Origin of the sequence: Stecheria intestinalis (assembly GCF_009696165.1) — a bacterium.
GTDB lineage: Bacteria > Bacillota_I > Bacilli_A > Erysipelotrichales > Erysipelotrichaceae > Bulleidia > Bulleidia intestinalis.
This window is the reverse complement of record NZ_VUMN01000007.1, coordinates 1-57,671: the sequence shown is the minus strand read 5'-3', so window position 1 is coordinate 57,671 and position 57,671 is coordinate 1. Positions and strand designations below refer to the sequence as shown.

The 57,671-nt window shown below is 49.4% G+C and carries 47 protein-coding genes (1 of these 47 running past the window's edge); 43 read left to right on the top strand and 4 right to left on the bottom strand.

Features of this window, described 5'->3' with window-relative positions; all coding sequences use genetic code 11:
* The 35 genes from FYJ51_RS04450 to FYJ51_RS04280 all read left to right on the top strand — a co-directional run.
* Positions 1-1,260: the 3' portion of a glucosyltransferase domain-containing protein gene (locus FYJ51_RS04450; RefSeq protein WP_205946182.1), read on the top strand. 252 nt of this gene lie to the left of the window's left edge; only the last 1,260 of its 1,512 coding nucleotides appear in the window; its start codon lies off the left edge, out of view; the stop codon is at positions 1,258-1,260.
* 9 nt (positions 1,261-1,269) lie between these two features.
* Positions 1,270-2,736: a DUF6056 family protein gene (locus tag FYJ51_RS04445; protein WP_154503725.1), complete on the top strand. Its 1,467-nt coding sequence runs from the start codon at positions 1,270-1,272 to the stop codon at positions 2,734-2,736.
* A 13-nt stretch (positions 2,737-2,749) separates the two neighbouring features.
* Complete coding sequence (locus FYJ51_RS04440; RefSeq protein ID WP_154503722.1) at positions 2,750-3,307, top strand: haloacid dehalogenase-like hydrolase; 558 nt, start codon at positions 2,750-2,752, stop codon at positions 3,305-3,307.
* Positions 3,304-4,680 (top strand): MBOAT family O-acyltransferase, encoded by a 1,377-nt coding sequence (locus FYJ51_RS04435; protein WP_154503719.1) that lies wholly within the window; start codon positions 3,304-3,306, stop codon positions 4,678-4,680. Before FYJ51_RS04440 ends, FYJ51_RS04435 begins: the two co-directional genes overlap by 4 nt.
* Before the next feature lie 14 nt (positions 4,681-4,694).
* On the top strand, positions 4,695-6,146 hold the full coding sequence (locus tag FYJ51_RS04430; RefSeq protein ID WP_154503716.1) for a hypothetical protein: 1,452 nt from the start codon (positions 4,695-4,697) through the stop codon (positions 6,144-6,146).
* A 59-nt stretch (positions 6,147-6,205) separates the two neighbouring features.
* On the top strand, positions 6,206-8,041 hold the full coding sequence (locus tag FYJ51_RS04425; protein ID WP_205946181.1) for a sulfatase-like hydrolase/transferase: 1,836 nt from the start codon (positions 6,206-6,208) through the stop codon (positions 8,039-8,041).
* The gene (locus FYJ51_RS04420; RefSeq protein ID WP_154503710.1) at positions 8,038-9,075 is read left to right on the top strand and encodes a glycosyltransferase family 2 protein; all 1,038 of its coding nucleotides are present in this window, start codon (positions 8,038-8,040) and stop codon (positions 9,073-9,075) included. The genes FYJ51_RS04425 and FYJ51_RS04420 overlap by 4 nt, the downstream gene beginning before the upstream one ends.
* A 30-nt stretch (positions 9,076-9,105) precedes the next feature.
* Positions 9,106-10,098: a glycosyltransferase gene (locus tag FYJ51_RS04415; RefSeq protein ID WP_154503707.1), complete on the top strand. Its 993-nt coding sequence runs from the start codon at positions 9,106-9,108 to the stop codon at positions 10,096-10,098.
* Complete coding sequence (locus tag FYJ51_RS04410) at positions 10,088-11,245, top strand: glycosyltransferase (RefSeq protein ID WP_154503704.1); 1,158 nt, start codon at positions 10,088-10,090, stop codon at positions 11,243-11,245. The genes FYJ51_RS04415 and FYJ51_RS04410 overlap by 11 nt, the downstream gene beginning before the upstream one ends.
* Before the next feature lies 1 nt (position 11,246).
* On the top strand, positions 11,247-12,812 hold the full coding sequence (locus FYJ51_RS04405; protein WP_154503701.1) for an O-antigen ligase family protein: 1,566 nt from the start codon (positions 11,247-11,249) through the stop codon (positions 12,810-12,812).
* Entirely contained in the window at positions 12,809-13,783 is a 975-nt protein-coding gene (locus tag FYJ51_RS04400) for a glycosyltransferase family 2 protein (RefSeq protein WP_154503698.1), read from the top strand. Before FYJ51_RS04405 ends, FYJ51_RS04400 begins: the two co-directional genes overlap by 4 nt.
* Before the next feature lie 71 nt (positions 13,784-13,854).
* Positions 13,855-16,431, top strand: coding sequence for a YfhO family protein (locus tag FYJ51_RS04395; RefSeq protein ID WP_154503695.1), 2,577 nt, complete (start codon positions 13,855-13,857; stop codon positions 16,429-16,431).
* A 54-nt stretch (positions 16,432-16,485) separates the two neighbouring features.
* Positions 16,486-17,415: a glycosyltransferase family 2 protein gene (locus tag FYJ51_RS04390; RefSeq protein ID WP_154503692.1), complete on the top strand. Its 930-nt coding sequence runs from the start codon at positions 16,486-16,488 to the stop codon at positions 17,413-17,415.
* 18 nt (positions 17,416-17,433) lie between these two features.
* A complete protein-coding gene (locus FYJ51_RS04385; RefSeq protein WP_154503689.1) occupies positions 17,434-18,252 on the top strand; it encodes a hypothetical protein in 819 nt (272 codons plus the stop codon).
* A gap of 2 nt (positions 18,253-18,254) precedes the next feature.
* Positions 18,255-20,381, top strand: coding sequence for an LCP family glycopolymer transferase (locus tag FYJ51_RS04380; RefSeq protein WP_154503686.1), 2,127 nt, complete (start codon positions 18,255-18,257; stop codon positions 20,379-20,381).
* Between the two features lie 129 nt (positions 20,382-20,510).
* On the top strand, positions 20,511-21,413 hold the full coding sequence (locus FYJ51_RS04375; RefSeq protein ID WP_154503683.1) for a glycosyltransferase family 2 protein: 903 nt from the start codon (positions 20,511-20,513) through the stop codon (positions 21,411-21,413).
* On the top strand, positions 21,410-23,473 hold the full coding sequence (locus FYJ51_RS04370; protein ID WP_154503680.1) for a hypothetical protein: 2,064 nt from the start codon (positions 21,410-21,412) through the stop codon (positions 23,471-23,473). The genes FYJ51_RS04375 and FYJ51_RS04370 overlap by 4 nt, the downstream gene beginning before the upstream one ends.
* A gap of 17 nt (positions 23,474-23,490) precedes the next feature.
* Positions 23,491-24,402, top strand: a complete 912-nt coding sequence (locus tag FYJ51_RS04365) for an NAD-dependent epimerase/dehydratase family protein (protein WP_205946180.1) — start codon at positions 23,491-23,493, stop codon at positions 24,400-24,402.
* On the top strand, positions 24,399-25,571 hold the full coding sequence (gene glf / locus FYJ51_RS04360; protein WP_154503674.1) for a UDP-galactopyranose mutase: 1,173 nt from the start codon (positions 24,399-24,401) through the stop codon (positions 25,569-25,571). The genes FYJ51_RS04365 and glf overlap by 4 nt, the downstream gene beginning before the upstream one ends.
* 68 nt (positions 25,572-25,639) lie before the next feature.
* Positions 25,640-27,088 (top strand): flippase, encoded by a 1,449-nt coding sequence (locus FYJ51_RS04355; RefSeq protein ID WP_154503671.1) that lies wholly within the window; start codon positions 25,640-25,642, stop codon positions 27,086-27,088.
* Complete coding sequence (locus FYJ51_RS04350) at positions 27,081-28,067, top strand: glycosyltransferase family 2 protein (protein WP_154503668.1); 987 nt, start codon at positions 27,081-27,083, stop codon at positions 28,065-28,067. Before FYJ51_RS04355 ends, FYJ51_RS04350 begins: the two co-directional genes overlap by 8 nt.
* A gap of 3 nt (positions 28,068-28,070) precedes the next feature.
* Positions 28,071-29,138: a glycosyltransferase family 2 protein gene (locus FYJ51_RS04345; protein WP_154503665.1), complete on the top strand. Its 1,068-nt coding sequence runs from the start codon at positions 28,071-28,073 to the stop codon at positions 29,136-29,138.
* Between the two features lie 90 nt (positions 29,139-29,228).
* Positions 29,229-30,362: a dTDP-4-amino-4,6-dideoxygalactose transaminase gene (gene rffA, locus FYJ51_RS04340; RefSeq protein ID WP_154503662.1), complete on the top strand. Its 1,134-nt coding sequence runs from the start codon at positions 29,229-29,231 to the stop codon at positions 30,360-30,362.
* A gap of 1 nt (position 30,363) precedes the next feature.
* Positions 30,364-31,308, top strand: a complete 945-nt coding sequence (locus tag FYJ51_RS04335) for a glycosyltransferase family 2 protein (protein WP_154503659.1) — start codon at positions 30,364-30,366, stop codon at positions 31,306-31,308.
* Positions 31,295-31,651: a DMT family transporter gene (locus FYJ51_RS04330; protein ID WP_154503656.1), complete on the top strand. Its 357-nt coding sequence runs from the start codon at positions 31,295-31,297 to the stop codon at positions 31,649-31,651. The genes FYJ51_RS04335 and FYJ51_RS04330 overlap by 14 nt, the downstream gene beginning before the upstream one ends.
* Positions 31,644-31,994: a DMT family transporter gene (locus tag FYJ51_RS04325; protein WP_154503653.1), complete on the top strand. Its 351-nt coding sequence runs from the start codon at positions 31,644-31,646 to the stop codon at positions 31,992-31,994. The genes FYJ51_RS04330 and FYJ51_RS04325 overlap by 8 nt, the downstream gene beginning before the upstream one ends.
* Positions 31,995-32,005: 11 nt before the next feature.
* Positions 32,006-32,419: a GtrA family protein gene (locus FYJ51_RS04320; RefSeq protein WP_205946179.1), complete on the top strand. Its 414-nt coding sequence runs from the start codon at positions 32,006-32,008 to the stop codon at positions 32,417-32,419.
* A gap of 13 nt (positions 32,420-32,432) precedes the next feature.
* Entirely contained in the window at positions 32,433-34,115 is a 1,683-nt protein-coding gene (locus tag FYJ51_RS04315) for an efflux RND transporter periplasmic adaptor subunit (RefSeq protein ID WP_154503647.1), read from the top strand.
* Positions 34,108-34,842 (top strand): ABC transporter ATP-binding protein, encoded by a 735-nt coding sequence (locus FYJ51_RS04310; RefSeq protein WP_154503644.1) that lies wholly within the window; start codon positions 34,108-34,110, stop codon positions 34,840-34,842. The genes FYJ51_RS04315 and FYJ51_RS04310 overlap by 8 nt, the downstream gene beginning before the upstream one ends.
* Positions 34,835-36,037, top strand: a complete 1,203-nt coding sequence (locus FYJ51_RS04305) for an ABC transporter permease (RefSeq protein WP_154503641.1) — start codon at positions 34,835-34,837, stop codon at positions 36,035-36,037. The genes FYJ51_RS04310 and FYJ51_RS04305 overlap by 8 nt, the downstream gene beginning before the upstream one ends.
* Positions 36,038-36,083: 46 nt before the next feature.
* Positions 36,084-37,049, top strand: coding sequence for a glycosyltransferase family 2 protein (locus FYJ51_RS04300; RefSeq protein WP_205946178.1), 966 nt, complete (start codon positions 36,084-36,086; stop codon positions 37,047-37,049).
* Positions 37,016-38,602, top strand: coding sequence for a polysaccharide biosynthesis protein (locus FYJ51_RS04295; protein ID WP_154503635.1), 1,587 nt, complete (start codon positions 37,016-37,018; stop codon positions 38,600-38,602). The genes FYJ51_RS04300 and FYJ51_RS04295 overlap by 34 nt, the downstream gene beginning before the upstream one ends.
* Positions 38,599-40,551 (top strand): LamG-like jellyroll fold domain-containing protein, encoded by a 1,953-nt coding sequence (locus FYJ51_RS04290; RefSeq protein ID WP_154503632.1) that lies wholly within the window; start codon positions 38,599-38,601, stop codon positions 40,549-40,551. Before FYJ51_RS04295 ends, FYJ51_RS04290 begins: the two co-directional genes overlap by 4 nt.
* A complete protein-coding gene (locus FYJ51_RS04285) occupies positions 40,551-41,927 on the top strand; it encodes an NAD(P)/FAD-dependent oxidoreductase (RefSeq protein WP_154503629.1) in 1,377 nt (458 codons plus the stop codon). Before FYJ51_RS04290 ends, FYJ51_RS04285 begins: the two co-directional genes overlap by 1 nt.
* Before the next feature lie 18 nt (positions 41,928-41,945).
* Positions 41,946-44,435, top strand: coding sequence for an LTA synthase family protein (locus tag FYJ51_RS04280; protein ID WP_154503626.1), 2,490 nt, complete (start codon positions 41,946-41,948; stop codon positions 44,433-44,435).
* Here the strand turns inward: FYJ51_RS04280 and FYJ51_RS04275 are convergent.
* Both FYJ51_RS04275 and pta read right to left on the bottom strand, forming a co-directional pair.
* The gene (locus tag FYJ51_RS04275) at positions 44,429-45,874 is read right to left on the bottom strand and encodes a glucosyltransferase domain-containing protein (RefSeq protein ID WP_154503623.1); all 1,446 of its coding nucleotides are present in this window, start codon (positions 45,872-45,874) and stop codon (positions 44,429-44,431) included. The two genes, FYJ51_RS04280 and FYJ51_RS04275, sit on opposite strands and share 7 nt — an antisense overlap.
* A gap of 96 nt (positions 45,875-45,970) precedes the next feature.
* Positions 45,971-46,978: a phosphate acetyltransferase gene (pta, locus tag FYJ51_RS04270; protein ID WP_154503620.1), complete on the bottom strand. Its 1,008-nt coding sequence runs from the start codon at positions 46,976-46,978 to the stop codon at positions 45,971-45,973.
* 138 nt (positions 46,979-47,116) lie between these two features.
* Here pta and FYJ51_RS04265 point away from each other — a divergent pair, with 138 nt between their 5' ends.
* Positions 47,117-48,901, top strand: coding sequence for a DUF3329 domain-containing protein (locus FYJ51_RS04265; protein WP_154503617.1), 1,785 nt, complete (start codon positions 47,117-47,119; stop codon positions 48,899-48,901).
* Between the two features lie 220 nt (positions 48,902-49,121).
* On the opposite strand, the gene FYJ51_RS04260 is transcribed toward FYJ51_RS04265, so the two are convergent.
* Both FYJ51_RS04260 and FYJ51_RS04255 read right to left on the bottom strand, forming a co-directional pair.
* Positions 49,122-50,291 (bottom strand): hypothetical protein, encoded by a 1,170-nt coding sequence (locus tag FYJ51_RS04260; protein WP_154503614.1) that lies wholly within the window; start codon positions 50,289-50,291, stop codon positions 49,122-49,124.
* Complete coding sequence (locus FYJ51_RS04255) at positions 50,276-51,295, bottom strand: phosphodiester glycosidase family protein (protein WP_235897217.1); 1,020 nt, start codon at positions 51,293-51,295, stop codon at positions 50,276-50,278. Before FYJ51_RS04255 ends, FYJ51_RS04260 begins: the two co-directional genes overlap by 16 nt.
* A 95-nt stretch (positions 51,296-51,390) precedes the next feature.
* Between FYJ51_RS04255 and FYJ51_RS04250 the strand changes: the two genes are divergently transcribed.
* The 7 genes from FYJ51_RS04250 to FYJ51_RS04220 all read left to right on the top strand — a co-directional run.
* The gene (locus FYJ51_RS04250; protein ID WP_205946177.1) at positions 51,391-52,197 is read left to right on the top strand and encodes an HAD family hydrolase; all 807 of its coding nucleotides are present in this window, start codon (positions 51,391-51,393) and stop codon (positions 52,195-52,197) included.
* Positions 52,194-53,015: an aldose 1-epimerase family protein gene (locus tag FYJ51_RS04245; protein ID WP_154503608.1), complete on the top strand. Its 822-nt coding sequence runs from the start codon at positions 52,194-52,196 to the stop codon at positions 53,013-53,015. The genes FYJ51_RS04250 and FYJ51_RS04245 overlap by 4 nt, the downstream gene beginning before the upstream one ends.
* A 2-nt stretch (positions 53,016-53,017) precedes the next feature.
* Complete coding sequence (locus FYJ51_RS04240; RefSeq protein ID WP_154503605.1) at positions 53,018-54,946, top strand: LTA synthase family protein; 1,929 nt, start codon at positions 53,018-53,020, stop codon at positions 54,944-54,946.
* Between the two features lie 89 nt (positions 54,947-55,035).
* Positions 55,036-55,761, top strand: a complete 726-nt coding sequence (gene nagB, locus FYJ51_RS04235; protein WP_154503602.1) for a glucosamine-6-phosphate deaminase — start codon at positions 55,036-55,038, stop codon at positions 55,759-55,761.
* 64 nt (positions 55,762-55,825) lie between these two features.
* Positions 55,826-56,140 (top strand): thioredoxin, encoded by a 315-nt coding sequence (gene trxA / locus FYJ51_RS04230; RefSeq protein ID WP_105303526.1) that lies wholly within the window; start codon positions 55,826-55,828, stop codon positions 56,138-56,140.
* A 115-nt stretch (positions 56,141-56,255) separates the two neighbouring features.
* Positions 56,256-57,044, top strand: coding sequence for a hypothetical protein (locus tag FYJ51_RS04225; RefSeq protein ID WP_105303527.1), 789 nt, complete (start codon positions 56,256-56,258; stop codon positions 57,042-57,044).
* Between the two features lie 315 nt (positions 57,045-57,359).
* The coding region (locus FYJ51_RS04220; protein WP_154503599.1) for a hypothetical protein at positions 57,360-57,671 on the top strand (312 nt) is incomplete at its 3' end.

The window sequence follows — 57,671 nt, the reverse complement described above, 5'->3', positions numbered from 1 at the left end:
ACAGGACTGTCCGGAACAGTGATCATCCGGGCTCTGGATCTGAAAAACCGATGGAGCATCATCTGCCTGGCTGCGGTCATGATCGCGATTCCTTCGGTGACCGGAACCTTAGGCTATCTGTTCACTTCTGCTTATTACGCGCTGGCAGCGTTTCTGGCTCTGCTTTCCAGCGTGATGCTGTTCAGGGCTGAGAACTTGAGACAGATGTTTGCAGCAGATGTTCTGCTCTGCTGCACGATCGGCATCTATCAGGCTGAAGAAGGCCTCGCCATTTCTTTTCTTCTGATTCTGCTTCTGAAACATTGTCTGCAGGATAATCTGAATTCCAGGGCATTCTGGAAAAAAGCAGGAATTCTGCTTGGCAATCTTCTGATTTCTGCGATTCTGTATGCAGGAATCACAGTTCTGTTTCTGAAAGCTGCTCATATGACGATGTCTGCTCATGCTGGGCTGGACCAGCTATCCGGCTCTGTGGGCTTCAGCCTGGTTCTGACGCGGATTCTGCAGGTTTACCAGGAATTCATTCTTCCTTCAGCAATGGCTAGCACGAATATGTATCCTGGCAATATCCGCATTCTTTATGAAGTCCTGCTGATTCTGATTGTGCTGATGCTCGGCAGAGAACTCAGAAATACCAAGAATCGTTCCTTATACCTGGAAGTATTCCTGTTTCTTCTGGTTTTCCCGCCTGCGGTCAAGCTGATGTTTCTGCTGACGGATGCTGCATATGTGCATTCTCTGATGATGTATGCAGATATCATGGTCTTTGTGCTGGCAATGACGCTGATGGAACGAGTTTCAGGCTCACTGATCCGGAAAGCATCCGTGGTTCTGCTTGCACTGATTTCTTTCATGTATGTGCGCTATGACAACGTCGTCTATCTGAAGACGGAAGTTCAGCAGAGTCAGGCAGTCAGCTACTATAACAGCCTGATTACAAGAATCCGGAGCGTACAAGGATATACGGACGATACTCCGGTCTGCTGGATCGGCTCTCTGAAGGAAGTCAGCGATGGGACGATCTCAGACTACCCGGAATTCCGGGAAGTGATCACTACCCCATATGACGAAGTCATGATTCGGGACTATGCCTGGAACTATATGATGAAACTATGGTGCGGATTTGATCCGGAAACCGTTCCTGAAGAAGCATTCTCCGACCGGAAAGAAGTGCAGACAATGCCTTCCTATCCGGATGATGGCAGTATCCGGATGATCGACGGAACGATTGTTGTAAAATGTTCAGAAGAAGGGAACTGATCTGAAGCCATGAAAAAGCATGCTCTGACAGCTGAACGGATGATACCATGGGCAATTGTCCTGATCTTTTTTCTTGCCTTTGCCCTGATCTCCAGATGGACTCCTGCCGCAGGAGATGACTGGGTCTATGCGGTCGGCGGCAGATACCATAATCCGTTTGTGCGGGCAGCAGAGATGTATTTCAGCTGGTCCGGCAGATTCCTCAGCGAATTATACGGATATCTCATCACCCCGCATAAGAATCTGTGGAACATTCTGAATCCATGCTTATTCACGGGCATTTTCTGCCTGATTCTGAGCCTGGCAGAAGGAAAGACGAAGCGTCATTCGATCGCTTCTGCACTGATGCTGGTGCTGCTGGTGTTCTCTGTTCCTTACCGGCTGCGCATGCAGACCTATACCTGGATGATGGGAACCACCTATGTGATCCCGCTGTTTCTGTTTCTTTTAGACATGGTCTTCATGAAACAGTGGATCCTGAAAGGGAAGAGCCATTTCTTCTGGTGCATTCTGCTGAATTGCTGCGTGCCGCTGTATATGGAAAACGCTGCCGCCTTGATGGTCGGGGCAGATCTGTTGATTCTGATCGATCTGCACTGGATCAGGAAAGATCAGAAGAAGGTGAAGCAGATGCTGTGGTATCTGCTGGCAGCTGGAATCGGAGCTTGCATCATCCTGTTTTCGCCAGGGGCTCATGCCCGTCTCACCGGAGATAATGCTGCCTTCAATTCCTTAAGCGTTACCGAGAAGGTTGTGACAAACTTCCTGCTGTTTCTCGAACATACCTATACCGACAACCGCTGGCTCATGGTCATTCTTTCCATTGTTCTGATTATTTTTGTTACGATGAGCCCACGCAGAAAAGAGAAGCCGGCAGAAGCGGCGGTACTGACTGCAGTATGTGCAATTTCTCCGATTCTGAACCTCGGCTGGCTGTATCTGATTGAAACGATAGTCATGGTTCTGGTTCCAATTCTTTATGAAACAGATTCTTTCCGGAAACAGGAAGAACTGTTCTATCTGCTCTGTGCATTAGGAGCAGATCTCGTCATGCTGGCAAGTCCGATCTTCGACAGCCGCAGCTCGATCTATACCGTATATCTGCTGTTCCTGTTTACAGAACTGTTATTTGAATCGATTTCTTTTTCCCTGAAACCTGCAAAGATTCTGACCCTTGGGGTGTTAGTGGTTCTCTGCGTGATCCGGGGTCTCAGCTATTATCAGCTTTATCATATGGTCCATAACATCACCATCAAGCGGAACCAGGAGATTGCTTATTATCAGACTCATCCGGATGCAGGAGAAGCCTGGCTGATTGCCTACCCGGATGAAAGCATTCATTCTCCGAATGTCTTAGCAGGGGACGAAACGCATGACCGCTTCTTCAAGGAATATTATTATCTGAACGAAACTCTGGAACTGAGGTTCTATTATCTGAAAGAATATACTGCGGAGAATATCTTCGCTTCCAATTGAGGGATGAACAGCTATGAACGTATACGACTGGGATGATACGATCTATCGCGGAGACTCAACCTTCGGCATGGTTGGCTATGCCTATGTTCATCGTCCCAAGACTCTGCTCAGCATTCCAAGAACCGCCATCTGCGGTCTCTTATTTGTGCTGCATCTGATGCCGAAATTGACCTTCAAGCAGAATCTTTATCATATGTTCGTATTCATTCCGGACATGGATCAGTTCATCGAGGAATATACGTCTTCGCATCTGAACCATGTCAAGCAATGGTATCTGGACCAGCAGAAGCCAGATGATCTCGTGATCTCTGCTTCTCCGGAATTCCTGATCCGGTCTTTCTGCTCCAAGATCGGCATTTCGAATGTCATGGCTTCAAAAGTAGATATGCATACCGGCAAGTATGACGGTCTGAACTGCCATGGAGCAGAAAAAGTAAGACGCTTCCATGAAGTCTATCCGGATCAGAAGGTAGAGAACTTCTATTCAGACTCCAGAAGCGATACCCCGATGGCAAAGCTGGCAGAACATGCATGGCTGGTAAATGGCGATGAACGGAGGCCGTGGAAATGAGCGTTCTCTCCATTCCTTACCTCCTTCTCTCAGGGGCTTCAAGCATTTTCATCTGGCTGTTTTCCGGTCATTCGAAGAAGATCACGGTCTGCCTGGCCAATGCAGTATTCCTGTATCTGCTCGGGCTCCGTACGGCAGATGCGATCTATGTGCTGACCCTGACCGTATGGACCTGGCTCTTCGGCCTTCATGTGAAAAAGAAACCTCTCCTGGTTCTTTCCATCTTTGTTCCGGTCCTAGGTCTCTGCTTCTATAAGTACAGCAATCCGTTCACCGGTCTCTGGCTGGCCATGCCGCTAGGCATTTCGTTCTATACGTTTAAAGCCATCAGCTATCTGGCTGACCGCTATCACGGAAAGAATCGAAAAGCTTCTCTTCTTGAAGTATTTGATTATCTCTGCTTCTTTCCGGTCTTCATGGCAGGACCGATCAACCGTTCCGAGCCTTTCTTTGAAGAACTGAATAAGCCCATGGTATTCCAGTACCGGGACCAGAAAAACGGCTGTATCCTTGCCGGACTTGGATTATTTCAGAAACTGGTCATCTCTTCAGAATTATCCAGACAGGTGACCTTCTACCTGAACAATGCGGATCATCCGGAACTGTCAGGATGGTATACGCTGATCGGCGTGATCTTCTATGCGTTCTATATCTACGCAGATTTCGACAGCTACTCGAATATTGCCATCGGAACTGCCAGAATGATGGGGTTCCATATGGAACGGAACTTCTTTACGCCGTATCTTTCTGCAGATATCCGGGAATTCTGGCGCAGATGGCATATCAGCCTTTCTTCCTGGCTGCGGGATTATGTCTATATTCCGCTGGGCGGAAACCGGAAAGGAAAGGGCAGAAAGTACCTCAATACCCTGATCGTATTTGCCGTTTCTGGTCTCTGGCATGGCAATACGAAGGTGTTTCTGATCTGGGGACTGGGACATGGAATCTTATCAGTCCTTGAAGACATGATCCTGAAAAAGAAAAAGAATGTTCCATTCCCAGTCAGAGTCTTGCTGGTTTTTGTGAATTTCAGTCTGGTCAGTCTGTTATGGATCTTCTTCCGTTCTTCTTCCGGAACAGAAGCTCTTGCCGTATTCCGCAATCTTGCTCAGCTTCCGGCTTCCAGCCTTTCTTCTGTCAATGCAGAAGGACTCGGCATCACACAGAATGAGTTTGTGTGGGGCTTTATTCTGATAGCGATGGTGATCGTCACAGATCTTCTGCGCAATCACAGAGATATGCTGGAATGGCTGGCAGATCGGAAATTAGTTACCAGATGGATGATCTATTTCGTGCTGATGGTCATTGCGATGATCTTCGGTGTATACGGACCGGGATACCACGCATCAGATTTTATCTATGTGACATTCTGACAGGGGAAAAGGATATGAAACAGAAGGTGATCACAGGCTTGAAGATACTTCTGAAGACGGCTGTTGCGGCAGCCCTTTTCCTCGTGACCTGGCATGGTCTGACTCCATATTTCCGGGTTGGCCGCAATACGGATGGGGATCTGTTCCGCAACCTCGATCCGGATTCCATTGATGTGCTAGCCTTAGGCTCTTCTCATATGCAGTATGCATTCAATCCGGCCGTGCTCTATCAGGAAACCGGATACTATGGCTATGTGCTCGGCTCTTCGTGTCAGCCGTTCTCCACAAGCTACTATCTGCTGGAAGAAGCCCTGAAGACCCAGCATCCTTCGGTGGTGCTGATTGATGTATTCACACTCCTTCCCGGCAGTCAGGTGTGCTATGCCGATGGCATGTACTATAAGGCAATTGACATGATGAGCGGAGAGACGAGAATCGAGGCAGGAAAGCATGCGACGGATACCTTATCCAGTGACCTGCAGCTTGCTTATACGTATGACTTCATTCTGAATCATGATCACTGGAAAGACATGGACTTTTCAGATCCTGAGAGCATTCTTCAGAATGCTGAACCTGTAGAAGGGATTCACTGGGACCTCGGCTATGTGAGACAGATGCCGACGGTATTTCAGTACACTCCGGTTCAGTATCTGGAACCGGATAATCCGATTGCGCTGAGTGAGGAAGAAAAGCAGTGGATTGACAAGCTGATCGATCTCTGCAAGGAGAATGAGATTCATCTGATTTTTCTGAAGACGCCATATGACATGAGCCAGACTGATTCCAATAAGCTCTGTTCCATCTGGGCTTATCTGGAAGAAAAAGGGGCAGACTATATTGACTATGTCCGCAAAGCAGCAGATCAGGAAATTGACTGGTATCTCGATATGGATGGAGATACCTGGCATAACAATGCCTGGGGAGCAGAAATCGTTACTTCGGATCTCGGAAAATACCTGGTGGAGAATCAGCTGGTGACGAATCATCAGGATGATGAACTGTTCCGGTCCGTCGCGGAGGGTGCTGTGCGTTCCACGGCAGAGTCTCTGATGAATACGACGAATCTCAATGTCTATACCCTGATTTCCGATTCAAGGGTCTATCCGAGCACTGTTCTGCTCCGCTACCGGAAAGAAGGAAACGGACTCACGGACCTGCTTGCGTTATCTTATCTGGAAAAGCTTGGCCTGAATACGGATTTCTCATCCGACTGCTATGCGGTAATTCAGGATGGCAAAGTGCTTTCAGAAGGAACGGAACCATTTGACTATGAACTGAACGGACATACGATCTCTTTCTCAGAAGACGATATCACAATCGACGGAACCTCCGGCTATGGGACCGGGACGATGTGTCTGACCTTTGCGGCAGATGATTTCAGCTGGATCAACCCGATTCCGATCAGCTATGACCAGCACTCTTTCTGGAAAGACGGGTGCGACAGCTGGAGCTGCAGCGTGCAATGAAAGAATCAGAGAACTCTGTTATACTTAAGGCCGTCAAATCAGATGCGAGAGGCAGCAGAATGAATCAGAAAAATGTGATGTTCCTGGTGATTGACGCATGCAATGCGGATTACCTGGGGCCGAAAGACTATAAGCCGACATGCAGTCCCTTCCTGGATTCTCTTTCCAAGTGTTCCCATAGCTTCAGCAATGTATTTTCTTCAGGTCCATATACGGAAGCTGCCATGATGGAACTCATGGCAGGGTACCGCGTGCTGGATCATAACAGCTTCATCGAGAATCTTCAGTTTGCGCCGAAGACCGTTCTGGAGACGTTCCAGGACCATGGCTATGATACGTATTCGATCATCGGCTGCTTTTCGGATTATATTTCCTTTTTCCGCGGTCTGGATCATCCGGCGGTCAATGCGGCTCCGTCATACCGGAATCTCTATTACGGCAGAATCCGTTTCTATCGGGAACTGTATCTGAACCATGAACTTCCGGAAGAGAAGTATCAGATCATGAAAGACCTCATGAATCACTATTTCGAGGGCTATGAATGGTTCCTGAACGACTATCTGAATCACGGATATGCAACGAAGTTCATTGTGCGTCCGGATCTTTCCGAGGAAGATGCGCAGGCAAAGCTGAACGGAATTCTGGAAGAACAGAGATCATTTGAATCAGATCCGGATACCTATATTGATGGCATGCTGAAGGATGGTGAAGAACACCGGCTGTTCGCACTGGAATTCGGCGGGAACTGGGTAGAGTCTGAAAAGATGCGCAATCTGATCAATGAGATGATTGACAGATATGCCGATACGATCGACCGCATGCGCAGACTTCAGATTCGCGGCAACCGGAAATATATCGGCGGCATGGTGCCCAATGCTTTCCGGCAGGCCGGGACGGCACTGAAGATGACTGGCAGGCTGATGGCAGCGCATACGATGAATATGCCGCGCTTCAAGGATGCGGTCGGCATGCCGGTGCTGGAACTATCCATCTACACGGATTATGTTCTGAACAATGTTCTGAAGAAAGACATCAATTACCGCAAGATCAAGACCGGCCCATGCGCGAAGGATATGTATGATCATTTCCTCGATTGGTATGATACGAAGTATACGCATGAAAAGCCTTTCTATGCCTATATCCACATCGATGATATTCATATGAATCCGGTTCCGTTCTCCTTCACGGAAGACCGGGAGCTGCTGAACAGAGAATTTGCGTATATGAAGCAGTATGTGGATTCTCTCGATGACCGCTATCATGGCAATATCATGTATGATGTCGGCATCCATCATGTAGATGAGAAGATCCGGCTGTTCACGGAAGAACTGAAGAAGCGCGGGATTCTCGAGAATACTGTTCTGATCGTCACGGCGGACCATGGCTACTATTATTCCTACAATCATTTCCGCAAGGATTCGATCGGCAATCTGTACCGCGAGAATTTTCATATTCCGCTGATCTGGCATGAGCCTGGTCAGACGGTTCCGACTGCAGATTCTGCTTTTCATGCGGAACGGGACATCCCGTATACCTTGATTGAGAGTCTTGGCATGAAGCCGGATGAAAGCTGGCAGGGAAAGAATCTGTTTACTGCCGAAGGAAGACCGTGCATCCTTTCCGAATACCCGGGCAGAGGATCTCCTGACATGGATCTGAAGCAGCTGTATTTCGGCTGCTACGACGATTCCTGGAAGATCGTCGTCAAGGCTTATCTGAAAGAAGAGCTGAACGAGCAGAATATCACTGAGATCTACGATGTCCGCAAGGACCTCTTTGAGGGAAATAATCTGAAGAATGGCTCCTATGACCGCGATCATGTTCAGAAGCTGTTTGAGGTCGTGAAGAAGAGGTTCCGGGAACTGAAACAGGAATATGCGGGGCTGCTGAAATGAGCGATCTGAAATTCAGCGTGGTCATTCCGGTCTATAACTGTGAGGATACGATCCGTTCTTGTCTTGACAGTATCTTACTTACCAACCAGGCAGAACTCGAGGTCGTTGCCGTAGACGATGGGTCTTCGGATCAGAGCGGAGCAGTTCTGGATCAGTATGCCAGGAAGGATCCCCGGCTTCATGTGATTCACCAGAATAATATGGGCAACTCCTTTTCCAGAGATACTGCAGTTCAGAATACGACCGGGGATTATATCCTGTTCGTTGATGCAGATGATGAACTGGAGCCGCATGCGGTTGATCAGATTGCAGGATTTCTGAAGGACCTGCCGGATATTCTGATTTACGGCTTCACGAGTGTCTTCACGGAAGAACATTACAGCGTGAAAAAGCAGATGCCGGATCGCACTTTTTCTGATGCGAAAGAAGCAGCAGTCTTTCTGCTGGAACAGGGGGGATTCAACCTGCTCTGGAATAAGTGCTGGAAGGCATCTCTGATCCGCGGCTATCATGATTTTCCCGCCATGAAGACAACCGGTCAGGATTTCATCTTCAACTGCCATGTATTTCCGCGGGCGGGTTCGGTGATCAGCTGCAGCCGCCTGTTCTATCGGTATGAGAAACGATCCCGGGAAACCATGGTCACCAGGTATCTTCAGGATGGCTATGGAAATCTGAAGCGCAAGGAAATTGCCCTGGAAGAAATGCTGCATCAGTTCACCGATGTTCCGGAACAGGTACTTGCGGACTATATGATCCGGGAATATGAAGTCTATACCATCAATCTGTTTTCTCCGAAGTGTCCTTTATCGGCGGCGGAAAAGAAGGAGGAAATCAGAAAGCATATTCTGTCTGAACCAGCATTCAGCAGAATCTGCATGGCGCATCCGATCAACAGATATTCGGCGTTATTCCAGAGAACCGTGAAAACCGGAAATGCCGGAACGATCGTACGGGTCTATTCCGCGCTGTGCTGGTTCCGGGATTCCTGTGCTCCTGTCTACCGCAGAGTGCGCAGAATGGTGAATTCATGACGTGAATCGTCCGTAGGAAAAAACTCATTTTTGATATACTATTATCCGGATATGGAAGAAAAGACTTTGATCACGGTAATCATACCGGTCTATAACATCCAGGAATATATCGGCGCATGCATGAAGAGTGTGCTTGCCCAGACTTACCGGAATCTTCAGATTCTTGCGGTCAATGACGGCAGCACGGATCATTCCCGGGAGATTCTGGAAAAATATGCCTCTGAGGATTCCCGGATCACGATTCTGGATCAGGAAAACGGCGGCTTGTCTGATGCGAGAAATTACGGGCTGACGAAGGCAGAAGGAGAATTTGTCTGCTTTGTTGACGGGGATGATACGATTGCTCCGACATATGCAGAAGATCTGCTGCTGATGGTTCAGAGCCTGACTGCGGATATTGCGGTCTGCGATATGGAATATCACTATGAAGACGGAAAGACGGAGTTCTCTTCCGGCGGCACGTTCAGCCATACCAATGCGATCAACTGGCCGGAGCTCGTTCTGATCAATAACAGTGCATGCAATAAGCTGTACCGGACGTCCTTGTTTCAGGATCTGCAGTTTCCCAAAGGCAAATTATATGAAGACCTTGCTACGGTTCCTTCGCTCTTATACAGTGCATCCCTGGTGTCCAAGGTGAATAAGCCGCTTTATTTCTATCGCCAGAGGAGCGGGAGCATCCGCCATACCAGCATTGATGACCGGATTTTCGACATCTATGATGCGATTGATCGCAATAAGGGATATGTCATTGCCCATGGCAATGATCCTGAAGTGCTGGAGCAGCTGAATCATCTGTATGTGATTCATGGTCTGGATGCGATTACCCTGAAAATCAAGGATGCGGAAGACAAAGAGAAGCGAATCCCGTATCTGAAGAAGAATATGGAGATCCTGAAACAGGAGTATCCGGACTTCATGAAAGATCCCTATGTGAAGAAAGCCGGATTCCGGAAGAAGATCATCTACAATTTCCTCGCTGAGGGAAACTATAAAATGGTATTGCGACTGTATGACCGATAAGAAATCTATTCTGTTTGTAAATGACGAAATGCGCATGGGCGGGGTTGCCCGGGTGCTGAATACGCTGATGGCGGCATTGCCGGCAGATCAGTATGACATTGACCTGCTTGTGCTGCATCGAAGAGGGATGCTGCTGGAGGAAGTTCCTTCCAATGTCCATATCATCGAGGGAACTTCTTTTTTCCGTCCGGTGGATGAATCCCTCGATCAGCTTGTCTCTTCCAGGGACTGGCCGGATACTGCTGCCAAGCTCCGTCTTCTGTTCTATATGAAGACGGGTCTCATCTGGAACAAGATCCGGGAAGAACGCAAACGGATGCTGCATAAGCAATACGACGTCGAAGTCGCAGCTAAAGAAGGCTTCTGCACGATTTTCACGGCTTGCGGAGATTCGAAGCGGAAGATCAACTGGGTTCTGACGGATTACAGCGTCTGCAATTATTCCAGAAATCATATGCCGCTTGTTCAGAGAGCGCTGAAGCATATCGATCTGAATATTGCTGACTCCGAGAAGGCTCTGATAGCGTATGAGACCGTGTTTCATGTATCCAACGGCATCACGATTCATAACCTCATGGATACAGACCGGATTGCAAAGTGTCTTTCCGAAAGCCATGGCGAAGAGATTTCGGGAACTGATGGTCCGAATCTGATCTCTGTCGTCCGCTTTCACCCTCAGAAGTCCGTGGACCGTCTTCTGATTGCAAGTGACCTTGCCTACCGCAAGGGGCTTCATCATACGCTTTATCTGATCGGAGGAGGGGAAGAAGAGGAGAAGCTTCGCACTCTGGTGAAAGAACGTGACATGCATCATGTTGTCTTCCTCGGCTATCAGGCAAATCCATATGGTGATATGGCAAAGGCAGATCTCTTTGTGCTGCCGAGTCTCTATGAAGGCTTTGCAACAGTGATCAGCGAAAGTCTGATCGTCGGTACGCCAGTGCTTACCACGGATGTTTCGGGCTGTCATGAGCAGATCGTGAAACCAGAACAGGGATGGATCGTCAAAAACAGCCAGGAAGGACTGAATCACGGCCTGGAAGAGGCATTGCGTGATCCTGAACGGCTGAAGAAAATGAAAGAACAGCTGAAATCCTATCATTACCCGAATGAAGAGATTCTCAGGCAGTTCATGAAGGTGCTCTGATATGCGCAGAATATTCACGGAAAAACTGCTTCATCGCCTGATTCTGATCCTGATCGTGATCCAGCCGATCATCGATCTTGATTATCTGGCATATGATTTTCTTGATTCCTATGGGCTGCCGCGTCCGGCAACGATCATTCGCTTTCTGATCATTCCGGCATTGACAATCTGGTCGTTCTGGCTGCGGGAGAAACACAAGAAGCGCACCTTCGTGCTTGCCCTGATCTACGGCATTGCCTTTCTTGCCTATTTCTATCTGCACTGCCGTCAGGCAGAAGCCCTGTATCCGCGCCTGGATCTGACGGAGAACTTCCGATTTGACAGGTGGCAGGAACTGACCTATGTTCTGACCTTAGTGCTGCCGTATGCCGCCGTATATTTCATCTATCATGAACACTTTGACGCGAAAGAACTGCGCTCCATGGTGCTTTTTCTGAGCGGCATCATCAGTATTCCGATCCTGATCGGCGATCTGTATGTCTTTGCAGACAGCACCTATTACGGAAAGACCGTAGGCAATGTGTTCAGCTGGTTCAGCGGCATCTACAGCTGGTATCATCCGCGGACCCTCGCTTCGAAGTTCTTTTTCAATGAAGGCAATACGATTGGCATCCTGCTCTTCATGATTCTTCCGCTGATGTACTATTTTTTCGCTTCTGCAGAGACAAAGAAAGAGCGGAAGAAGATTCTGTTCCTGATTGTGATCCAGAGCATGGCCATGCAGATGCTGGCAACCAGAGTTGCCACCTACGGGGCAGTCATGATGCCGCTCATCTTTTCGGTTTTCTATTTCTTCGATGCAAAGATTCTGAAGAAGAGAACATCAGAAAAGAATATTCTGATTTCTTCTATTGTGATTGCTGCAGTATTCGGGGCAATGCTCAACTGGACCCCGGCAGTTCAGAACCAGAGAGTTGATGCAAAGAATGATACGGCACTGCTTCATAACGGCGCCATCCAGTTTGCCGCAGATGAGCTGAAGAATGCAGAAGACCTTGTTCCTGGTTCCGAAGAATACATCAACTTCTATGTCTATGCTTTTGAAACCTACGGAATCAATGCCAAATATATCCAGTCGGTTCCGTCCATGTACTATACGGAGTACTACAGCTACCAGCATGATCCCAAGTTCTGGTTTGATGTATGCATGATGCCGGTATTCGACCGGGTCAACGGAAGACAGATCGAAACGATCTTCTTCAATTACAAATACCAGAATCTCTCTTCTCTTGAAAAAGTATTAGGCATGGGTTACAGCACCTTCATGAATGGTTCCATCGTTCTGGAACGTGACTTTGTCATGCAGATCTATACGCTCGGATATGCCGGAGAACTTCTCTGTGTTGTTCCGTGGATCTTGATCTGTCTGTGTGGACTGGTGATGTTTATCCGGTACTGGAAAAAACTCCTCAATCTGGAAAATATGATGCTGATTGTTTCGCTTGGGGCAGGACTTGGCTCTTCATATCTTTCCGGGCATATGCTCGATCAGTTCATCACGACGGTCTTCCTTGCACTGATTGTCGCGGTTCTTCTGAACCGGGTTCAGGAGGCCCGCAAGGCATGACTGCGGTATCGGTGATCGTGCCTTGCTACAACTGCGAGAAGACGGTAGAGAGAACATTAGACAGTCTGCGCAATCAGACTTTAAAGGATCTGGAAATCATTGCGATCAATGACGGCTCTGAAGACAGCACATTATCTGTACTTCAGAACTATCAGAAGAGCTATCCTGATCTGAACCTGAAGGTTTACAGCAAACAGAATGAAGGAATTGCCGAAGCGAGGAACTTCGGTCTTTCCAAAGTGACCGGAGAGTATTTCGGCTTTCTGGACAGCGATGACTATGCTGAGTCTTCCATGTTTGAAGATCTTTACCGCAAAGCAGTTTCAGAGAATCTCGAACTGGTGATTTCTGACTTCTGGTGGGAAAACTCGAAAGGGCAGAAGCTTCAGAAAGAAGGCCCTTACGAAACTGGACCAGACATGATGGTTCAGCTTTTTGCGGTACTCTGGAATAAGCTCTACCGGACTTCCTTCATCCGTTCTTTAGATATCTCTTTTCCGAAAGGGGATCGCTATGAGGATGCATGCTTTTTATACTGTCTGACCTGCAGACTTTCAAAGATCGGCTTTGTCGATCAGCCTTATGTACATTATGTGCAGCAGGAGAAGAGCATCACGCATACGAACAATGATCAGGTCAAGAATATGATCGAGGTTTTTCAGATCATTCAGAAGTACTACCGGGATCATGGCTTCTATGAAGAATACCGGGATGCCCTGGAATACATCCATATCAAGTTCTTCTTAGGAAACAGTTTCCTGAGAAGTTCAAAGATTGTGGATAAAAAGGATCGGGAAAGAACGATCCGCATGGGCTGGGATCTTCTGAATACTTCCTTCCCGGACTGGCATCATAATCCGTATCTGAAGAGCCTCGGCGGGATGAAGAACCGCTATTTCTCCATGGTCAATGAACATAATCTGATGTTCTTTGCATGGCTCTTCCGGCATTTCAAGAAAGACAATCTATGAGATCCGATTATTCTGAAGGTTAATGAAACTTTAAGAATCCTTTCTGCTGCCTTTCACCTATAATCAGAGCGATGCAGAAGTCTGGTAACGGGTGGAAAAAGGTCCTTGCAACGCTTGCCGTCGTACTGGTGGTCCAGTTTGCGGGGCTGAAGCTGATTCCGGGTGCCCGCTTTTATTTTCAGGGAGATGAAACAGAAGAAGTCATCCCGATGGTGATGCATTTTTATCGTGCCATCCGTTCCGGTTCGCTCGGGTTCTGGGACTGGACAAGCGGATTCGGGGTTTCCAATGCGATTCATCTGTTTACGTTTCTCGGTTCCCCGGGACTGCTGGTCATTCTGGCATTGCCGCAGATCACCGATCTGTTTCATGTTTTCTATTTTCTGATGTGCATTGCAGTTCTCCTGACTGGTTTATTCAGCTATTTCTGGCTGAGCCGGATCGTCAGAAGCGAAAAAGCCCGGATCACGGGATCGCTGATCATGGCATTTTCCGGCTGGATGATGTACTGGATGCATTTCTATAATTACCAGGAAGCCTGGGTTTATCTGACCATTCTCCTTTACAGCATGGAGTGCCTGATGGAAGGAAGGAAGAAGTGGCTGTTTCCGCTTATGATCTTTCTGATCCTTCTTCTTGATATCTACTTTTTCTACATGGCCTCCTGGCTGATTCTGTTTTATCTGGCTACCCGTTTCCGGATGAGGCAGGGAAAACTGACCTTCAGAGCACTGCTGAAAGATCTGAAAGAGCCATTTCTCCTGTATCTGCTCGGAATCGGGCTCGGAGCGTTCATTCTGATTCCGGAAGCTTATGAACTGCTTTCGGCAGGACGTGTTTCTTCCAATATTCCGAAACTGCTGAAAGATCCCTCCAACCTGCTGGTCAATCGCCATGGTCTGTTCCGGCTGCTGACAGCACTTTTCTCGCCAGTCGGAAATGACTATGACTATAACCTGTTCTCGACTCCATTCGATGAGAAGAGCATGCATTCTTATGCCCTCTATATCTACAGCTTCATGCTTTATCCATTGCTGCTGCCTCAGGTCAGGAAAATCTCTTTCCCCGGTAAGAAAGCATTGCTTCAGATGCTGGGCATTCTGTGCGTCTTCGCATTGATTCCGGATTTCTATATCCTGCTGAATGGAAATATCACCGTTCGCTGGTGCTTCTTCTTCATCGTTTTCCAGGTGATCCTTTCTGCCGAACTCCTCGATCAGGAAGAGCAGCTCGATCCTGTTCTGCTGAAGAAGTCCTGTGCCGGGGTGATCTTGCTTCTGCTCTGCTTTTCTGCGATTGGATTGTTCGGGAAAACTGCTTCAGCGATGAATCAGAAAGGGATCCTGTGGATTGTTCCATGCCAGATCCTGCTGGTGCTCGGATATACCCGGGCCCTGAATCAGAAAAAAGGGAAGAAGGGATATCTTCTCGTTATTCTTGCTGAATGTCTTCTGGTCTGTGCCTGCCGTCTGGTTAACGGCACTTCTCTGACGGTGAAACGTGGCGAAGCTGCGGAACAGTATGAAAACGCAATTGCAGATACGGAAGTCTATGACGGGATTCAGAGACAGGATGACGGCTTCTATCGGATCGTCACGGATGATCCGGCGGCTGAAAACTATCTGGTGCCGATGGCAAAGAATTTCAGGTCCGTGTCGTTCTATAATGGCGTTTACAACCGGGCGAATGATAACTACTATGACCGCAGGATCACCGGCACCTGGTTCATTCCGTATTGTCCTTCCAAGTTCCTGTCGTATTCGATGTTCGGAACAAAATACCTCGTTACCTGGCGAAGCGATTCGTTTGTCCCATTCGGATATCGGAAAATCATGGAGTATGACCAGAACTGGTACGAACCGGGTACACCGGGTACTGTTTACGAAAATGAGCTGGATATCGGTCTTGGCTATGCAAGCGCTGATACCTGGAGTGAAGCAGATTCTGACAGTCAGGATAAGTCGGTTCAGGATTTCCAGATTCTGACGGGAATTCTGACCGGGCATTCCGGAAATCATTATCAAGAAAATCCTGTCTTCCGGAAAATCGGCACAGATGTGAACAATGAAGCCATTGACTATGAAATCACGGAACCAGGAACTTTATTCTTTGATTACAGCCAGACAAAGCCTGACAGCAAGGGCTCCGTTGAGCTCTGCAAGGATGGAGCGCAGATTCTGTACCAGGAGTTTCAGGAATACGGTTTCTATGCTGTGCATGTGACAGAAAAAGCTGATTCAATCGGAATCTACTGCAGAAATGCTGCCTTTGAAAATGAACCGGTTCCATGCAATATCTACTGGATCAGCGACAGAGACCTGGAACAGATTTATCAGAATGTTCAGAAAGCAGACCGGATCACTTCTGCCAGGGCGGATTCCTTTACAGCTTCCGGAGATATCACGATCACGAAGAAGAATGAGATCCTCGCAACCACCATTCCTTTCAACAGAGGGTGGCAGGTCTATGTGGATGGCGTGAAAACGGATTATCAGATGGTCAATACTTCTTTTATCGGATTGCCATTAGCGGAAGGAACGCATCATCTGGAATTCGTATTTATTCCGCAGGGACTGAAAACCGGTCTCACCATCAGCATTTCCTGTCTGATTCTCTCCATCCTGCTGATGATCCGCAGGCGAAGATGAGGTTTGTTACTCACTGAGGCGTGTAATATAATAGAACCGTTTTACGGAGGTTTTATGAAAGCTTTACTTTCGGTCGTGGTTCCCTGCTATAACGAAGAGGAAACAGTAGACCTGTTCTACAAAGCAGTAACAGAAGTGCTGAATCAGATGGAGATGGACCACGAGATCATCTTCGTGAATGATGGTTCCCGCGACCATACCCTTGATAAGATGCTCGCATTATATGAAGCTCATCGCGGGGAAGTAAAGGTCGTCAATTTCAGCCGGAACTTCGGCAAAGAAGGAGCTCTTCTTGCTGGCTTGAAAGCCGCGAAGGGGGACTATGTCACGGTGATGGACGCAGATCTTCAGGACCCTCCGGAATACCTTCCGAAGATGTTCGAGCTCATGGAGAAGAATGGCGACGATGTCGTCGGAACCAGACGTGTAACCCGCAAGGGGGAACCGGCGCTTCGTTCCTGGTTTGCCAGACAGTTCTACAAGCTGATCAACCGGTATACGGAAGTCGAGATTGTTGACGGTGCCCGTGACTACCGTCTGATGACCAGGCAGGTCGTTGACTCCATCCTTTCCCTGAAAGAATACGGAAGATTCTCAAAGGGGCTGTTTGTCTGGGTGGGCTATCAATGCGAATACCTGGAATATGAGAATGTTCAGCGCGTGGCCGGCGAGACGAAATGGTCTTTCTGGAAACTGTTCCGCTATGCGCTGGATGGCATCATCGAATATACGAATGCTCCGCTTCGCGTTGCCGCATGGGCAGGGGGAGCATTGTCCCTCGTCATGGCAGTTGAGCTGATTGTTCTGCTGATTCTTTCGCTTGCCGGAAAGAGCATCACCGGAACTGCTCTCACGATTTCTCTTGTTCTGTTCCTCGGAGGAGTGATCCTGCTTGCCCTTGGGATTATCGGAGAATATCTTGCTAAAACGTATGATGAAGTACGGCATCGGCCGAACTACATCGTCAAGAAATTCTATGAATAAGCCATTCGGAGGTAATGAATGACAGATAGACCTAACCAGACTTCTTCCGGTGCCCGGAAAAAAGTGCGGAAAATCGATCCGGTGAAGAAAAAGCACCGGAAGATGAATCAGCGCATGATCCTGACTCTGCTGATTGTTTCAGCAGTCACGATTGTTGCATTTGTGTTCAATATCATCAATGTTGCACGCCGAACCACTTCCTCTTCTTCTGAAACAAATACCTCGCTTTCTTCGAATACCGATCGTTCGATGAAGAATGATCTGTATGAAATCGGAAATAATCCTACAGACTTTGAAAAGCAATGTTTCCAGGAGCTGAGTGATGCGATGCAGGGAACCGATCAGAATGCATACGCAACCGCATTGGTAAAATGCTTTGTGTCAGACTATTTCACGTGGACCAACAAAGACGGAAACTATGAAGTAGGCGGTCTGCAGTATATTTTCGGAGAGAAATACACGACCTTTGAAGAATGGTCCCGCTACAATTACTACGAAAACATGGATCTCTATATCAGCCAGTACGGCAGAGAGAATCTGCCTGAGGTTACTTCCATCACGACTGAAAAGGATACGTTTCAGACGGATGACTATACGATCAATACGATTGATCCGGCACAGACCTATCCATGCTACCAGGTGCAGGTATCCTGGACCTATACGATGGGATCTTCCCTGAATGCGTCTGATTTTGTGAACGACATGCGTTTTCTCGTAGTTGATAACGATGGCAGAATGGAAATTGCAGAATTCTATGATATGAATTCCGTCAATGCCTGGGAAGCAGCCAACGGAACAAGCAGCAATGCAGAAGCGACTGCTTCTGCGGAGGGCTGATCATGACAAAAAAGATGAAAAAAACAGATCAGACCAGATTCCGCCGGGACATGACGCAGACGAATCTCATCATCACGATTCTTACGGTTCTCACCAACCTGCTGGTCATTTACACGATGATGAACAGTACCAGGTTTTCCAGCCTTTCCAAGAAGGACTTCATCCTTGTAAATGTGCTTTGTCTTATAGTCCTGCTCGTGATGAACGCTGCGGTGATGTATGGCATTCGCAGAAAGAAGAAGACCGTCTATATCACCGGGATTGTTCTGATGTGCGTGTTCCTTGTCATCGGCGCCTATGGCACGTATGCAGTGACGAGAGTGAATTCCAGTGTCAACCGCATCACCAGCACGACTACAACGGAATCTGTATCAACTTCCCTGGTGGTTTACAGTGAAACGGGAACGCAGGAAATCACTGATGTGAGCCAGCTGGATGGGAAAACCGTAGGCTATGCGACCGGAACCAATACCGCCGAACTCGGAAAGAATCAGATCAGTGCCAAAGGCATCAAGGTCAATTATGAGGAGTTCACGGACTATTCTTCTGAACTGCTCGCATTGTTCAACAGCGAAATTCAGTGTGCCATCCTGCCGACCAATTATCAGAGCATGTTCCAGAATGAAACCAGCCTGGCAGATCTGCTTGCCAATACGGCTTCGATTCTCGACTTTGAAGATAAGGTCACGGTGGAAAATGACAGCGGTTCCGATATCGATATCACGACGACTCCGTTTACGGTTCTTCTGATCGGAAATGCAGATGGTCTCTCCGATACGCTGATTCTCTGTTCGGTTAACCCGATTTCGATGAAGGTCACGATGACTTCCATTGCCCGTGACTCCTATGTTCCGATCAGCTGCTACAATGGAGCTTCTTCGAAAATCAATTCTGCTCATGCGGTCAGTGTTGGCTGCACGATTCAGACGGTTGAAGATCTGACTGGTGTCAACATTGATTACTATGTCGATACGAACTTCCAGGGCGTGGTGGATATCGTCGATGCGCTAGGCGGAATCGTCGTGAACTCGCCGCTGGAATTCGTCGGTCAGACTTCTTCCAGCACCCGCGGAACCTATACAGTGTGGGTTCCGGCAGGAGATAACGTGCTGCTTGATGGCGAACAGGCACTTGCCTTCGCCCGGGAACGGCATGCATTCGCTACCGGAGACTTCGCTCGTCAGGAACACCAGCAGGAAGTCATTGAGGCAATTGTCCGCACGATTCTCAGAACCAGAGATATCAATACGTTCCTGAATGTTCTAGACGCTGCCGGCGATAATATTCAGACCAATCTCTCTGTTGAGCAGATGACAAGCTTCGTCTCCTATGCGCTGCAGAAGACCAACCGCTACTACGACAGCGAGCATCCGGAGAATGTGTTCAATATCCAGTCCGGCCGGATTACCGGATATAACTCCGGGCTCTGGGATGAAAGCCTTCAGATTTCTCTTTCGATCGTCCGGATCTGGCAGGGAGCACTGGCAGATGCCAAGGCAGTCATTGAACGCAATATCGATATGACGACTGCCATCACGCCGATGACGAGTGTGCAGTGGTCCGCAAACTGGATCTTCGAAATTCCTGCAATCTGCCAGGAAACTTATAACGAAACAATGGTTCAGGATACCATGCCTACTACCCTCGGAAATTATGTGGGCAGAGACATCGGAACCTTGCAGTCCTTCTGCAATTCCTATGGTCTGACGCTGAATATCAGCTATGTGCAGGACAGCAGTCAGGCAAATGGCGTGATCGTTTCCCAGGATCCTGCGGAAGGAACCGCGATTGACAGTATTTCGGCAGTCAATGTGACGGTGGTGGACAACTCGGCTGCGGCAACCCCGACGCCGACAGCAACTCCGGATACGACAACAGAAGAAGGCTGCAGGATTTCTGGAATGTACTGGTATAACAATACCTGCAATTCCTCTCCGCAGGAGACTGCAACCCCAACACCTTCTCCGACATCTACACCGACTCCTTCCACGCCAGAGCCGACGCCAGAGCCGACGCCAACTCCTTCAACCCCAGAGCCGACACCGGTACCACCCTCGGCTCCGGAGCCTACTCCAACCCCTTCAGATCCTCCTGCTGGTCAAAGTACAGGAAATGAAGAGAACAATTAAAAAGGCACCAGGTTCCTGATTCATGAAAACAGAGCAGATTCTCCGGATTCCGGGAGGTCTGCTCTTTCAGAATGCATGGTTCAATGATTCTCACGAAGAGCCACGCAGTCATGGTAAAATAGAGGCAGTATGAGTAATAAGAAAGTTGCAGTGCTGATTCCGTGTTTTAACGAAGAACTGACCGTTGCCAAAGTGGTCAGTGATTTCAGGTCCGTTCTTCCGGAAGCAGAAATCTATGTCTACGATAATAATTCAACCGATCGTACTTATGAACTTGCAGAGAAAGCAGGAGCGATTGTCAGGAAAGAAGAACATCAGGGAAAAGGCAATGTCGTGCGGACGATGTTCCGCGAGATTGATGCGGACGCGTATATTCTGGTAGATGGCGATGATACGTATCCTGCTGAAGAAGTTCATGTTCTGCTGGATCCGGTTCTGAATGAAGGCGCTGATATGGTCATCGGCGACCGCTTATCTAACGGAACATATTATTCAGAGAATAAGCGTGCCTTCCATGAATTCGGCAACAACATGGTCCGCGATCTGATCAATCATCTGTTTCATGGAAACATTCATGACATCATGACCGGGTATCGTGTCTTTTCAAGACGCTTTGTCAAATGCATGCCGATTCAGTCGGATGGGTTTCAGATTGAAACGGAAATGTCCGTATTTGCGCTGATCAGCAAAATGAAGATCCGGGAAGTCCCGATTACGTACCGGGATCGTCCGGAAGGTTCTTTTTCCAAGCTGAATACGTATAAAGACGGCATGAGGGTGCTTCTGACGCTGTTTGATCTGTATAAAAACTACCGTCCGATGTATTTCTTCTTCTGGTTTTTCCTGTTTTTCCTGGTGCTCGGCATCATTCTCAGCACGATCGGGAGCCAGCTGGCAGGGAGTACTCTGATTGTGATTGCAGCAGTGATTCTGATGTCCGGCATCATTCTGGATGCGATCAAGAATCAGGCACTTCAGAATCTGAATGAAGTAATTCTCGCGTATGGAGAGCGGAAGGAACATCGCTCATGAAACTGATAGCTGCATCGGTTCTGATTCTGTTTCTATTGTTTGAAGGACTCGGAACCTGGCTTGGAGATCGGCTGAACTGCACAGTGGGAAAGTACGGAGCTCCCTATGGGGCTGCTGCTTTTTTTGCGCTGATTGCAATTCTCTATTATCCGATTGAGATCCTGCATGGTGATTTCCGGATTCTGTTCTGGGAAACGGTTCTCGTGGTTCTGTTCATGCTTTATTGCACGATCCGTTCCTGGAAGACTGTGCTGGAACATCTTAAGAGCAGATCTTCGCTCTGCCTGCTTATAGGGGCAGTGGCCTTCTGCTTTATCTTCTATCATTGCTATGTGGATCTCGAGTTCTCGGATGCGACGATGTATCTCGGATACATTTCTCAGGATATCGGCAATGCGCACATCAATCTGTTCAACCCCTATACCGGAGTGAGCGGAAAAGAATGGGATTCCCTTTATCTTTATCAGGCATATTATCCATTCGTCAGCGTTTATATCTGCACGCTGAATCTGACTGCTGGCGCATTCAGGATGGGGCAGGTGGAAACTCTGAAAGCAGCTGTATGGGGAATGGGCATGCTGTATCAGCTGGTCAGCACCGCACTTCTGATCAATATCACCGCGCTCCTCAAGACGAAGAATGTCTGGCAGAAACGCGTGCTTCTGTTTTTCGGGATGTTCTATCTGAATCTCTACTACTGGCGGGTAGTTGATGCCTGGTATGGAAATACCTGGCGAACATTATTCCTCACGCTGCTGATGGTTTCGGTCTATCGATGGATCGCAGGCGAATTCGCGGACTCTGATGCCAAGAAGATTCTTCCGGTCATCAGCTTTGCCGGCATCGCCTGCTCCAGCTCGTATCTCTTTATCTCTTTTGCGCTGCTCTCGATTCTTGCAGCATATCTGTTTCTCAGAAAAGGGGAGAATGTCTTCCTGCAGATGTCGGTCTATGTCATCCCGCTGGTCGTATATGCCTGCGTAATGCTTACGCATCAGACGTCTGCTGCCTACCTGATCATGGGTTTCTTTGCGGTGTATTATTTCCTGCTTTTCACGAAGCAGAAGTTCCGCGATCTGCTTCATCGCCTCGATCTCTTCATCGAGAAACATGCCAGACTGATCTTCGTGATTCTGATTCCATGCTTATGCATGGGCTATTCGCTTTACCTGCACGTTGCACATCCGGAATTCCTGTATGACTATGATTACTTCTTCCGGAATCATCAGGATGTGGACATGGTCAAGGACTATTTCTTTGTCTACAGCACCTGGCTGGACAATCTGATCAATGTGCTGAGGTGGATCGGCGTCATTCTGCTGATTCAGAATGCAGTGAAGCCGGAAGATCTGTATCTGAAGGTCAGTGCGCAGCTGATGATTCTCGTGTTCATGAATCCGCTGGCAACTCCTGCTATTGCGGCAGCCATCGCTTCCAACGTGTTCTACCGGGCGTGGGAAGTCATGTTCAACCCATTCACGGAGCTGTTTCTGATCAATCTGCTATTCCAGCATCTCAATGCATGCAGGCAAGGACGTTTTCTGCAGATATGTCTTGCCGGCCTCCTTCTGTTTGTAACGATTGATACGAATGTTCTGGCGCTTCGGGGAGATGGAAACGCTTCCTATGGGTTCTATGTGTCCCATGCGGGGGATACGGATCCTCTCTCGAAGGTGACGAAAGATGAAGCAGAAGCGATTGATGCTCTGAAACAGGCGCTCGGAGAAGAGGCTTATTCCGGCACTCAGCCGATCATCCTCTCTCAGATTGAAGCGACCCGTTCCTATCTGCCGAATGTGATTCAGCTGATCACGCCGCGGGATACGTATTATACCGATACCCGAGTCAATGAAGATCTCTATCAGATCGCAAGACGGCATCATCCATGGGACGAAGTAACAGAAGCCCCTTATGAAGAAACCGCCGCGCTGCTGAAACAGTATCAGGTTCAGTATGCGGTAGTCAGATACTGGGAAAACCCGGAGTATGATGCAGCCCTTTCGGAATGCGGAACCAATATCTATCAGAACAGCACGATCCGGATCTATCAGATCAGTTAAATGAGAAGGAAAAACAGATGGAAACAGAACAGAAACAGAGAGTGATTATTCTCGGTTGCGGATATCTCGGATACAACCTGTATGCACTGCTGAAGGAGACATTTCCGACAGAAATCTGGGGCATTGACAGTCCTTATGTTTCAAAGGTGCTTGATTTCACGGAAGTCGATGCATTCAATCCGGATGAGATGGAAGCCCTTGATTTTCGTGATGCAGTCATTATTGATGCGATCGGACTGGTCGCTAATAATGCGGTCAGCGAGAATGAGGAGATGGCCCTGGATGGCATTGCCGGAAATTACCGGAGACTGCTCAGAACGCTGAAGAGGGGCGGAGCAAAGCGTTTCCTGTTCTTCTCTTCGGGAGGAACGGTCTATGGCAACAGCCTGAAGCCGATCTCAGAAGAAAGCATTCTGCATCCGATGACGCTGTATTCCCGCAGCAAGACCCGGGAAGAAGAAGTGATCCAGGAATCCGATCTGGATTATCTGATTCTGCGTCTTTCAAATCCGTATGGCGGCTACCAGATCAGCGGCAAGCGCCAGGGGGTGATTCCGATTCTGATCCGGAAGGCGTATCAGAATGATCCGTTTGAGATGTGGATCGACGGGGATTCCATCCGTGATTACTTCTATATCACCGACCTTGCCCAGGCCATCAGACTGCTGATTCAGAAAGAGATCAGCAGGGAGATCATCAATGTCGGTTCCGGCATCGGCACGAGCCTCAATGAAGTGATTCACCTTGTAGAAGAGACGACGGGCCATGCGATCAATATAGTTCCGAAGAGCAGCGATGTGCCGGTCGTCAAAGCCATCGTGCTGGATGTCTCAAAGCTTGAAAGGCTGACTGGCTATCAGCCTTCTGTCTCCATGCAGGAAGGCATTGCCATGGAAAATGAACGGATCAGAGTGGAGTTAGGATTATGATTTATGATGCAGTGATTGTCGGAGCAGGGTATTGCGGAGCAGTGACCGCAAGATGCCTGGCAGATTATGGAAAACAGGTCCTGGTTCTCGAGAAGCGGGACCATATCGGCGGCAATGCGTATGACTATCTGGATGAGAACCAGGTTCTGCGCCATCAGTACGGGCCTCATATCTTCCATACTGACTCGAAGCAGGCAGCAGACTTTCTGTCCCGGTTTACGGACTGGTTTCCGTATGAGCACCGGGTGCTCGGCTATATCGAAGGAAAGCTCGTTCCGATTCCATTCAATCTGACTTCCATCGAGATGCTGTTTCCGAAGGAGAAAGCAGATCATCTGAAGCAGGTTCTCATCGATGCTTATGGCATGGATCATAAAGTGCCGATCCTCGAACTGAGAAAGAACGAGGATCCGGAGATCCAGGAGCTGGCAGATTATATCTTCGAGCATGTCTTCAAGTACTATACGATGAAGCAATGGGGATATACGGCAGAAGAAATCGATCCTGCCGTTACCGGCAGAGTGCCGGTGCTCGTCTCTTATGATGACCGGTATTTCCGCAATCAGTATCAGCAGATGCCGAAGAAGGGCTATACGGCCATGTTCCAGCGCATGCTGAATCATCCGGGCATTCATCTTGAACTCAGCACGGATTCTTCTGCCCGTCTGAAGGTGGATCCGGAAACAAAGAAGGTCTTCTTAGACGGTCTGGAATATCAGGGAACTGTGGTCTATACCGGCCTGGTCGATGAGCTTCTGGACTGCCGGCTCGGCGAGCTTTCCTACCGGAGTCTGGAATTTGATGTCGAAACGAAAGACGGAGACTATCAGCCGGTTACCACCGTGAATTACCCGACCCCGGCAGAACAGCATCCTTACACCAGAATTTCAGAATACAAGAAGATGATGCTGCATCCGCCAGTCGGCAAGACCACGATTGCCATCGAATACCCCTATGCTTATGACCGCCATGGGAAGAAGGGCAATGTACCGTATTATCCGGTCTTCACCGAAGCATCGAAGCAGCGCTATCAGGACTATGTGAACCTGATCCAGGGAATTCCGAACCTGCATCTGCTCGGCAGACTGGCTGAATACCGGTATTATGATATGGACGCTGCCGTCGATGCAGCTCTGGAACTATCCAGAAAACTGCTGGCAGAAGGATGAGGACATGCATCCTTTTGCCCCGATCGCGTGAACGAGTATAATAACAGTCATTGAAGAAAGAAGACTGCATGGATAGAAAACTGATCAGAAACTACCTCTACAATGCCCTGTACCAGATCGTCAAGATCATTCTTCCGATGATTCTGGTGCCATATACGGCTGTCCATATCGGCGAATCGATGCTCAGCATCTATCAGTACGCCGGCTCGATCATGAACTGGTTCATCCTGTTCGGCATCCTCGGCATCAATACCTACGGAAACCGGCAGGTCGCCAAAGTCCGGAACAACAAGGAAGAACTCAACCGGACGTTCTTTGAGATCTTCTATATGCAGCTGCTGGACATGATCGTGGCCATGGCAGCGTTCTATCTGTTCATCCATTTCTTCATCACGGAGAATAAGTTCTACTATGAGCTGACCGGCCTTACGATGATTGCCTCGATGCTGGACATCACCTGGTTCTTCTATGGGGTTGAAGACTTCAAGAAAGCCAGCATCCGCAACATCATCGTCAAATGCCTCGGCGTCTTCCTGATCATGACGCTCTGCAAAACTCCGGACGATCTCTGGATCTATATCCTGATCAACGTGGGGGCAGAACTCGTCGGCCAGGGCATCATGTTTGCCCAGCTGCACCAGTACATCACCTTTGAGAAAATATCCATCAAGGATGCCTACCGGCATCACTTCAAGGCGACCTTTCAGCTTTTTGTGCCGACCATCGCAATCTCCGTTTATACGATGCTGGATACGACGATGCTCGGGGCGATGTACAGAAATCTGGATCATGTTGCCTATTACACTACAGCCATGAACATCGTGAAGATGTTTCTGACCCTGATCACCAGCATCGGCTCAGTCGTCCTTCCAAGAGTCACGAATGTCTATTACAATGATTCTGACGGGGCAGACAAAGCTCAGCATCTGATCTCCGTGACCATGAAGATTGCCTGCATGCTGGCGTTTCCAATGTGCTTCGGCATGATGGCAATTGCCCCGAACTTCATCAGCTGGTACATTCCGCAATGGCCGATCGTTGCCGATCTGGTCATGCTCGGATGCCCGATCATCATCTTCATCTCGATGTCGAATGTCACCGGCACACAGTACATGGTTCCGACCGGCATGTATTCGCAGTATACGAAGTCCGTGGTTGCCGGCTCGATCGTGAACTTCTGCTTCAACTTCATCATGATTCCGAGATATGGTGCCTATGGCGCCATCATCGGCAGCCTCATTGCGGAATTCTCAGTCATGTTCATTCAGCTGCTCATGATCCGCAAGAAAGTGCACCTGGGCTTGCGGAACAGAAGCTATGTCATCTATATCGCCGGGGCACTGCTGATGTTTGCGGTGGTCTATGCCATGAACAGCTTCCTTCCGAGAACCATTGCCGGAACCCTGCTTCAGGTTCTGACCGGCATGGTCATCTACTTCTGCGTCCTTTACTTCTCGAAAGAAGAATTATGCCGCCGGGTGCTTTCCAAAATGAACAGGAGAAAGGCAGATGCCTGAAATCAGCGTCATCATCCCAGTCTATAACGTTGAATCCTACCTTCCGAAGTGCATTGATTCTGTACTGAATCAGACCTGGAAGGACTTTGAGCTGATTCTAGTCAATGATGGCAGTACCGACCGCAGTCTTTCCATCTGCAGATCTTATGCTGAAAAAGACACCAGGATCAGAGTGATTGACAAACCGAACGGAGGCCTCTCCGATGCCCGCAATGCAGGCATGGAAAAAGCTTCAGGAACTTATATCGATTTCATCGACAGCGACGATTTCGTCGAGCCGGAACTTCTGGAAACCTGCATGAAGAAGTTCCATGAAACGGATGCTGATATGGTGCTGTTTGACTACTATCAGTACCATATGGCAACCGGAGAAAAGGAAGTCATTTCCAATCCTTATTCCGATACAGAGATTTATTCGCTTTCTGATCATCCGGAACTGATTACGAAAATCAAGAACTGCGCCTGGGGCAAGATGTATCGTCTCTCTTTGTTCCGGGATAATCACATCATCTATCCATGGGGATGCTACTACGAAGATCTCGGAACAACTTACCGTCTGCTGTTACGGGCGAAGAAGATCGCCTTCATCAATGCTCCGCTCTATGATTATCTCGTGGACCGTCCCGGCAACATCACTTCTGAGTTCAGCTGGAAGGCTTATCATGTCCTGGACATGATCAAGATCACGCTGGATGACTATAAAGCCCGCGGGGTATATGAGAAGTATTATGAAGAGCTGAAATATCTGGCAGGGGTCAACATCACCGAATGCCTGCGCAAGACCAGGACCTGCACGGATACTGCGCTTGTCAGCAAATATATCCAGGTCTGTTTCTGGTTTCTGAAGACCAACTGGCCGGAATACCCGAAATGCAGGTATCCGATCGCAAAGAACCGCAGCGACTGGATTTACCTGAGAGAAAATCGGCTCCGCATGTATCTGAAACTGAATGCACTGCGGCATAAGAAAGAAGGTTAATCTATGGCAAAAGCAACAGTTATCGTTCCGATCTACAATGTCGAGAAATACCTCCGCAAATGCTTTGATTCGCTTCTGAACCAGACCTCGGATGATTTCATCGTCTATGCTGTCAATGACGGCTCTCCGGATCATTGCGATGACATCATTAAAGAATACTGCAGAAAATATCCTGAGAAGATCAAAGGAATCCGGAAAGAGAACGGAGGCTACGGATCCGTGCTTCAGGTCGCAATCAAAGAAACCAGAACTCCGTATTTCCTCGTCTGCGATCCGGATGACACGCTGGAGCCGGAAGCGATGGAAACACTGCTCAGCTTAGCTGCAGTAGGGGATGCGGATATCACGATCGGAGCCAAGATGGTCACATATGAAGACAGCACCATCAAGGAATATGACTGCAGCTACAACCGGGACTTCGTCCATCTGAAGTCCAATACGGTTTATAACTGTGACCAGGAGAACTTCAATGACCTGTTCTTCGTGAATCCGAGTCCGCATGCCAAGCTTTACCGTACGTCTCTTGCTAAGGATATCGTATTCCCGGAACATGTCGGCTATACGGATAATATGCTGTTCTACCTGTCTCTGCTCAATGCGGAGAAGGTGATCTATACGGAGAAGCCATTAGCTAACTACCTGATCAACCGCAAAGGCAATTCGATGACAGATGTCAGCTTTTCTGCCATGAATGGTCAGATCCGTGTCTTCAAGTCCATTCTGAATGAAGCAGAACGGGCTAAGCATCATCCGGATATCTTCTATTACCGGATGTTTGAAAGCTTCAAATTCATGCTGTATCAGATGAATCGCCTGAACTGCACTGCAGACCAGTATGATGAAACCCTTGACTACCTGCAGACCTATCTGAAGAAACTGACGCCTTATGAGGCGAAGATCCGTCCGTATTATGAACGCTTCAGCAAGACGAAGATCATCGAGAAGCTTCGTGATTATGCTCTGATGAATGAGAAGCATTCCGAGCGTGCATACGCCGGCATCAAGAAACGGATGATGGAAGAATTTCGGAAGAATCATCCGCAGGCAGAAGAAAACCAGCAGAAAGCCTGATTCTTCAGCAAGGATAATTCTTAAGATTTCCTTTGTTTCCGGGCAGAAAACAGGAATGTGATAAGATAGAACACGAATCCGAGGGAACAGATGATTAGTTTCAATGTGCCGCCTTGTACAGGCGATGAATCAGAATATGTCACGGAAGCGATCAATTCGCATAAGATCTGCGGTGACGGTCCATTTACGAAAAAATGCAATGAATGGATGGAGCAGCGGTTTCATGCGCAGAAAGTAATGCTTACTACCAGCGGAACTTCTGCTCTGGATATGGCAATGCTGCTGTGCGGTCTGAAACCGGGAGATGAAGTCATTCTGCCGAGCTTCACTTTTTCAAGCACGGCAACCTCCGCGGTACTCTGCGGGGCGAAGCTTGTCTTTGTGGATATCCGTCCTGACACGATGAATATCGACGAAACGAAGATTGAAGCAGCGATCACAGATCATACGAAAGTGATTGTGGCAGTTCATTATGCAGGGGTTGCATGCGAGATGGATGCCATCATGGAAATAGCGCGCCGCCATCATCTGCTTGTGGTGGAGGATGCCGCTCAGGGTGTCATGTCTTCCTATAAAGGCAAAGCCCTTGGTACGATCGGAGATTTCGGATGCTATTCATTCCACGAAACCAAGAACTATTCCATGGGAGAAGGCGGAGCGATTGTCATCAATCATCCGGAGTATAACGAACGTGCGGAAATTCTGAGAGAGAAGGGGACAAATCGGTCGAAGTTCTACCGCGGTCAGGTTGATAAGTATACCTGGGTAGATTTCGGTGACAGCTATCTGCCAAGCGAACTGAATGCGGCATATCTCTATCCGCAGCTATTGAAAGCAGATGAAATCAATGAAGACCGTCTTCATTCCTGGAAGGGATACTGGGATGCCTTTCAGCCGCTTCAGGAAAAAGGATTGATGGAGCTTCCTCATATTCCGGAAGGATGCACTCATAATGCCCATATGTTCTATGTGAAGCTGAAGGACCTTGACGAAAGAACCAGGTTCATTTCCTATCTGAAGACACATGGGGTTCAGTCGGTATTCCACTATATTCCGCTTCATTCTGCTCCAGCCGGATACAAGTTCGGAAGATTCAGCGGAGAGGATCTCTATACTACGAAAGAAAGCGAGCGGCTGACCCGCCTGCCGATGTATTATCATCTTTCCGCCGCAGATCAGCAGCAGGTGATCCAGGCTGTCTCAGGTTTCTTTGAGGAGCGCTGATATGGATCTTTCCATTGTGATTCCGGAATATGGATGCCGGGAAGCTCTTGGGGATCTTTATCGGAGGCTGACTGCCGTCTGCAGAGAACTTGTTTCCGACTACGAGATTATTTTCGTTGAGGACAGCGATCCTGAGAACAGCTGGGAAGAGATTCAGAAGCTCTGTGAAGAAGACCAGAGAGTAAAAGGAATTCACTTTTCCAGAAACTTCGGACAGGAACGGGCAATCACTGCCGGAGTAGACTATAGCAGCGGAGATTACGTGGTTGTGATGGATTGCGACCTGCAGGATCGTCCGGAAGGAATCACGGAATTATATCAGAAAGCCAGGGAAGGTTACGATGTGGTCTTTGTCCGCCGCATCGACCGGATTGACAGCCGCTGGACCATGTTCTGGTCACATCTGTTCTATCGTGTCTATAATCGGTTCTCCGATGACAACTATGATCCTGCAGTTGGCAATTTCAGCATTGCCAGCCGCCGCATTGTAGACCAGTTCTGCAGGATGCGCGAAAAGAACCGGGATTATATCATGTTTCTCCGCTGGCTTGGCTTCCGTACCGCAGTCATCAACGTCGAGGCAGACGAACGGGCAGCAGGAAAGTCTTCGTATACGTTTCACAAAAAGCTGAAGCTGGCAATTGAGACCATCACTGCCCAGTCCAATAAACCACTCTGGATTGCCGTGTATCTCGGGATGATCTTTGCCGTTTTTTCGGTCCTTGCAATTATCTACACAGTCATTCTCCATTTTGCAAACGGTTCTTCTCCAGAAGGCTGGGCGAGTCTTCTGATCGCTGTTTTCCTGATGGGGGGACTCATGCTCGCAACGACCGGGATTGCGGGAATCTATATCGGCAATATCTTCAATGAAGTAAAAGATCGTCCTCTTTATGTCATTGAAGATCTGAAGAATCTGGACAGGAAACTTCATGAAACGCGCTAAGGTCTATCTGTTTCTTCATCTGCTGCTGGCTCTCTATTCGATCAGCAGTGTGCTGTCCAAGCTCGCTGCAGGAGAGCCTTTTCTGAGTCTGCGTTTCTGTCTGTGCTATGCGGGAATGATTGCCTTGCTTGGCATCTATGCCATCGGCTGGCAGCAGATCATCAAGCGGATTCCGCTTACCTCTGCATATGCAAACAAGGCAGCCTCAGTCGTCTGGGGGTTTATCTGGGGAATGCTGTTCTTCAAAGAGCAGATGACCGCCGGGAAGCTGACAGGATTAGCGATGATCGTAGCAGGCATTGTTCTGTATTCCTATGCAGATCAGGAGAAAGCAGATGAATAGCACACTTCACTACGCGATGTTTCTTCTGCTGGGAACCTTCATCAGTGCGATCTCCCAGGTTCTTCTGAAGAAATCAGCGATGAAGACCTACAGCAGCCGGATCAGGGAATATCTGAATCCCCAGGTGATCACTGCTTATGTCATCTTCGTGATTTCAACTTTTCTGTCTATTCTTGCTTACCGCGGGATACCGCTTTCTCTGGGCGCAGTTCTTGAAACGACCAGCTATGTCTATGTAACCTGGTTCGGCGTGAAGATTTTCCATGAACGGATCAGTCCCCGCAAGATTGCCTCTCTTGCTTTGATTATCGGCGGGATTATCGTATACTCACTGCTAGGCTGAGGAAAAAGAAGATGAAGAAACTCTACGAAAAATACAAAGACGTATTCTGGTATCTCGTATTCGGAGTACTGACCACGATTATCAATATCGTTTCCTATTGGGTATGTGCACATCCGCTTGGCATCGGTACGGTTCCAAGCACGATCATTGCCTGGGTCCTCTCGGTTCTGACTGCATATCTCACCAATCGGAGCTATGTCTTCCACAGCGAAGCAAGCACGAAGAATGAGATTCTGAAGGAGCTTGTTTCATTCTTTGCGGCACGTCTGGCAACCGGAGGACTGGATCTATTGATCATGTATGTATGCGTGGACCGCATGGGCATGAACGATGTGGTCATCAAGTTCGCATCGAATGTCATTGTCGTTGTTCTGAACTACGTCTTCAGCAAGCTTCTGATTTTCCGTCATAAGAAGCAGGCTTGAGCAGGAGGATAACATGAAGAAATTCTGGCAGAAACACCATAAGGGAATCATGATCGCGGTAATTGCAGCGGCAGTCCTTCTGAAACTTGCTTCCGGTTCTTCGTCTGCTTCACCAGGATATTCCACCGCGACAGTAACCCGCAGGGATATTACAACCTATAACAGCTTCATCGGCACCGTAGAACCTGTCACGGAGCGGTCAGTTGTCCCGAAGGTATCCGGCACTGTCTCGCAGGTCCTCGTAAAAAACGGTGACTCTGTCGTGAAAGGGCAGACGATCGCGATTCTGGATGCGTCTGAAGCCGAGTACAGTCTTCAGGTTGCTGAAGCAACTGCTGCTCAGACGGAGAAAGCAAACAATCAGTCCATCAAGGATGCGATCACTGCATACAACAATTATCAGAGTGATCTGAATAACGGTCTGAACAGCTCCCTTCAGCAGGCCCAGGCCCTGAAGGATCAGACCTATGGCCCATGGAAGGATGCAGAGAATGCATACAATTCTGCTGTTTCCGCCAGAAATCAGGCAATTTCTTCAGCTTCTGCCCAGAAAGATGCTGCTCAGGCAGCTTATGATGCATTCATGAATGATCCGGCCAATCAGACGGCAATCACGAATTATAACAATGCGGCTGCCCAGCTGGCGGTGCTGCAGGCTACTCTTGACCAGGCAGAACTGAATCTTGCAAATGCAAATACTGCTCTTCAGAGTGCAGACGAAGCTTCTAAGCCTGCTGCAAAGGCAGCTTATGATACGGCAGAAGCCGCAGAGAAATCTGCCGAACAAGCAGCTTCAGATTATAAGTCTCAGTATTACGTTCCGGCAGATAATGCCTATCAGCTGATCGTTCAGCAGATGACTGCTCTTCAGACTGCTCTGGATTCCGCAGATGCTGCATACTCAGCAGCTCAGTCCACTGCCGCAGTTGATGCCGCAGAAAAAGCCAGAGATCAAGCTTACGCTGCCTGGGAACAGGCTAGAATCGGATACGATTCTGTCGCTTCCTCGGTTCAGCAGCAGCTCGGCAATCTCGAATCGTCCGTACAAAGAGCAGCGACCGCCGCAGATACGACGGTCAGTGATCTGCAGATTAATCATCAGAAAGAAGCGCTCAGCGACTATACGCTGACTGCTCCGATGGATGGAACAATTACTCAGCTTACGGTGAAGGAAGGAGATGCCTGCACGATGGGAACTCCGGCCGCAGTCGTCTCCAACCTCAGCCATATGGAGGTTTCCATCCGTGTGGACGAATATTCGGTCAAGAATGTATCTGAAGGCAGCGCGGTGACGATCTACATTGATTCCATCGGCAAGTCCTATCCTGGTACCATCTCTTCCATTGATGAGAAAGCAGCCGTGCAGAGCGGGGTATCTTATTTCGGTGCGACGGTGGAATTCACGGCGGATGCGGATGTGAAGTCCGGGATGAGCACAGAAGTGCGGCTGACCAATGCGGATGAGAAGCAGGTCCTTTCTCTGCCGGCAGATGCAGTCAGCTATCATTCTGACAATACTGCTTATGTACTGGATGAAAACGGACAAGAGAAGGCAGTGACAATCGGAGTTTCTGACGGGAATTATGTCGAAATCACCGACGGCCTATCTGAAGGAGATACAGTCCGTTATAATCCGACTGTATCCGATCCGATGGCAGATATGACAGTTTCCGGCGGAGATAGTTCAGATGAGTGAAGCAGAGCTGAAGCTTGCACCGTTTATTCAGCCCGATCAGGAAGTGATTCTGAGCATGCATGGGATCACGAAGGAATACCAGATGGGCGAGGAAACCTCAGTCGTGCTGAAAGGAATCGACCTGGAAGTAAGAAAAGGGGAATTCCTGGCTGTGCTGGGGCCTTCCGGTTCCGGCAAGAGCACTCTCATGAATATCATCGGGTGTCTCGATACTCCGACCAGCGGGGATTATTATCTGAATAACCGGCATATTGCTGCGATGAACGAAAAAGAACTGGCCAGAATCCGTTCCCGGGAGATCGGATTCATTTTCCAGTCCTTCTATCTGCTTCAGAGAGAAACGGCACTAGAGAATGTAGAGCTCCCGCTCGTCTATGCCGGGGCTTCTGAAAAGGAATGCAGGCAGCGGGCGGAAAAGATGCTGAAGCGGGTCGGACTGGAAGACAAGATGGACCATTACCCTAATCAGCTTTCCGGCGGCCAGCAGCAGCGTGTCGCCATTGCCAGAGCAATTGCCAACAACCCCACGATTTTATTGGCAGATGAGCCGACCGGTGCCCTGGACCAGAAAACCGGAGAACAGGTCATGGAGATATTCCGGGAGCTGAATGGAGAAGGCAGAACCATCATCATGATCACCCATGATGCCCATATTGCCTCTCATGCAAAGAGAATCGTGAGAATCCTCGATGGCGAGCTGAGTGAAGGAGGAGTGGAAGATGCGTAAATCAAGCATGATCCGCCGCAGCATCCGCATGTCCTTTGCCAATATCAGGAACAACAGGATGCGGTCGTTCCTGACGATGCTCGGCATCATCATCGGTGTCGCTGCGGTCATTGCCCTGGTCACTACGGTATCTGCTGTGACGTCCTATATGATCGGAAGGTTTTCTTCCATGGGGGCGGGCATGCTGGAAGTTTCCGTGCCCGGAACGGTTCTGAAACCTGGCCTTACCGAGAATGACCTGGCTGAGCTTTCTGCAATCGACAATATTGCCAGCATTTCTCCTTCCGTCAGTGTGGTTTCAGAAGTTGCTTCGGGCGGAAAGGTTTCTGACAAAGTCAGCGTGCAGGGCAGGAATGAGCAGTATTTCCTTCATAACGAAGGACTGGTAACCTCCGGACGTCCGCTGCTCGTCTCTGACATGCAGAACGATGTCAAGGTCTGCGTCATTGACAGCACCTGTGCAAAGACCTTCTTTCCAGGGCAGAATCCCGTCGGACAGAACATCCGGATCACCGGCGTGCTGTATCAGATTGTCGGCTTATGCGGATCTTCGGATAATCTGATGGGCACGATGACCATCAGCAACAATGATGCCGGAACGATCTATATTCCTTACCGCAATGCTCTGACGATGAATGGCACCAATGCCATCACCAGTGTCGATCTCTATGTCAGCGATACGAGCAGAATGGACGAGACCGAAGACAGCATCAAGCAGCTATTGAACAATACCTTCAATCAGAACAAGAATGCGTTCTATATCTTCAATATGGAAAGCCTGCTCAGCACGATGAATACGATGGTCTCGATGATGACCACAATGCTTGGCGGCATTGCCAGCATTGCTCTTCTGGTCGGCGGAATCGGCATCATGAACATGATGCTTGTGACCGTCACGGAACGCACGAAAGAAATCGGTCTTCGTAAAGCATTGGGAGCAGAACCAGGCGTGATCCAGCTGCAGTTTCTGCTGGAATCGATCATCCTTTCCGTAACCGGAGGCGTGATCGGCATTGCCGTCGGAGAACTGCTGTCTTACATTGCCTGCCAGCTGATCCATACCAAGTTCATTCTGAATCCCGGAGCGATTGCCTTAGGCTTCTTCTTCTCGCTTGCAGTAGGCATTCTGTTCGGCTGGGCACCAGCCAGAAAGGCAAGCCAGCTGAATCCGATTGATGCCCTGCGGAGCGAATGAAGCACTGTGCTATAATGAAAACTGTCTTTTTCAGGCTGGAGAACACATGAAGCTGACCGTCATCGTACCCATCTACAACGTGGAACAGTACCTGCCTCAATGCCTGGACAGCCTCGCTGCCCAGACCGCTGAAAACCTGCAGGTCATTTTGGTCAATGACGGCAGCACTGACCGCAGCGGCGAGATTGCTCAGCGCTATGTAGACCGGGATCCGGGCATGTTCCATCTGTGCCATAAAGACAATGGGGGATTGTCTGACGCACGCAATTTTGCGATTCCGTTCGTACGCAGCGAATATCTGACCTTTCTGGACAGCGATGACTGGGTTGAACCGGAATACTATGAGAAAGCCATTGAGCTGATGGACCGCGAGGAATGCGATATCTGCCTGGCAGATATCGAGTACTGGTATAAAGACCCGGGAAAACGGTTTGTCATGAAAGGGCTCAGCAGCTGGAAAGCGGATACGATTCAGAAGAAAGCACTGCTTTCTCCGCTGTTTGCCTGGAACAAGGTCTACCGTTCCGAGCTGTTCACGGAAGATCCGATGATGCGCTTTCCGCTGCGCACCTGGTATGAAGACATCCCGGTCACGACGAGACTGCTGGCATCGGCAGAGAAGATCGGATATCTTTCCGGCGCGATGATTCATTACCGCCAGCGGGAAGGGTCTATCATGGCCAGCACGAGCGATCCGCGCCTGGCGCAGATCTTCACCGTGCTATCTTCGATGCGCGATCACTTTGAGACGCTTGGAATCGATCAGAAGTATCATGACGAACTCGAATACCTGCATGCCGAGCATCTGCGGCTTTATGGCATGTTCCGCTTCATCCGCTCGGATCGCGAAGCAGAATACTATGAAGAAAGCGAATCTGTCATGAACAGCTGCTATCCGAACTGGAAGCAGAATCATTACCTGAAGAATCTGAGCCGGAAGAACCAGATCTTCTTACGCTGGTATTCCTGCGCCACGAGATGGATCTTCGATCCGATCATCAAGAGAAAATAGGAGAGCACGTTACGTCCCGTACAAGATATTCCTTCTACAACTTCCTGGTAAGCACTTTAGCGGCCATTATCCTGCCTTTAGTAGGATTCATCAAGGTCCGCCTTTTCAAAGACCTCTATGGCAGCGATGTCAATGGTCTTCAGCTCACCATCGCGCAGTTCATTACCTTTCTGAATATCTGTGAGCTGGCTTATTCCCTTGCGTTCCGCCAGCTTCTGTATCATCCGCTTGCCGATGGCGATCATGAACGCGTAAAAGAAATCTATCATGGCGCCGTGAAGGTATTCCGCATCACCGGCTGTGTCGTGATCGCTGCATCGATTGCGGTTTCATTGCTGTTTCCGGATTTCAGCGAGTCGCCTTTCAGCTATTGGGTTACGGCGGGAACGTTCCTGCTCATGGCACTGCCATATGGCATCAGCTATTTCCTGATGGGCCCGAACTTTGTCATCATGGCCGATCAGAAAGAATACAAGATCAATATCTGGATTCAGAGCATTGCAATTCTGAGAATGCTGGCAATGGTCATTGCCATTCTTCTGAAGCAGCCATTCCTCTGGATGCTCATCATCGAAGCCTTCAATATTCTCGGCTCCAATACGCTTGCCCGTCATATCGCCCTGAAAGAATATCCATGGCTGAAAGAAAAGCCTCAGCAGACAGATGATTCCTCCTTCCGGAAGAAGGCTGGCTATGCGGTTGTGCAGCGCCTTTCCGAACTTGCAACGACGCAGACCGACAATATCGTCGTCTCCGGCTTCATGGGCTATACGATGTCTTCTGTCTACGGCATTTACAGCTATCTGACCGACAATATCGGCAAGATCACGCAGTCCATGGTGCAGTCGCCGATGAACAGTTTCGGCAACCTCTTTGCGGAAAAACAGGCTGACAGCTACCCGGTCTTTACCGAGTTCTTCAATTTTTCAACTTATATTTCCACGGTGGTTGCCACCGTCATCTTCATCGTGATGCCGCAGTTTGTTCCGGTATGGATGGGCGATCCGCTTTATAATGCCTCGATTCCGATCTGCTTCCTGTTCGGACTGAATATCTTCTATGTCACGATGCGTCAGCCGGTCATCATTGCCAGAGATGCCAACGGCCTTTACGTGAATGCGCGCAACAATGCCTACCTGCTTGCCATCGTGAAGATCGTGCTTTCCATCCTCCTGGTTCAGAAGCTAGGCTTGCTTGGCGTGGTCATGGCAACGACGATTGCATACTGGGGAATTGATTTCACGTATAATCCAGGCCTCGTTTATCGGAATGTGTTCCATCGTTCCGTAAAGGACTATTACTTCATGGTTCTCAACCGTCTGGCGGTTGCAGGCCTGATCGGTGCATTCGGCTTTGTCATCTGGAATCGCTTCTTTGCGGCAGGCTCCATCACGGTGGTCCGCCTGATTCTGAATATCGTCATTCTCGGCTTCCTGATTGCCGTGATCACCACGGCGGTCTACTGGCTGCTGTACCGCAGTTTCCGCAATCTCTATGTTCGTCTCAAGGGGGTCCTTGCCCGCAGAAGACGGCAGAAGAAGGAAGGCAGATGAAGTTCCGGTCAGTCCTTCTGGCAGCTTTGATTCTCGGCTGCTTTTCCTGTGCCCCCTCTGCTTCTGAGACGCTGCTGTCCGCAGACGAAGAAACGGATGGATTATGGTCCTATGATACGATCTGCGCAGAGACTTATGAGGCAGAGATTGCCGGTGAGAGATCCTATACGATTTCATTCTGGATCCGTCCGGAAAACAACTATCCGGACACCTGCATCTGGTCTCTTTCAAATGGCGAAGAGACGATCACGCTGACCGGAAGCGGCTTCAGCAGCGAGACCTTCTCCGGTCTGACGTTATCTGATTCTGATGGAAACTGGATTGTCGCAGATGGCGGAATCACGGTTTCCACAGATCGCTGGAATTATCTGGCGTATGTCGTGAAGGGGAAGAAAACAGCGATTTTTCTGAATGGCGAGGAAGCTGCTTCCGGAACGTTTCATGGTTCTCTGTCTGATGCAGTTCTCTCGTTCGGGAAAAATGATCAGGGGCTTGAACCCATGGAGGGAAAGCTCTCCGATCTGAGAATCCGTCCGAAGGCAGTTTCTGCAGAAGTGATCAGGCAGGAATATGAATCTGCTTATGCTTCTGTGCTGCTTGATACGATCTCGATTCCTGATGCAGCACATCTGGAACGGGATCTCTGGTTCGTGGATACAGAGATCGAAGGATATCCTCTCACCTGGAAGGTGGAAGAGAATGATGTCCTGGATGACAGAGGGATCCGCAAGGATACAGAAACCGGCGGAGATGCGGTGGTACATGCGTCCATCCGCACGGAGCAGAGCCAGGCAGAGAAAATCTTTCAGATCCATGTGGATGGCAATGATCCCAGAACTCTGCTGGAACAGGATGCCGCTTCGCTGGATGCGGATATCGAAGGCGTGCTGTTCTCGAAGACCGTTCTTCCCAAACAGGAAAAGAATGGCAGCACCATCTCCTATTCCATGGTTTCCGGGCATGCGGAATTCTCCGGGTCTGAGCTGGTCAAGACCTCGGACCAGGAAAAAGAGAATGTGGTATTTGAAGCAAAGCTGACCAGAGAAGATCTTTCAATGAGCAGGACATATTCGGCTGTTCTCCTGGACGAGGCATACGGATATGTGATGAGCTATTTCAATGGCAATCTCGGCAGCGAGAAGGGATCTCTCGCCTTGAGCAGAGATGGCCTTTCCTGGAACAAAGTACGCGGTGTCACCATTGACACGGACCTCGGCAGCGGCAGAGTCAGGGATCCCGATCTTGCCAGAACCAAAGACGGAAACTTCGTGCTTGCAGCAACTGAGGGTGCGGACAATCCTTCGATTTATCTGTTTTTCAGCAAGGATCTGATCACATTCAGCCAGCCGGAGCTTGTGCTTGTATCAGTCATGGATGATGGCATCGGGACGGACGGAAAACGAGCCTGGGCACCGGAAGTGATTTATGACAATGAAGCAGATCTTTATTATGTGTATTACAGCGATCCGCATGATGACATGGGGAAAATCTATCGGGTGACCAGCAGGGATCTGCATACGTTCTCCTATCCGAAAGTGCTGCTGGATACGGGATATCCGGTAATCGATCTGACAATATTTCCGATGAATGGAGCTTACTGGATGATCTACAAAGATGAGCGGCCGGGAGCACTGACCATCTATCCTGGCTATTCCGGATCTCTGGAAGAAGGGTTTCTGAAGGTGCTGGACTGGAAGTATCTGATCCATGAAAGACCGGTGGAGGGACCTGCGGTCTTCCAGGATCTGCAGACCGGAGAGTATCATATTCTCGTAGATCAGTACAGCGATCATACCTTCCTTGCCGGAAGGTTCCGGGATCTTTCCTATGACTCGGAAATTGACTGGTCAGATACGGAGCAGCTATCGCTTCCGGAAGAGGATGTGCGGCACGGATCGGTGATTCCGATTACGGAACAGGAATTTCATGCGCTGGAAGGAGTATCGTGATGGAAAACTATGATGCAGTGATTATCGGAGGCGGGATCGGCGGCCTGATGCTGGCCTATCGGCTGATGGAGAAAGATCCGTCCATGAAGGTGATGATTCTGGAAAAGGGCAGAAAGCTTGAAGAAAGGCAGTGCCCGATCGTTGCCGGAAAAACGGAACGCTGCGTGAAGTGCGTTCCATGTGCAATCATGGAAGGCATGGCAGGAGCAGGGGCCTTTTCTGATGGAAAGTACAATATCACCACGGAATACGGAGGCTGGCTGCCGGACTTCATGGACCATAGGAAAGTCCTGGACTACATTGAGCAGGCAGACCAGGTGCTGCAGAAGTTCGGTGCAGATAATGAGCGCTATATGCCAGATAATGAGCTGAAGACGTTATGTCTCCAGCATGATCTGCATATGCAGCAGGCGGAAGTGAAGCATCTCGGTACGGATGCCAACTACGGAACGATGCTGAATCTGATCCATGATCTGGAAACCCGGGTCACCATAAAGACCCTTGCCGAGGTCACAGACGTCAATCGCGAAACCCATTGCGTCACCTATGTTTCGCAGGGCTCTGAAAAGCAGGTGACCGGAGAGAAGATCATCTTTGCGGTCGGCCGCATCGGCAACAGGATGTTCGAAGACTGGTGCCGGAAGAACGGNATTGCGATGTACAACAATCAGGTGGATATCGGGGTGCGGGTGGAGCTTCCCTATGAGATCTGGGAGAGATTCTCCAGCCGGATCTATGAACCGAAGATCTATTACAAAGCAGGTCATTACGGAGATACGACCCGCATGTTCTGCTTCAATGAACGCGGCTGGGTAGTTACGGAAAACAGCGATGGCGTTCTGACCGTCAACGGCCACAGCTACAAGGATCCTGCCAAGCGTTCTGATAACAGCAACTTTGCTCTATTAAGCAGTACGCATTTCACGGAGCCTTTCGATCAGCCGGTCGAATATGCCAGAGATATCGCTGCCCTTGCAAATAAGATCAGCGGAGGCTATGTGCTCGTTCAGCGGCTCGGAGATCTGGAGTCCGGCAAGCGCACGACCGCAGCCCGGCTGGCCAACAGCTCCGTGCACCCGACGCTGAACGCAGTTCCAGGAGATCTTTCTCTCTGCATGCCGAAGCGTCAGCTGGATAATATCGTGGAGACGCTCCATGCCCTCGACCAGGTTTCACCGGGAACGGCAAATTATGATACCCTGCTTTACGGCGTGGAGTGCAAGTACTACAGCGCCCGCCCGGCCTGCAGGAACTTCGAACTGGAAAAGGCACCTGGCATCTATGCCATCGGCGATGGGGCAGGTTTTACCCGTTCACTTGCCCAGGCAGCCGCAAATGGACTGATTGTCGGAGATCTGCTGACAGATCATTCGTGAAAGTCGTAAAATAAAACCATGAATTCTGAGAAGGGGCAGAATCGCATGGTTTCTCATCGCAGATTGATGCGCAGCATTCTGACCGCAATGATTCTGATCACTGCGGTTCTTTTGTCTCTGCTTCCCCGGAACCAGAAGACGATGACCATAACTGCCAGAGACGATACTGCGATCGATGACCTTGGCTTTTCGAGCACGCTGCCGTTTGAGCAGGAGTCTGATTCTATGCTCTCGATCCCCTTATCGGAACCGATCAGCGCAGAAGATTCGATTTCTCTACTGACCTCTTCTGATTCTTCCTATTCCGTCTCAGTTTCCTACCGCGGGCTGCTTCCTTATACGAATACATTCCGCAATTCCGAGCTCGGAGTTGCGGAAAGCCTGAATTCGGAGACTCCGGAATTTACGATCCCTGACGTCTCTTCTCTTGCAGAGACGCTCCGGTATTACTATGACCATGGGTATCTGCTGTTTCTTTATACCGAAGATGACTGCTATGCAGGCTGGGATCAGGAGCTGGGATCATTTCTGGAGTCGGCAGGAGTACCGCACGCAGATGCGGCCGACTTTGCCAGTCCGCTGCTGATTCTGATCTATGGGGATCAGGTTCATGAGAAAAACGGAGACGAGGCAGCAGATGTCACCTACAAGGTAGGCGACCATCATCTGGAAGGCGCCACGGTGAAATCCCCGAAGGGTTATTCCGTCACCATGACCTCGATCAAGCTGGACGGAAAGGAAGTCAGCGGAAATTTTCAGGGACTCAATGTCGTCATCTATGATCCGGTTTCAGCAGAACTGATTGATTCTCTGGGGTTCCGTATGGACGGAATCCGGACGGAAGGCATGCATGCAGATACGGTCTATGACCGTCAGATCCAGATTACCTTCGATTCCTGGCTGCTCACGCAGCTTCAGCGCGTTTCTGACGGGTTCAGGATCTATGATCTGATTCTGATCTGGGGTTCTGCAGTTCTCCTGGTCCTGCTGGTTCTGGATCTGACAGCTTCTTCGAAGCGAGCAGCCTGGATTGAGACTGAGATAGCAGAAGCACGGATCTCTGCAATCCGCAGCGTGATCTATACCGTACTCGTTCTGATGGGGATTCTGGTTCTTTCAGCCATTCTGTTTCTGAACGGACAGGGTGTGAAGTACTCAAGCCTGATCTGGCATACGGCGGCGAATGAACTGCTCTTTTCGAGACTGATTTCCATCGAGCTCGCGGCTCTTTCCGGAGGGCTGATTCTGATGATCCTGCTTCGGAAACAAGCGAACAGAAACAAGCAGAGACGCGGGCTCGCCTTATCGGTTCTGCTTCTTTCAGGAACGATTGCGCTGACTGCTTCCTTTTCAGAGTCACAGAGTCTGATTTCCTTCTTTTCCTCAGAGAGCCTTCAGGATCCGCTGTATGAAGAAGTCTATGTGAAACCGGATACTGCCACAATCGTATTCCCGAAACAAAAGAAGAATCTGATCTATCTCTTCCTGGAATCCGCTGAGGTGACAGCGGCAGACTATGGCTCCGGCGGGGGCCTTCTGGATAATACGATTCCGGAACTGACGGAACTTGCGGAAACCTATGATGATTTCAGCGGAATGGAAAAGATCCTGAACGGGGCTGTTCCGCTCAAGGACAGTACCTGGACTTCGGCTGCGATGGCAGCGCAGACCTCTGGACTGCCGCTGCAGGAGAGCATGGCCTATATCAATAACGGCATCGCGGAACAGATGATGCCGGGAGCCGTGACGATCGGAGATCTGCTGAAGCAGAATGGCTATCAGAATGCCGTGCTGATGGGCAGTGACGGAAACTTCGGGAATCGGAATACGTATTTCACGGAACATGGCAATTACGAGATCCTGGATCTGAACACGCTGAAAGAAAGGGGATGGCTGCCGGAAGAATACAAGCAGAACTGGGGCTTTGAAGATTCCAGGCTGTTTGAGTTTGCAAAGCTGGAAGCAGAAGAACTGGCTGCTTCTGATCAGCCATTCAATCTGACGCTGCTGACAGCGGATACCCATTATCCAAGCGGCTATCTCTGCAGCGACTGCCCGGATCAGTTTGCAGAGAAGTATGCCAATGTGACCGCCTGCAGCTCGAAACGAATTGCCGAATTCGTATCATGGGTCCAGGAACAGGAATGGGGAAAAGATACTGTGATCGTGATCAATGGCGATCACTGCTACATGGGTACGGATTATTATGACTACATTCCTCATGACTATCTCCGCAGGACTTATACCTGCATCATCAATTCTTCGAAGGAAGAGCCTTCTGAGCCAAGAACCTACAGCACGATGGACCTGTTTCCGACCACCTTATCTGCCTTAGGATGCACGATCCCCGGCGGCAGACTCGGACTTGGCACAGATCTGTATTCCGATGTTAAGACCTTGCTGGAGATGAATACGATTGAGACATTGAACCATGAGCTTTCCATGCACAGCACGTTCTATCAGAAGGAGATTCTCCGGTATTACACGGCGCATGCGAAAGATCAGTGAAAGATCACGAGAATATAGGAGTCATTTGCCCGGATCGTGAATTCCGAGGATTCTGATACCGTCGCCAGATCCTGCTCACTCCAAGACGACAGATCGGCGTTTCCTTCCTGTTCATACGGATAGGAATAAACCGGAAGATTCCAGTAATTGGAGAATTCATATTCGCTCCATTCCCATCCTCCTCCAAGCGTCTCTGGAACGAGTCTTGCAAGGATGGGGTAATGGGATTCCATATTCCGGATGACGGGGGAATACCCGATGGATCCGGAAAGCTGAAGACCGCGGACATGATCTGAAGATAAGAGATGATTCTGTTCCAGCGTGCTGATCAGAACCGAGGATTTCATCCGGCTGTACTGTTTCTGTGCAGATAGGGCGTTTCCATAGGTAAATGCAAACAGGAAGCAGCACCAGGAAAGCAGCAGAGCGCCTGGATTCCAGTCCGGAATCTCGGCAGTAACCGCAAGCAGAGTCAGAAGCACGAAGAATCCGTAAAGTGCTCTTGGTTTCAGGATCGGTTCGTTCAGGACAAGATAGAATCCATACCACAGGGCCATGCATGCAAGAAGGATGAGAAGACTGAAGAGCACGGAGCCAGCTTTCTTTTTCTGTGCAGATATTCTGAGTTCTCCGATGATCCAGCCGGCTGCGATCAGCAGGACCGATGCTTTCCATATCGGATTCAGATCGCTGCGGATCTGCCCGTACAGCCTGGAAAGGTTGCTGAACAGGGAAGGGATCAGAGAAGAAAGAGATATGGTCTCTGTGGGATACCAGCTTACCTGAAAGCGCATGATGAACCGGAATACCAGAAGACTGAGCGCATATGCAAAAAGGGAGGTGACCAGGAAGGACCTCTTTTCAGCATCCTCTGGTCCGGTCCTCTTCAGGATCAGAAACAGAACCATCATCGGATAGATCCCCGCGGAGGCCTGATAGGTCATGCACATCATCAGAAGAAAGATCACGGATGCGAGAAAAAAGGATCTTCTGTCTTTCCGGAAGGAGAACGGAAGAATCGAGAACAGGATGGAACAGGCCATGAAAGGACTGTCAAACTGATAGGATAGACATTCCAGAAAATACGGATTCAGTCCGAAGGGAATCAGCAGAAGCACTCTTAACAGCGTGATCTTTTCTTCCGGAATAAACAGATTGAGCAGAAGGATTCCGGAGATTGCGAGAATCACGCAGGCAGCCATCTGGGGCAGGGGAGAAAGATCCGACAGCCTGAGATTCGCATTCATCAGAATCGAGAGCAGTTCGGAGACATATCGGCTTTCCTGCGTCCACCCGCGGTTTCCGAGCAGGACTCTGCCGAGATCATCTCCATAGCTGAAATCTGCGCGCAGGATTGCTGAAATGCCAAGCAGATAGATACAGGCTAAGAGAAGGGTATACTTTCTCAATCTGCGGGAAGAAAATAGGTTTCTGATCATGAACAGGCTGCTCCGTTTCTGCAGTCTATTATACGGACAGGAAGACAAAAAGAAAAAGCATGCAGGCAGCCCTGCACGCTTTCGTGAAGAAGGAAATCACTTTGAAGCCAGCTGAGCCTGGACTGCAGTGATTGCGACGACACCGACGATGTCTTCATAAGAGCAGCCGCGGGACAGGTCGTTGACCGGCTTTGCAATGCCCTGCAGCATCGGTCCGTAAGCCTCAGCCTTCGCCAGACGCTGAACAAGCTTGTAAGCACTGTTGCCGCAGTCGAGGTTCGGGAAGACGAGGACATTTGCCTGACCGGCAACCGGGGAACCCGGAGCCTTGGAAGCTGCGACAGACGGAACGATTGCTGCATCGACCTGAAGCTCGCCATCGCAGACAAGCTCCGGATACTCTTCATGAGCAGCCTTCACTGCATTGACGACCTTGTCGACCAGGGCATGCTTTGCAGAACCCTTGGTGGAGTGGGAGATGAACGCAACCTTTGCCTGACCGCCGACCAAGGATTCATAGGACTTCGCAGAATCTGCCGCAATCGCAGCCAGCTGCTCAGAATCCGGATCCTGGTTCAGACCGCAGTCCGCAAATACAAAGGTTCCATGGTTCCCGTATTCGCAATTCGGCACATCCATGACGAAGAATGCCGAAACCAGCTTCGCACCCGGAGCCGTACGCAGAATCTGCAGAGCCGGACGCAGGGTGTTTGCGGTGGAATGGCAGGCACCGGAAACGAGTCCGTCTGCTTCATTGTTCTTGAGCATGACTACACCGAAAGTCGTATGGTCGCCAAGCAGCGTTTCTTTTGCCTTTTCCGGGGTCATTCCCTTTGCCTTGCGCAGTTCATAGAGCAGATTCACGTACTGATCGAGCTCTGCGCAGTTCTCCGGATCGACGATTCTCGCACCGGAGACATCAACGCCATACGATGCTGCATCTGCCTTGATCTTCTCTTCATTTCCGATGAGGATCAGCTTTGCGGTCCCTTCTCTGAGAACCTGTGCAGCAGCTCTGAGCGTACGCTCGTCTTCCGATTCCGGAAGGACGATCGTCTTGACATCCTGTCTTGCCTTTTCCTTGATTCCTTCAATGAATGACATAATCTTCTGAAACTTCCTCCTTTTTGTTCCGAGCTTATTGTACTCTATTTCATTCGCAGAACCGAGAAAACTTCACAAATCCGGCACAGTTTTCCCGTATCCGTCCATGCAGTATAATAAGAAAAACAGGTCTTCGATATGAAACTGATGAAACGGATCAAGACGTACTATGAAACGCCTCTGCACCGCGTCATGACGGTGACTGCTGTGCTTCTTTTTGGGCTGAACCTATTGGCAATCCCGACCAGTGATGACTTCCGCTATGGCGTGAACAGCGGGCTATCAGATATCTTCGCAAGGGAAGTCAATCAGTACTTCACCTGGACCGGAAGATCGGTTGCACATCTGATCGCGAGAATCTTCCTTTCCTTTCCGAAGCCTGTCTTCGATCTATGCAATTCCATCTGCTTTGCCTATGTGATCTGGCTTCTGAATGCTCATGGGGCTGGCGATCAGAACAGGATATCCCCATCTGTTTATGCCTTCAGCGCATTCTTCGTCTTTCTGACCGTCCCGCTGTTCGGCCAGACCGTGCTGTGGGAGACAGGAGCCTGCAATTATCTCTGGACTGCTGCGATTCTGCTGTCGTTTCTTCTGGTATACCGGAAAGAATCCCATGAACCCGGGAATCATCGCCGTTCATTCTGCCTTGGCATGTTCTTTGCGGGAGTTGCCGCCGGATGGACCAATGAGAATACCGCCGGGGCAATGATTCTGATCGTGCTTCTGATTCTCATCGATACGTTTCATCAGAACCGCCGCATTCCGCTCTGGATGATCACCGGGCTTGCCGGTGCATTGATCGGCTTTGTGCTCATGGTCACTGCCCCTGGCAATTTCATCCGCGGCCAGGCATTTACCTCAGATAATGGCTTTGCCTATACCTTCACGCATAATCTGACGGATGGCATCAGAGTTTTCGCCGAGTATCCCGGTCAGATTGCAGAGTGGATCCTGTTCGGGCTCCTGATCGGGCTGGCAGATCGGAATGAACGGAAGACTGCGCTGGGATATGCTTTTGCGTCTGCGGCGGCAGTTTACGCAATGGTTCTTACGCATATGCCGCTGCTCTATGATCGTTCGATGTTCGGCTCTACGCTGCTATTGACTGCAGCGGATCTGATTCTGCTATATTCCGTGCTGCAGAAAGGGATGCTCCCCGCCCTCGGTAAGAGCGTCCTGGCTGTTCTTTCGGTGCTCAGTCTTTTCCGCTATGGGTATACGTGTGCAGATCTTTTCTATACGAGACATCTGTATGGAATCCGGGAAGCCTGGGTGAAGGAGCAGCGGGAAGCAGGCAACTTGAATCCTGTCGTTCCTCAGATCGGCAGTGAGTTTCTGACTTCCTATAATCCGATGTATGGGTTAAGCGATCTTGTGGTATATCCTTCCGGGCCTGACAATCAGGCTTATGCAGAACTGAATGGTCTTGAATCGGTGGTTTCCACGGCCTATTCCAAGTGGAAGACAATTTATGAACATGGCGATCCGGAATACATGAATATTACAGGGCTGAGTGATTACATCTCGCTGCTGCAGAATTCTGAAGATAAGCTGATCCTGATTACCTGCAGTACTTTGACCGATGGAGATGCTTCTCTGAAAGCTGCGTTTGAACCGCTCGGCATCAGTTGGAACGGAAAGTCAAACGGGTGCTTCCTGCTGTATCAGGGAAGCATTCTGATCAATACCGGCAGTGAATCTCTGTATCTGGAGCAGAATATCGGCGGCCACTATATCTATCTCTCAAGCAGCGATGATCCGGAACTTTCCGATATCACGGTCGATCAGATTGAATATACGAATGATCATGAAGGCATCAGCGTCGTCGTATATGATCTGTCTTCCGGAACGGTCTGCGATTCCGTCACCTGGAACCGGGATAATGGTTCTTATGGCGTGCGCAGCTATGAAGAATCCTGATTTCCTGTAACAGGAGAGGCTCAGTCCGGATTCCTGCTGATGGAGAAAAGAGAATATAAGCCATCGGGTTCCGGCAAGATCGAAGAACGATCGGAAGACGTAAAGACCTTTGCGTGTAATCCGGTTCTCTTAGATGCATTCCGGGTCTGAAAGTATTCAGAGCTTGCTGCATGCCGCAGTCTGCAGATGAAAAAAGAACCTGAATCCATGAAGGTTCTTTTCATTCTGTCTCTGCGGAAGGGGAAGCGGATGCTTCAGCTGCAGAATCTGCTGCCGGATCTGTTCCGTCTGAAGCGTCGGTGCTGATGTTGTAGATCCTCGTTGCTTTCCATGAGCCATTCTTCCGGATGAAGTAGATCTGATAGTTGCAGTCGCTTGACCTCGATCCGTTTTCATTCGTAGCGGTCTGCGTGAACGAGATATTTCCGAGGAAGGCATCCTCTCCGAGGGCGATCACATCATAGACCCTGATATCAGTGATCTCATTGGAATAATGCGTGCTGAAGAACTGGTTATTGAAAGCGAGCATATCCTGATAGAAACTCGTGCTCGTATCCAGATGCTTTGCAAAATTGTAGAACGTTCCATCTTCGGTAATCCAGTTGCTGTAGGCAATGGCGGTATCCTGAAGCTCAGCGGAGAATTCTTCAAGCTGCTCAGAGGACGGTGCCTTGCCGATATAATACTGCAGGGAACTGTAATCCCGGACTGCGATATCTCCGGATGCGGTTTTCAGCTCCGGTTCCCGCACCAGGTTTTCCACGGTGTATCTGGTCACAGACGGAAGGTTTTCTGTCTCGGATTCAACCAGTTCTTCGAAGCAGTAGGGGATATGACTCTCTTCGTCAGCATAGTCTGAAGAAATATCGATTCCATTGATGGAGAAGGTGCTTCCATCCAGCACATCAAAGGAATATGCCCCGCCGGAAACGAGTGTGCGGACTTTCCAGACGGACGATCCCTCCGGTTTCCGGCACTCGAGCGTTCCGACTTTTCCCTGCTGATAATACACATCATAGTAGCGGTAGCCTGAACCCTGGTCGATCGACATCAGCGAGAACGTGCAGCCGCTGGCTTTCACATTTCCATACAGGGTCAGCAGATAGCTGGTAACAGCTTCTTCGGAATTGAATTCTGTGAAATATTGAGAATCTGTATCATAGATCGAATCCCATTCCCGGTTCTGCACGGCTTTCATATAAGCGCGCATCGCTCCGGTCACGCTCTGCTTCTCATAACGTGCCAGCCAGAAATACAGATAGCCAAGACCAGCTGCACAGATGAATACCGTGACCAGGAATACTCCGAGAAGGCTCCGATAGAACCGGACTCCGATCGCTGCTCTTCGCTGGTACGATCTGGAAGGTTTCTTCTTCACTTTACCAGCCATGCTGTAGGTACGCTCCTGTCTCCGTTCATCGAAACCACACTGTTGATGATTTCCCCGTTATAAACCATGACGGAAGAACTTCCGCCATCGAGATTCGCTGCCGTAATTGCTCCGTATTCCAGCATGATATCCGTGCAGTCCTGATAGGTCGCACCGATGGAATCCGGCTGTCTGCCATCGATTACGAGCAGAAGAATCGACCCATCTGCGGTCTGGCCGATGACCGTGCGCGGATTCAGACCGCCGCCGGCACCGGTCTGCGGATATGCATGACCGTCCGCAACCAGCGGAGGGCCGAATGATACCGCATCCGTGATGCCCCATTCCAGCGCCTGCGAAGCGGTCATATACCCGGCAATCAGGTGCTTTTCCTTATTGAATCCGATCAGGCACGGATAGTCGGTATCGCTTCCGTAAACCACTGTTCCGTTCTTGATGACGACCTGCTGGGGAATCGATCCATCTCCCTGGTTATTTTCATCCTGGAACCCGCCCGCATTGATGCCGGCCACTGCTCCATAATAATTCACATAGTCCAGCACGCTGTAGCCGGAAGCCGTTTCTCCCATTTCGCTGTTGATGCCGAGCACGATCCGATTCGGATCGCGGACAATCATCAGCTTTCCGGAATACGTTCCGCCATGAATATCGATGACCTGGATATCATCTTTCTCATCTTCCGGGATCACCCATTCCGTGTTATCTTCATCTGTCACTTCTGCCTGCTGAGGCGTGCCGACAGAGTTCTGGGCTAGGATCTGCTCAATCTCTTCGTCCGTGAACAGTGCATTGATAATCGCTTTCCCTCTGCGAGTTTCCCACATCGTTGACACGACCATGTCAGAAACCGTCGGAGAAGGACCTTTCAGGACAAGCAGAAGGGCAATATATCCGGTGAGCATGACGGTAATCGCAACGGTCAGCACCATGAGCAGCGTCTGTCTGCTGACCCGTCTGATGCTGGCTTTGATGCGCCAGGTTGTCGTTTTCTTCTTCTTACTCATGGGCGTGATTGCTGAGCATATCAAAAATCCAGCTGAAAATGCTCGGGATGATTATAGCATATCCAGGTCTTTCCCCATGGTATAATCAAGGAATCATGGAAACCAGAACATCAATCAGGCTCTTTGCCGCAGACCTGGACGGAACTCTTCTCAATGATCAGAAAGAACTTCCCGAAGGGATGAATGAGGCTTTAGGAAAGCTGAAAGAAAAGCAGATTGCCTTTGCGGCCTGCACCGGGAGGCAGATTACCAATGCCCTGCTTGCCTTGAATGGGATCAGCGAAGACTATTACCTGATCGCCGAAAATGGTTCTGTCATCACCCATGGCGAAGAGATCCTGCATCAGGTCACGATGAGCAGGGAAGATATCAGACGGATTGTTTCGTTTGTTCATACCATGCCGAATGCTGCATGCATGCTGTCGGGATCGAAGTCCTTCTATGCCGACGCCTGGGGAATGTCCTATCTGAACCGCCTTTCCTATGCAAAGTATTTTCTGATCCGGGAAGTGGATGATCTTTTTTCTGTGGAAGACTCCATCTGCAAGATCACGCTCTGCGATCTGGATGACCCGATCAGAGATGCCGAAACCATCCTGAAGCCGCTTCGGGAAGACTATGAAGTATCTCCCTCCGGAGACAGCTGGATCGATATCAATGTGAAGGGAGTCAGTAAAGGAGCGGGAATCCGCTTCCTGCAGCAGAAACTCGGAATCGGAAAATCAGAAACGATCGTGATCGGCGACAGCGGCAACGATGTCCCGATGTTTTCAGAAGGCTATGCCTATGCCATGAAGAATGCAGCTCCTGCTGTTCAGAGACAGGCTGATGAAGTGACGGAACTGGACAACAATCACGCAGGCGTCCTGCAGATCATCCATACACTCACGGAGGAACTATGAGCACATTTGAACTGAAGAATGAACTTGCATCGGTAAGCATCTCGGAGCACGCCTCTGAAATTCACAGTTTCAGGCGATCGGACTGCAGCTTCGAGTACATGTGGCAGGGAGATCCGGCATTCTGGTCCCAGAGGAATCCGACTCTGTTTCCGATGGTCGGAAGCACGTGGGACAAAAAGATCCATCTTGGCGGAAAAGAATACGAAATGGGCAACCATGGCTTTGCACGCCATGCCGATTTCACATGCATTGAGCATACTGATGCAAAGGCAGTCATGAAGCTTTCTGACAGTGAAGAAACCCTGAAGCAGTATCCGTTTCATTTCACGCTCACGAATACGTATGAACTGAATCAGGCTTCCCTGACCATCACTTCGGAAGTGACGAATGAGAATGATCAGATGATGCCATTCAACTTCGGCTATCATCCTGCCTTTAATTGCCCGTTAGAGGGAGAATGGGATGACTGGTGCATCGAACTGAATCAGCCTGAGGAATTCTCCAGCGGCGACTTTCATATGCATGGCGGCCTGGATATTCCGCTGGATCGCGCATTGCTGGCAAAAACCATCATCATCCCTTATCCGAAAAGCACGGAATTCACGCTGACGGATGGCAGACATGGCGTGAAGGTTCATGCCGAGAAGTATGAATGGGTTGCTTTCTGGTCTCCGAATGCGCCATTCGTATGCATCGAGCCATGGCACTCCCATACGGACTTCACGAAAGTCAGGGTGCCATTTGAACGCAGGGAAGGAACGATCCGGCTCAAGCCTCATGAAACCTGGAGGACCTCGATGTCGATCTCGGTATTCTGAGCATGCGGCTGTCGAAATCAGGCAAAAGGGCAATCCGGTATCTCCTGATCGAACTTGCCTATACGTTTTTCAATGTATTCTATTTCCGCTTCGTCAAGCAGACTTATTCCGTCAGCACTGCTTATGAGGCCGAGCTGTTCTCGATCTATCTGCTCATTGCGATCTTTCTGATCTGGTTTCTCGGGCCGATGCTGAACCGCTGGTTCATGCTTCTGTACGGAGAAATCTTCAATGCCTACCTGATTGCGCAGACGTGCTACCGGAAGGCGTTTCAGTCTTATTTCCGCTTCAATACCGTCGCCGATCTTCTGAGCGAGGTGTGGGGTGCCAGAGACAGTGCGGCAGAATTCGTCAGCAGGCAGGACATTGCAGTTCTCGTGATCTATCCTGCGGTTACCATTCTGTTCATTGTGCTCTATTTCCTGTTTGAGCGGAAAGTGTTCCGGTTACGGGCAAGACTTCTGGCAATGGCAGGATCCTGCCTGCTGTTCTTCCCTGCAGCAAAGCATTATGGAGCTTATCGGGGCATGATTGAAGCGGCCCGGGCAGAGGAGGACGGCTTTCAGGAAAACCTGACCGACTACTATATCTATAATGTCATTCCGAACTCCAACCAGTTCGTCGAAAAATTCGGGCTGATTCCTTTTGCCTATCGCGATGCACAGACGTTTCTCAATAAAAACGTGACCGGAAAGGAAGAAAAAGCAGAGATAGAGCAGTTCCTTTCACAGCGGAAAGAACAGGCTGCAGATGATCATACCGGAATCTTTGCCGGAAAGAATGCGTTCTTCATCCAGGCAGAATCCTTCAACAATGCTGCGCTGGACGAGGAGCTGACTCCGACTCTGTGGAAGATGTATTCCGAAGGAATCCGGATTCAGGGATTCAATACTCCGGCTCTGCCTGGTTCTACCAGCGATACGGAATTCATGGCAAATACTTCGCTGATTCCTTCCAGCCAGGGTCATGCAGTCTGCTACACGTATCCGACCAATGCCTATGTCACGACTCTGCCAGGGATGTTCACGAAGGCAGGCTACCAGGCATATGCCTATCATAATAACTACTCGACCTACTACAACCGTGCAGTCACGATGCTGAATTTCGGCTATCAGGAGTTCTACGACAGCTATCGGATCGGGGTTGAAAATGAAGCAAGTGACTCGGAAGTCATGAATGTGCTGAAATGGATCTATGCAGAGAATGAGGATCCATGGATGGCATACTGGATTACCTATTCCGGCCATCAGCCATATGATTCTGAAACTTCTCCCGGTGTCACTGCTGAAAATCTCGCCAGAGTCAGGGAGAAATATCCGGATCTGGAAGACGCTTATGCCATCTATCTCGCGAAGAACATGGATCTCGATCAGTGTCTCACAGACTTCATGCAGGTGCTCTCTGATGCCGGCAAGCTCGACGATGTCGTGTTCGTCCTGTTCGGAGATCATGAGGCCAAAGGCCTGAACTTCTACAGTGACGGAAACTTCTATCAGGAAACCGGAAAGAAATATGAAGATTCCTATCGCTATACCGACCTGTATTTCTATAATTCTGCGGCAGAACCGGAAGTCTATGACAAGGTCGGCACTGTTCTGGACCTGGTTCCTACTGTAGCAGATCTATGGGGATTCTCGATCGATACGAAGACTATTCTCGGAAATAACCTGTTTGATCCGGACTACCGCGGCTTCTTCTTCAGCGAATGGGATCGCTGGGAGACCGACGACTACATCTGGGATTTCATGAACAACACGTATACGTTCCGTCATCCATACGATGAAGCAAAGGCTGCCGAGGAGATGGCCTACTACACGAAAGAGAAGCAGATCTCCGGAGAAATCCTCGAACTCGACTTCTTCGCCGACGGTTCATACGGGCCTTCGGTTTCAAATTATGAAGACGATGAAGAGGAAACCGGGCAAAGCTGACGAAAACTGTACGAAAATAACCCGAAACGTCAAAGACGTACTCCTGCAACCGTGCTAAGATCATGGGTGCGAAAAGCAGGGAGGAAACTATGTTCAATATTATCGTTAAAAACAATTATGACGAAGTCAGCCTGGAAGCTTTCAAAGTCATGCAGAAAGCCTTGAAGAAAGAGAACCCGGTTCTCGGACTGGCTACCGGTTCTTCACCGATCGGACTCTATCAGAACATGATCAGGGATCACAAGGAAAATGGTACGGACTACAGCAAGGTTCTGACCTGGAACCTTGATGAATATGTAGGCATTCCTCGTACCCATGAACAGTCCTACTGGACTTTCATGCACGAGAATCTCTTCAACGGCATCGGCATCCCGGATGCCAATGTCCATGTACCGAGAGGCGATGTCGAAGACGAAGAAGCAGAATGCGCTGCTTATGAAGAATCCATGAAGGGCCATACCATTGACCTTCAGGTTCTCGGCATCGGTACTGATGGTCACATCGGGTTCAATGAACCAGGCGCATCCTTTGATTCCCTGACTCACCTGATGGATCTCAAGGAACAGACAAGAAAGGACAATGCCCGTTTCTTCAACAACGATATCAATCTCGTTCCCAAGCGTGCCATCACGATGGGCCTTGCGACCATCATGCGCAGCCGCGCCATTGTGCTGATTGCGACCTCAGAGCACAAAGCAGACGCAGTCTTCGGAATGATCCGCGGGGAAATCACCGAAGAGTGCCCGGCATCCATCCTGCAGAAGCATCCGGATGTCACGGTTATCCTCGATGAAGGTGCTGCTTCGAAACTCTGAGCATTTCATTTGGAAAAACCAGCAGGTTCTGGAATAATCATCTTGCAAGGAGGTTTTAATACCAATGGTTAAGAAAATTGAATCTAGTGAAGAATACGATTCCGCGCTGAAGAATAGCAAGTCTGTCTTCGTTGACTTCTTCGCTGACTGGTGCGGACCGTGCAAGATGGTCGGACCAGTTGTCGACAAGGTCTCCGAGCAGTATGACGATGTGACCTTTCTGAAGGTCAATGTCGATGACTTCCCGGATATTGCACAGCGCTACGGCATCATGAGCATCCCGACGCTGCTCGGCTTCCGTGATGGCCAGCTGACTTCCAAGATCATCGGTTTCCAGCCGGAAGCAGGCATCAAGGACGCCGTCGAAAAGATCCGTTAATCAGAAGACAAGAGATGGAGCGATTCATCTCTTTTTCTTTCCTCCTGCAGAACATCCTATGGATTTGTGCGGGGAGTTCTCCCTTTCTCCTTCTAAATAAGAAGAGAGAAGGGAGATGAATCTTCTGAATACTGAAATTCTGAATTATGCCATCCTGTCCTCCTTTGCAAAGCAGAAAGCCCCGGGCAGTCCGCACCCGATCGCAACCGCATTGGAGCAGGAAGAAACGCTCTCAAGACTGGGTGAAGCTGCTATTCTGCTGAACGAGATGGACTGGCATCCGTGTCTGATCGGATGCGGAGAACTTGCTTCTTCTGTGCTCTATGCACTTTATCATTGCGGTCTGCCCCTGAAACGGCAGGAACTGGCCGAGACTTGTACCTGGATCGGAATGAATCGGGCAGAAGCAGACCGGCTCTTCTATGAGCTATGGATCGGGCATGAAGAATCCGGTACTTATGGAATTCTGTCTGATCGGTTATCGGAATCCATCGCCAGAGCGATCTTCACGCTCTACGGGCCGAACCGGTTTCATTCGTCTGATTCCGGAAGTGTGAAAGACGGCATCCGCCGGATGGGCACTGTCCTCTCGGAAAAGGATTCTGCCTTTGCGCAATACCAGGCAGAGTGCTCCTTCGTGCTGGCCTTCTGCAGAAACCTTTCGGAAGAGATGGAAGCGCCTGTCTCGTTCCAGGAGGCTGCGATGCTGCTTGCCTCGCTGAAAGACCATGCATTCACGGAAGAACCACTGTATCCGGAAAATGCCTGTGCTGTTCTTTCCTGCATGGTGCAGGAGATGTACCGGAGTCTTCCAGGCTTTGAAGGAGCTTCTTCCAGGAAAGAAAACGGGCTTTCGGAGACCGAGCGCATCCTGACTGCGCTCCATCGCGACTATTCGCTTTGAAAAGGGCTTTCTGATACGGTTTTTTTGAATCTTTTCGAAAAAACAGTTTGAATTTTCAGACCGGTACCTGCTAGTATGAGTGTGCGCTGAATGGCGCACGATCATTAATCCGAATCTTATGAGACGTATAAAAATCGGGGCAATGCCCAGAACCAGTCTTGCTGGTTCCGGATGAATATACGTCTTTTTTGATTTGGAGGCTATGAATGGAAGGTGTCATAGTTAAATGAAAATGTCCCACACGTGATCAAATGAAAATGTCCCATTGATTTCATGTCTCTTCCGAACTAATGCATTCATCTGGAGGTGATCCGGATGAAGAAGATCAAAGACAAAGTCAAGGCTCTGGAATTACTGCAGCAGAGGGATTCAAACCCAAAGATTACATGCCAGTGGATAGCTGATCAATGCGGTTACAGCAGGAAGCAGATTGAACGATTGTCTGCCGAAAGAAAGGAAAAGGATACGTCTGCTATCCTTACTCACGGCAATACCGGAAAAAAGCCGGCAACCACTGCCTCTGACCAAGAGATCGGGTACCTTGAGGAACTTAAGAAGACGTATCCGTCAATCACCATAGCACAATTCAGGGATATCTATCTGGAAGACGTCATCAGAAACAAGGAT

What these genes read in the sequence shown, in the direction of transcription:
- FYJ51_RS04445 (WP_154503725.1), top strand. Translation starts at nt 1,270, where the DNA reads ATGAAAAAGCATGCTCTGACAGCTGAACGGATGATACCATGGGCAATT.
- FYJ51_RS04440 (WP_154503722.1), top strand. Translation starts at nt 2,750, where the DNA reads ATGAACGTATACGACTGGGATGATACGATCTATCGCGGAGACTCAACC.
- FYJ51_RS04435 (WP_154503719.1), top strand. Translation starts at nt 3,304, where the DNA reads ATGAGCGTTCTCTCCATTCCTTACCTCCTTCTCTCAGGGGCTTCAAGC.
- FYJ51_RS04430 (WP_154503716.1), top strand. Translation starts at nt 4,695, where the DNA reads ATGAAACAGAAGGTGATCACAGGCTTGAAGATACTTCTGAAGACGGCT.
- FYJ51_RS04425 (WP_205946181.1), top strand. Translation starts at nt 6,206, where the DNA reads ATGAATCAGAAAAATGTGATGTTCCTGGTGATTGACGCATGCAATGCG.
- FYJ51_RS04420 (WP_154503710.1), top strand. Translation starts at nt 8,038, where the DNA reads ATGAGCGATCTGAAATTCAGCGTGGTCATTCCGGTCTATAACTGTGAG.
- FYJ51_RS04410 (WP_154503704.1), top strand. Translation starts at nt 10,088, where the DNA reads ATGACCGATAAGAAATCTATTCTGTTTGTAAATGACGAAATGCGCATG.
- FYJ51_RS04405 (WP_154503701.1), top strand. Translation starts at nt 11,247, where the DNA reads ATGCGCAGAATATTCACGGAAAAACTGCTTCATCGCCTGATTCTGATC.
- FYJ51_RS04400 (WP_154503698.1), top strand. Translation starts at nt 12,809, where the DNA reads ATGACTGCGGTATCGGTGATCGTGCCTTGCTACAACTGCGAGAAGACG.
- FYJ51_RS04395 (WP_154503695.1), top strand. Translation starts at nt 13,855, where the DNA reads ATGCAGAAGTCTGGTAACGGGTGGAAAAAGGTCCTTGCAACGCTTGCC.
- FYJ51_RS04390 (WP_154503692.1), top strand. Translation starts at nt 16,486, where the DNA reads ATGAAAGCTTTACTTTCGGTCGTGGTTCCCTGCTATAACGAAGAGGAA.
- FYJ51_RS04385 (WP_154503689.1), top strand. Translation starts at nt 17,434, where the DNA reads ATGACAGATAGACCTAACCAGACTTCTTCCGGTGCCCGGAAAAAAGTG.
- FYJ51_RS04380 (WP_154503686.1), top strand. Translation starts at nt 18,255, where the DNA reads ATGACAAAAAAGATGAAAAAAACAGATCAGACCAGATTCCGCCGGGAC.
- FYJ51_RS04375 (WP_154503683.1), top strand. Translation starts at nt 20,511, where the DNA reads ATGAGTAATAAGAAAGTTGCAGTGCTGATTCCGTGTTTTAACGAAGAA.
- FYJ51_RS04370 (WP_154503680.1), top strand. Translation starts at nt 21,410, where the DNA reads ATGAAACTGATAGCTGCATCGGTTCTGATTCTGTTTCTATTGTTTGAA.
- FYJ51_RS04365 (WP_205946180.1), top strand. Translation starts at nt 23,491, where the DNA reads ATGGAAACAGAACAGAAACAGAGAGTGATTATTCTCGGTTGCGGATAT.
- glf (WP_154503674.1), top strand. Translation starts at nt 24,399, where the DNA reads ATGATTTATGATGCAGTGATTGTCGGAGCAGGGTATTGCGGAGCAGTG.
- FYJ51_RS04355 (WP_154503671.1), top strand. Translation starts at nt 25,640, where the DNA reads ATGGATAGAAAACTGATCAGAAACTACCTCTACAATGCCCTGTACCAG.
- FYJ51_RS04350 (WP_154503668.1), top strand. Translation starts at nt 27,081, where the DNA reads ATGCCTGAAATCAGCGTCATCATCCCAGTCTATAACGTTGAATCCTAC.
- FYJ51_RS04345 (WP_154503665.1), top strand. Translation starts at nt 28,071, where the DNA reads ATGGCAAAAGCAACAGTTATCGTTCCGATCTACAATGTCGAGAAATAC.
- rffA (WP_154503662.1), top strand. Translation starts at nt 29,229, where the DNA reads ATGATTAGTTTCAATGTGCCGCCTTGTACAGGCGATGAATCAGAATAT.
- FYJ51_RS04335 (WP_154503659.1), top strand. Translation starts at nt 30,364, where the DNA reads ATGGATCTTTCCATTGTGATTCCGGAATATGGATGCCGGGAAGCTCTT.
- FYJ51_RS04330 (WP_154503656.1), top strand. Translation starts at nt 31,295, where the DNA reads ATGAAACGCGCTAAGGTCTATCTGTTTCTTCATCTGCTGCTGGCTCTC.
- FYJ51_RS04325 (WP_154503653.1), top strand. Translation starts at nt 31,644, where the DNA reads ATGAATAGCACACTTCACTACGCGATGTTTCTTCTGCTGGGAACCTTC.
- FYJ51_RS04320 (WP_205946179.1), top strand. Translation starts at nt 32,006, where the DNA reads ATGAAGAAACTCTACGAAAAATACAAAGACGTATTCTGGTATCTCGTA.
- FYJ51_RS04315 (WP_154503647.1), top strand. Translation starts at nt 32,433, where the DNA reads ATGAAGAAATTCTGGCAGAAACACCATAAGGGAATCATGATCGCGGTA.
- FYJ51_RS04310 (WP_154503644.1), top strand. Translation starts at nt 34,108, where the DNA reads ATGAGTGAAGCAGAGCTGAAGCTTGCACCGTTTATTCAGCCCGATCAG.
- FYJ51_RS04305 (WP_154503641.1), top strand. Translation starts at nt 34,835, where the DNA reads ATGCGTAAATCAAGCATGATCCGCCGCAGCATCCGCATGTCCTTTGCC.
- FYJ51_RS04300 (WP_205946178.1), top strand. Translation starts at nt 36,084, where the DNA reads ATGAAGCTGACCGTCATCGTACCCATCTACAACGTGGAACAGTACCTG.
- FYJ51_RS04295 (WP_154503635.1), top strand. Translation starts at nt 37,016, where the DNA reads ATGGATCTTCGATCCGATCATCAAGAGAAAATAGGAGAGCACGTTACG.
- FYJ51_RS04290 (WP_154503632.1), top strand. Translation starts at nt 38,599, where the DNA reads ATGAAGTTCCGGTCAGTCCTTCTGGCAGCTTTGATTCTCGGCTGCTTT.
- FYJ51_RS04280 (WP_154503626.1), top strand. Translation starts at nt 41,946, where the DNA reads ATGAATTCTGAGAAGGGGCAGAATCGCATGGTTTCTCATCGCAGATTG.
- FYJ51_RS04275 (WP_154503623.1), bottom strand. Translation starts at nt 45,874, where the DNA reads ATGATCAGAAACCTATTTTCTTCCCGCAGATTGAGAAAGTATACCCTT.
- pta (WP_154503620.1), bottom strand. Translation starts at nt 46,978, where the DNA reads ATGTCATTCATTGAAGGAATCAAGGAAAAGGCAAGACAGGATGTCAAG.
- FYJ51_RS04265 (WP_154503617.1), top strand. Translation starts at nt 47,117, where the DNA reads ATGAAACTGATGAAACGGATCAAGACGTACTATGAAACGCCTCTGCAC.
- FYJ51_RS04260 (WP_154503614.1), bottom strand. Translation starts at nt 50,291, where the DNA reads ATGGCTGGTAAAGTGAAGAAGAAACCTTCCAGATCGTACCAGCGAAGA.
- FYJ51_RS04255 (WP_235897217.1), bottom strand. Translation starts at nt 51,295, where the DNA reads ATGAGTAAGAAGAAGAAAACGACAACCTGGCGCATCAAAGCCAGCATC.
- FYJ51_RS04250 (WP_205946177.1), top strand. Translation starts at nt 51,391, where the DNA reads ATGGAAACCAGAACATCAATCAGGCTCTTTGCCGCAGACCTGGACGGA.
- FYJ51_RS04245 (WP_154503608.1), top strand. Translation starts at nt 52,194, where the DNA reads ATGAGCACATTTGAACTGAAGAATGAACTTGCATCGGTAAGCATCTCG.
- FYJ51_RS04240 (WP_154503605.1), top strand. Translation starts at nt 53,018, where the DNA reads ATGCGGCTGTCGAAATCAGGCAAAAGGGCAATCCGGTATCTCCTGATC.
- nagB (WP_154503602.1), top strand. Translation starts at nt 55,036, where the DNA reads ATGTTCAATATTATCGTTAAAAACAATTATGACGAAGTCAGCCTGGAA.
- trxA (WP_105303526.1), top strand. Translation starts at nt 55,826, where the DNA reads ATGGTTAAGAAAATTGAATCTAGTGAAGAATACGATTCCGCGCTGAAG.
- FYJ51_RS04225 (WP_105303527.1), top strand. Translation starts at nt 56,256, where the DNA reads ATGAATCTTCTGAATACTGAAATTCTGAATTATGCCATCCTGTCCTCC.